The sequence below is a fragment of the Acinetobacter sp. B51(2017) genome (genome assembly GCF_003711395.1).
In the GTDB taxonomy this organism is placed as follows: Bacteria; Pseudomonadota; Gammaproteobacteria; order Pseudomonadales; family Moraxellaceae; genus Acinetobacter.
The window spans coordinates 1-57,671 of the sequence record NZ_PJRJ01000018.1 but is presented as its reverse complement, the minus strand read 5'-3'; the positions used below and the strand labels follow the sequence as shown (position 1 = coordinate 57,671).

Annotated in this window: 54 protein-coding genes (1 of these 54 running past the window's edge); 29 read left to right on the top strand and 25 right to left on the bottom strand. The window is 41.9% G+C overall.

Features of this window, described 5'->3' with window-relative positions; translation table 11 throughout:
• The 4 genes from tfpB to CYK47_RS09960 all read left to right on the top strand — a co-directional run.
• Positions 1–1,668 carry the 3' portion of a type IV pilus assembly ATPase TfpB gene (gene tfpB, locus CYK47_RS09975; protein WP_122901333.1) on the top strand. 90 nt of this gene lie to the left of the window's left edge, so 1,668 of the gene's 1,758 nt are visible here — the last part of the coding sequence; its start codon lies off the left edge, out of view; the stop codon is at positions 1,666–1,668.
• Between the two features lie 91 nt (positions 1,669–1,759).
• On the top strand, positions 1,760–2,119 hold the full coding sequence (locus CYK47_RS09970; RefSeq protein WP_122901331.1) for a NirD/YgiW/YdeI family stress tolerance protein: 360 nt from the start codon (positions 1,760–1,762) through the stop codon (positions 2,117–2,119).
• A gap of 81 nt (positions 2,120–2,200) precedes the next feature.
• Positions 2,201–2,863, top strand: coding sequence for a response regulator transcription factor (locus CYK47_RS09965; RefSeq protein WP_122901329.1), 663 nt, complete (start codon positions 2,201–2,203; stop codon positions 2,861–2,863).
• On the top strand, positions 2,860–4,161 hold the full coding sequence (locus CYK47_RS09960; RefSeq protein WP_122901327.1) for a sensor histidine kinase: 1,302 nt from the start codon (positions 2,860–2,862) through the stop codon (positions 4,159–4,161). Before CYK47_RS09965 ends, CYK47_RS09960 begins: the two co-directional genes overlap by 4 nt.
• Before the next feature lie 69 nt (positions 4,162–4,230).
• On the opposite strand, the gene hemP is transcribed toward CYK47_RS09960, so the two are convergent.
• The gene (hemP, locus tag CYK47_RS09955) at positions 4,231–4,401 is read right to left on the bottom strand and encodes a hemin uptake protein HemP (protein ID WP_122901325.1); all 171 of its coding nucleotides are present in this window, start codon (positions 4,399–4,401) and stop codon (positions 4,231–4,233) included.
• A gap of 135 nt (positions 4,402–4,536) precedes the next feature.
• On the opposite strand from hemP, the gene CYK47_RS09950 reads away from it, so the two are divergent.
• On the top strand, positions 4,537–5,439 hold the full coding sequence (locus tag CYK47_RS09950; RefSeq protein ID WP_122901323.1) for an NUDIX domain-containing protein: 903 nt from the start codon (positions 4,537–4,539) through the stop codon (positions 5,437–5,439).
• A 25-nt stretch (positions 5,440–5,464) separates the two neighbouring features.
• On the opposite strand, the gene CYK47_RS15485 is transcribed toward CYK47_RS09950, so the two are convergent.
• Both CYK47_RS15485 and mrcB read right to left on the bottom strand, forming a co-directional pair.
• Positions 5,465–5,671 (bottom strand): hypothetical protein, encoded by a 207-nt coding sequence (locus CYK47_RS15485; RefSeq protein WP_164709179.1) that lies wholly within the window; start codon positions 5,669–5,671, stop codon positions 5,465–5,467.
• Complete coding sequence (mrcB, locus tag CYK47_RS09945; protein WP_122901321.1) at positions 5,652–8,072, bottom strand: penicillin-binding protein 1B; 2,421 nt, start codon at positions 8,070–8,072, stop codon at positions 5,652–5,654. The genes CYK47_RS15485 and mrcB overlap by 20 nt, the downstream gene beginning before the upstream one ends.
• A gap of 189 nt (positions 8,073–8,261) precedes the next feature.
• Here mrcB and CYK47_RS09940 point away from each other — a divergent pair, with 189 nt between their 5' ends.
• The 3 genes from CYK47_RS09940 (at position 8,262) to CYK47_RS09930 (ending at position 10,662) form a co-directional block, all read left to right on the top strand.
• Positions 8,262–9,170 carry an NAD(+) kinase gene (locus CYK47_RS09940; protein WP_502697058.1) on the top strand — a complete coding sequence of 303 codons (909 nt, stop codon included), beginning with the start codon at positions 8,262–8,264 and terminating at the stop codon, positions 9,168–9,170.
• On the top strand, positions 9,170–9,442 hold the full coding sequence (locus CYK47_RS09935; protein ID WP_122901318.1) for a YeaC family protein: 273 nt from the start codon (positions 9,170–9,172) through the stop codon (positions 9,440–9,442). Before CYK47_RS09940 ends, CYK47_RS09935 begins: the two co-directional genes overlap by 1 nt.
• A gap of 101 nt (positions 9,443–9,543) precedes the next feature.
• Positions 9,544–10,662 carry an alkane 1-monooxygenase gene (locus CYK47_RS09930; protein ID WP_122901316.1) on the top strand — a complete coding sequence of 373 codons (1,119 nt, stop codon included), beginning with the start codon at positions 9,544–9,546 and terminating at the stop codon, positions 10,660–10,662.
• Positions 10,663–10,706: 44 nt separating this feature from the next.
• Here the strand turns inward: CYK47_RS09930 and CYK47_RS09925 are convergent, their stop codons facing one another.
• From CYK47_RS09925 to CYK47_RS09915, 3 genes are all read right to left on the bottom strand, one after another.
• Positions 10,707–11,708 (bottom strand): glycosyl transferase family protein, encoded by a 1,002-nt coding sequence (locus tag CYK47_RS09925; RefSeq protein ID WP_122901353.1) that lies wholly within the window; start codon positions 11,706–11,708, stop codon positions 10,707–10,709.
• A 134-nt stretch (positions 11,709–11,842) separates the two neighbouring features.
• Positions 11,843–12,340 (bottom strand): DJ-1/PfpI family protein, encoded by a 498-nt coding sequence (locus CYK47_RS09920; RefSeq protein WP_164709178.1) that lies wholly within the window; start codon positions 12,338–12,340, stop codon positions 11,843–11,845.
• Positions 12,341–12,448: 108 nt separating this feature from the next.
• Positions 12,449–14,167, bottom strand: coding sequence for an AMP-binding protein (locus CYK47_RS09915; RefSeq protein ID WP_122901312.1), 1,719 nt, complete (start codon positions 14,165–14,167; stop codon positions 12,449–12,451).
• A 317-nt stretch (positions 14,168–14,484) separates the two neighbouring features.
• Here CYK47_RS09915 and pheA point away from each other — a divergent pair, with 317 nt between their 5' ends.
• The 4 genes from pheA to CYK47_RS09895 all read left to right on the top strand — a co-directional run bounded on the left by pheA (position 14,485) and on the right by CYK47_RS09895 (position 19,484).
• Positions 14,485–15,594: a prephenate dehydratase gene (gene pheA, locus CYK47_RS09910; protein ID WP_122901310.1), complete on the top strand. Its 1,110-nt coding sequence runs from the start codon at positions 14,485–14,487 to the stop codon at positions 15,592–15,594.
• A gap of 64 nt (positions 15,595–15,658) precedes the next feature.
• The gene (gene hisC, locus CYK47_RS09905; RefSeq protein WP_122901308.1) at positions 15,659–16,750 is read left to right on the top strand and encodes a histidinol-phosphate transaminase; all 1,092 of its coding nucleotides are present in this window, start codon (positions 15,659–15,661) and stop codon (positions 16,748–16,750) included.
• 3 nt (positions 16,751–16,753) lie between these two features.
• The gene (locus CYK47_RS09900) at positions 16,754–19,000 is read left to right on the top strand and encodes a bifunctional prephenate dehydrogenase/3-phosphoshikimate 1-carboxyvinyltransferase (protein ID WP_122901306.1); all 2,247 of its coding nucleotides are present in this window, start codon (positions 16,754–16,756) and stop codon (positions 18,998–19,000) included.
• A 112-nt stretch (positions 19,001–19,112) separates the two neighbouring features.
• Entirely contained in the window at positions 19,113–19,484 is a 372-nt protein-coding gene (locus CYK47_RS09895; protein WP_122901304.1) for a hypothetical protein, read from the top strand.
• A 34-nt stretch (positions 19,485–19,518) separates the two neighbouring features.
• On the opposite strand, the gene CYK47_RS09890 is transcribed toward CYK47_RS09895, so the two are convergent.
• The gene (locus tag CYK47_RS09890) at positions 19,519–20,151 is read right to left on the bottom strand and encodes an alpha/beta hydrolase (RefSeq protein WP_122901302.1); all 633 of its coding nucleotides are present in this window, start codon (positions 20,149–20,151) and stop codon (positions 19,519–19,521) included.
• 122 nt (positions 20,152–20,273) lie between these two features.
• On the opposite strand from CYK47_RS09890, the gene yaaA reads away from it, so the two are divergent.
• Positions 20,274–21,053 (top strand): peroxide stress protein YaaA, encoded by a 780-nt coding sequence (gene yaaA / locus CYK47_RS09885; protein ID WP_122901300.1) that lies wholly within the window; start codon positions 20,274–20,276, stop codon positions 21,051–21,053.
• 33 nt (positions 21,054–21,086) lie between these two features.
• Here the strand turns inward: yaaA and CYK47_RS09880 are convergent, their stop codons facing one another.
• The 5 genes from CYK47_RS09880 to CYK47_RS09860 form a co-directional block, all read right to left on the bottom strand.
• Positions 21,087–22,520: a cryptochrome/photolyase family protein gene (locus CYK47_RS09880; RefSeq protein WP_122901298.1), complete on the bottom strand. Its 1,434-nt coding sequence runs from the start codon at positions 22,518–22,520 to the stop codon at positions 21,087–21,089.
• An 87-nt stretch (positions 22,521–22,607) separates the two neighbouring features.
• Positions 22,608–23,618 (bottom strand): hypothetical protein, encoded by a 1,011-nt coding sequence (locus CYK47_RS09875; RefSeq protein WP_164709177.1) that lies wholly within the window; start codon positions 23,616–23,618, stop codon positions 22,608–22,610.
• Positions 23,619–23,711: 93 nt separating this feature from the next.
• Positions 23,712–24,194, bottom strand: coding sequence for an FKBP-type peptidyl-prolyl cis-trans isomerase (locus tag CYK47_RS09870; protein ID WP_122901294.1), 483 nt, complete (start codon positions 24,192–24,194; stop codon positions 23,712–23,714).
• 136 nt (positions 24,195–24,330) lie between these two features.
• Positions 24,331–25,632, bottom strand: coding sequence for an NAD(P)/FAD-dependent oxidoreductase (locus CYK47_RS09865; RefSeq protein ID WP_122901292.1), 1,302 nt, complete (start codon positions 25,630–25,632; stop codon positions 24,331–24,333).
• Positions 25,633–25,740: 108 nt separating this feature from the next.
• Complete coding sequence (locus CYK47_RS09860) at positions 25,741–27,036, bottom strand: D-alanyl-D-alanine carboxypeptidase family protein (RefSeq protein ID WP_122901291.1); 1,296 nt, start codon at positions 27,034–27,036, stop codon at positions 25,741–25,743.
• Positions 27,037–27,216: 180 nt separating this feature from the next.
• Here CYK47_RS09860 and CYK47_RS09855 point away from each other — a divergent pair, with 180 nt between their 5' ends.
• Positions 27,217–28,920 (top strand): M61 family metallopeptidase, encoded by a 1,704-nt coding sequence (locus tag CYK47_RS09855; RefSeq protein ID WP_122901351.1) that lies wholly within the window; start codon positions 27,217–27,219, stop codon positions 28,918–28,920.
• 63 nt (positions 28,921–28,983) lie between these two features.
• Entirely contained in the window at positions 28,984–30,036 is a 1,053-nt protein-coding gene (locus CYK47_RS09850) for a DUF2971 domain-containing protein (RefSeq protein WP_122901289.1), read from the top strand.
• Between the two features lie 23 nt (positions 30,037–30,059).
• Here CYK47_RS09850 and paaI read toward each other — a convergent pair whose 3' ends face one another.
• Entirely contained in the window at positions 30,060–30,449 is a 390-nt protein-coding gene (gene paaI / locus CYK47_RS09845; protein ID WP_122901287.1) for a hydroxyphenylacetyl-CoA thioesterase PaaI, read from the bottom strand.
• A 163-nt stretch (positions 30,450–30,612) separates the two neighbouring features.
• Positions 30,613–31,401 carry an rRNA large subunit pseudouridine synthase E gene (locus CYK47_RS09840; protein ID WP_122901285.1) on the bottom strand — a complete coding sequence of 263 codons (789 nt, stop codon included), beginning with the start codon at positions 31,399–31,401 and terminating at the stop codon, positions 30,613–30,615.
• A 549-nt stretch (positions 31,402–31,950) separates the two neighbouring features.
• Between CYK47_RS09840 and CYK47_RS09835 the strand changes: the two genes are divergently transcribed.
• Entirely contained in the window at positions 31,951–32,490 is a 540-nt protein-coding gene (locus CYK47_RS09835) for a M23 family metallopeptidase (RefSeq protein WP_122901283.1), read from the top strand.
• On the opposite strand, the gene CYK47_RS09830 is transcribed toward CYK47_RS09835, so the two are convergent.
• Both CYK47_RS09830 and CYK47_RS09825 read right to left on the bottom strand, forming a co-directional pair.
• Positions 32,466–33,668 (bottom strand): YbfB/YjiJ family MFS transporter, encoded by a 1,203-nt coding sequence (locus CYK47_RS09830; RefSeq protein ID WP_122901281.1) that lies wholly within the window; start codon positions 33,666–33,668, stop codon positions 32,466–32,468. The two genes, CYK47_RS09835 and CYK47_RS09830, sit on opposite strands and share 25 nt — an antisense overlap.
• A gap of 85 nt (positions 33,669–33,753) precedes the next feature.
• Positions 33,754–34,338: a flavin reductase family protein gene (locus CYK47_RS09825; RefSeq protein WP_213072425.1), complete on the bottom strand. Its 585-nt coding sequence runs from the start codon at positions 34,336–34,338 to the stop codon at positions 33,754–33,756.
• An 85-nt stretch (positions 34,339–34,423) separates the two neighbouring features.
• Between CYK47_RS09825 and CYK47_RS09820 the strand changes: the two genes are divergently transcribed.
• A complete protein-coding gene (locus tag CYK47_RS09820; RefSeq protein WP_122901279.1) occupies positions 34,424–35,254 on the top strand; it encodes a PhzF family phenazine biosynthesis protein in 831 nt (276 codons plus the stop codon).
• A gap of 36 nt (positions 35,255–35,290) precedes the next feature.
• Here CYK47_RS09820 and CYK47_RS09815 read toward each other — a convergent pair whose 3' ends face one another.
• On the bottom strand, positions 35,291–35,686 hold the full coding sequence (locus CYK47_RS09815) for a DUF3144 domain-containing protein (RefSeq protein ID WP_122901277.1): 396 nt from the start codon (positions 35,684–35,686) through the stop codon (positions 35,291–35,293).
• 110 nt (positions 35,687–35,796) lie between these two features.
• Here CYK47_RS09815 and CYK47_RS09810 point away from each other — a divergent pair, with 110 nt between their 5' ends.
• Positions 35,797–36,438, top strand: a complete 642-nt coding sequence (locus tag CYK47_RS09810) for a hypothetical protein (protein ID WP_122901275.1) — start codon at positions 35,797–35,799, stop codon at positions 36,436–36,438.
• Positions 36,439–36,508: 70 nt separating this feature from the next.
• Complete coding sequence (locus CYK47_RS09805; RefSeq protein ID WP_122901273.1) at positions 36,509–37,504, top strand: Lnb N-terminal periplasmic domain-containing protein; 996 nt, start codon at positions 36,509–36,511, stop codon at positions 37,502–37,504.
• Between the two features lie 2 nt (positions 37,505–37,506).
• Here CYK47_RS09805 and CYK47_RS09800 read toward each other — a convergent pair whose 3' ends face one another.
• The gene (locus CYK47_RS09800) at positions 37,507–38,949 is read right to left on the bottom strand and encodes a CYTH and CHAD domain-containing protein (protein WP_122901271.1); all 1,443 of its coding nucleotides are present in this window, start codon (positions 38,947–38,949) and stop codon (positions 37,507–37,509) included.
• A gap of 74 nt (positions 38,950–39,023) precedes the next feature.
• A complete protein-coding gene (locus CYK47_RS09795) occupies positions 39,024–40,481 on the bottom strand; it encodes a CYTH domain-containing protein (protein ID WP_122901269.1) in 1,458 nt (485 codons plus the stop codon).
• A 134-nt stretch (positions 40,482–40,615) separates the two neighbouring features.
• Between CYK47_RS09795 and CYK47_RS09790 the strand changes: the two genes are divergently transcribed.
• The 7 genes from CYK47_RS09790 to rapA all read left to right on the top strand — a co-directional run bounded on the left by CYK47_RS09790 (position 40,616) and on the right by rapA (position 48,308).
• Positions 40,616–40,972, top strand: a complete 357-nt coding sequence (locus tag CYK47_RS09790) for an Mpo1-like protein (RefSeq protein WP_122901267.1) — start codon at positions 40,616–40,618, stop codon at positions 40,970–40,972.
• Between the two features lie 83 nt (positions 40,973–41,055).
• A complete protein-coding gene (gene thiE / locus CYK47_RS09785) occupies positions 41,056–41,676 on the top strand; it encodes a thiamine phosphate synthase (RefSeq protein ID WP_122901265.1) in 621 nt (206 codons plus the stop codon).
• A gap of 32 nt (positions 41,677–41,708) precedes the next feature.
• Positions 41,709–43,010 (top strand): glutamate-1-semialdehyde 2,1-aminomutase, encoded by a 1,302-nt coding sequence (gene hemL, locus CYK47_RS09780; protein WP_122901263.1) that lies wholly within the window; start codon positions 41,709–41,711, stop codon positions 43,008–43,010.
• A gap of 147 nt (positions 43,011–43,157) precedes the next feature.
• Complete coding sequence (locus CYK47_RS09775; RefSeq protein WP_122901261.1) at positions 43,158–43,577, top strand: GlcG/HbpS family heme-binding protein; 420 nt, start codon at positions 43,158–43,160, stop codon at positions 43,575–43,577.
• A gap of 300 nt (positions 43,578–43,877) precedes the next feature.
• Positions 43,878–44,579 (top strand): phosphopantetheine-binding protein, encoded by a 702-nt coding sequence (locus CYK47_RS09770; protein ID WP_122901259.1) that lies wholly within the window; start codon positions 43,878–43,880, stop codon positions 44,577–44,579.
• Positions 44,580–44,699: 120 nt separating this feature from the next.
• The gene (locus tag CYK47_RS09765) at positions 44,700–45,344 is read left to right on the top strand and encodes an RluA family pseudouridine synthase (protein ID WP_122901257.1); all 645 of its coding nucleotides are present in this window, start codon (positions 44,700–44,702) and stop codon (positions 45,342–45,344) included.
• A 126-nt stretch (positions 45,345–45,470) separates the two neighbouring features.
• Entirely contained in the window at positions 45,471–48,308 is a 2,838-nt protein-coding gene (rapA, locus tag CYK47_RS09760) for an RNA polymerase-associated protein RapA (protein WP_122901255.1), read from the top strand.
• A gap of 61 nt (positions 48,309–48,369) precedes the next feature.
• On the opposite strand, the gene fabR is transcribed toward rapA, so the two are convergent.
• The gene (gene fabR / locus CYK47_RS09755) at positions 48,370–49,062 is read right to left on the bottom strand and encodes an HTH-type transcriptional repressor FabR (protein ID WP_122901253.1); all 693 of its coding nucleotides are present in this window, start codon (positions 49,060–49,062) and stop codon (positions 48,370–48,372) included.
• A 156-nt stretch (positions 49,063–49,218) separates the two neighbouring features.
• On the opposite strand from fabR, the gene CYK47_RS09750 reads away from it, so the two are divergent.
• Together CYK47_RS09750 and CYK47_RS09745 are read left to right on the top strand one after the other, a co-directional pair.
• Positions 49,219–50,283, top strand: a complete 1,065-nt coding sequence (locus CYK47_RS09750) for a ferredoxin reductase (RefSeq protein WP_122901251.1) — start codon at positions 49,219–49,221, stop codon at positions 50,281–50,283.
• 15 nt (positions 50,284–50,298) lie between these two features.
• Positions 50,299–51,393: a fatty acid desaturase family protein gene (locus CYK47_RS09745; protein ID WP_122901249.1), complete on the top strand. Its 1,095-nt coding sequence runs from the start codon at positions 50,299–50,301 to the stop codon at positions 51,391–51,393.
• A gap of 36 nt (positions 51,394–51,429) precedes the next feature.
• On the opposite strand, the gene CYK47_RS09740 is transcribed toward CYK47_RS09745, so the two are convergent.
• Positions 51,430–52,071 carry an HAD-IB family phosphatase gene (locus CYK47_RS09740; protein WP_122901247.1) on the bottom strand — a complete coding sequence of 214 codons (642 nt, stop codon included), beginning with the start codon at positions 52,069–52,071 and terminating at the stop codon, positions 51,430–51,432.
• Positions 52,038–53,228: a DUF1615 family protein gene (locus CYK47_RS09735; RefSeq protein ID WP_228722440.1), complete on the bottom strand. Its 1,191-nt coding sequence runs from the start codon at positions 53,226–53,228 to the stop codon at positions 52,038–52,040. The genes CYK47_RS09740 and CYK47_RS09735 overlap by 34 nt, the downstream gene beginning before the upstream one ends.
• 80 nt (positions 53,229–53,308) lie before the next feature.
• Between CYK47_RS09735 and dusB the strand changes: the two genes are divergently transcribed.
• Positions 53,309–54,331 (top strand): tRNA dihydrouridine synthase DusB, encoded by a 1,023-nt coding sequence (gene dusB / locus CYK47_RS09730; protein WP_122901243.1) that lies wholly within the window; start codon positions 53,309–53,311, stop codon positions 54,329–54,331.
• A gap of 202 nt (positions 54,332–54,533) precedes the next feature.
• On the opposite strand, the gene CYK47_RS09725 is transcribed toward dusB, so the two are convergent.
• From CYK47_RS09725 to CYK47_RS09715, 3 genes are all read right to left on the bottom strand, one after another.
• Positions 54,534–55,586 carry an NAD(P)H-dependent flavin oxidoreductase gene (locus CYK47_RS09725; protein ID WP_122901241.1) on the bottom strand — a complete coding sequence of 351 codons (1,053 nt, stop codon included), beginning with the start codon at positions 55,584–55,586 and terminating at the stop codon, positions 54,534–54,536.
• Between the two features lie 140 nt (positions 55,587–55,726).
• Complete coding sequence (locus CYK47_RS09720; RefSeq protein ID WP_122901347.1) at positions 55,727–56,938, bottom strand: YeeE/YedE family protein; 1,212 nt, start codon at positions 56,936–56,938, stop codon at positions 55,727–55,729.
• 194 nt (positions 56,939–57,132) lie between these two features.
• Positions 57,133–57,474 carry a hypothetical protein gene (locus CYK47_RS09715; protein ID WP_122901239.1) on the bottom strand — a complete coding sequence of 114 codons (342 nt, stop codon included), beginning with the start codon at positions 57,472–57,474 and terminating at the stop codon, positions 57,133–57,135.
• Positions 57,475–57,671: the final 197 nt, after the last annotated feature.

Below are 57,671 nucleotides of genomic sequence, written 5' to 3'. Positions count from 1 at the left end.
CAAACCACGCATCGTCAGCGTGAGCAGCTGCAATGGCATCCTTTGCAATGGATTGCCAGTTTTAATCTTAAAAATCAGCATGATCTTACCCAAATCCTAACGCTCAACTTCTTGAGCGAATGGTTGGCAAAAAAGGCCAATCTACCGCTGTATGTCATTGATCCCCTTAAAGCGGATGTGCCTGCATTGACCGCAGTGATGTCACAAGAATTTGCCCTACGCAATAAAATTTTAGCCGTGGACGTACAAGATGAGCAAATTTTGATTGCGACGGCACAGCCCTTTATGACCGATTGGCAGCACAATTTAGCGCGTAGCCTTGCGCCTAAAAGCATTCAAGCTGTGATGCTAAATCCTGAGCATTTACAGCGCTATTTGGTGGAATATTACCAAGTCAGCCGTGCGGTCAGTGGCTCACAAAAATCCGGTGCCTACGAACGTGAGCATCAAGGGGTAGAAACCTTATTACAGTTGGGTGATAGCCAAAATCCGGATGCCAATGATCAACATATTGTGAAATTAGTCGACTGGATTTTACAGTTTGCCTTTGAGCAAGGTGCCAGTGATGTGCATTTAGAGCCGCGCAAAGAACAAGGCAAAATTCGTTTTCGCATTGATGGCGTGTTACATACCATTTATCACATGCCGGCCAATACTTTAATGGCGGTGATTTCAAGGATTAAAATTTTAGGGCGTATGAATGTGGCAGAAAAACGTAAGCCGCAAGACGGACGCCTAAAAACCCGCACCCCCAAAGGTCGCGAAACCGAGTTACGTTTATCGACCTTACCCACCGCTTTTGGGGAAAAATTAGTGATGCGTATTTTTGACCCCGAGGTTCTGGTACGTTCATTTAGCGAATTAGGCTTTGATGAAAAATTACTTAGCCAATGGCAGGCGGTGAGTCAAAACAGTCACGGTATTATTTTAGTCACGGGGCCAACGGGTTCGGGTAAAACCACCACCTTATATTCAAGTTTAAAGCAGCTTGCGACGGAGCAAGTCAATGTCTGTACTATTGAAGACCCGATTGAAATGCTTGAACCCAGCTTTAACCAGATGCAAGTCAATCATGCGATTGATTTAGGTTTTGCAGATGGTATTCGGGCGTTAATGCGTCAGGACCCTGACATTATTATGGTCGGGGAGATTCGTGACCAAGATACTGCCAATATGGCGATTCAAGCCGCGCTGACTGGACATTTGGTGTTATCGACTTTACATACCAATGATGCGCCTTCCAGTTTAACCCGTTTACATGATTTAGGCGTACAACCGTTTTTAACGTCAGCCACTATTTTAGGGGTATTGGCACAGCGTTTGGTGCGTCGTTTATGTCCACAGTGTAAACAAGAAACGTTTATTAATGAACAAGATTGGAAACACCTTACTTTTGGCTATCAATTTCAAATGCCAAATTTTGTCTATAAAGCGGTAGGCTGTGAGGCGTGTCGTGACACAGGATATAAAGGACGGATTGGTATCTATGAGTTTATGCCGATGAGTTTGGAGCTTAAGCAAATGATCGGGCGTGATGCCACTTTAGAAAAATTAAAATTTCAGGTGCAAAAAGAAGGCGTGGAGCCATTAAGAATTGCAGGGGCACGTAAAGTGATTCAAGGTGAAACCACCTTAGAAGAAGTATTGCGTGTGGTGCCGTTAAATTAATACATAAATTTACCCATCTTCAGCTTATCTTCAGTTTGGTTTGTTTTAATGACTTCATCGAAAAGACATCAGCTATATGTTGGAGCTTAATATGAATATGATCGCAAAAACTTTAATCGCAGCAAGCGTTGCATTCAGCGCTGCTCTAGCAACTGCCAACACTGCCGTGAATCAACAGGCAATTAGCACGCCTGTCATGACGGTAAAACAAGCTTTAGCTGCCAAAGACGATACGAAAGTTCAGGTGAAGGGCTATGTGGTGAAGGCCATTGGCGATGAAAAATACCAATTCCGTGATGCAACAGGCAGCATGACTGTTGATATTGATGATGACTTATGGCAAGGCAAACCGATTGCAGCCAATACCCCTGTCACCTTAATGGGTGAAGTAGATGTGGATTATAAGCCAACCAAACGTGTTGAAATTGATGTAGATGCAGTAAAATTCTAATTGATTCAACGATGATCAAAAAACCACATACCTTGCGATGTGGTTTTTTTGTATAGTGGACAAAAACAACAAGGATCAAGCATGCGCATATTATTGGCAGAAGACGATGCCGCACAGGCTGAAAGCATTAAAACTTGGCTGGAGATGGATGGTTACAATGTTGATTGGGTAGAGCGAGGAGATTATGCCATTTTGGCTTTAGAGCAGCACCAATATGACTGTGTGTTGCTGGATCGTGGTTTGCCCAAAGCCACAGGGGATGAGATTTTAATCGCTTTGCGTCGGCATAATGGTCAAACCCCTGTGTTGATGATTACCGCGCGCGATACTGTACAAGATCGGGTTTCGGGGCTTGATTTAGGTGCGAATGACTATTTAGTCAAACCCTTTAGTTTAGAAGAACTTTCAGCACGGATTCGTAGTCAATTGCGTCAACATCAAAGCCAAAAAAGCCATGATTTACGTTTTGCCGACTTAGTGCTAGATCCACAAGCCAAAACCTTGACCCAAGCGGGTCAAATCATCAATTTAACTGCCAAAGAATTTCAGATTTTGCATAAACTGATGCAAAAACCTGAGCATGTGCTGACCCGTGAACAGCTCGAAGAATCGTTATATGCATGGGGGAGTGAAGTCGAAAGTAATGCCATTGAAGTTTTTATTTCACAGTTACGTAAAAAAATTGGCAGCCACTATATTAAAACCCTACGCGGTTTAGGTTATCGCATGCAGCAACCGCAATGAAAAAAGCCATATCGCTGCAAAGTCAGCTGATTAAAACCTCAATTTTAAGCTCTATTGTGGCAGGTGTCTTGGCGCTGTTGGTGTTTTTAGCACTTTCGATTTATCACACTATGCAGATTCATGATGAAATCATGGATGAAGTGGCAGATATGTTAGTGATCAGTGATATCAGTAGCCAATCAGGCAGTCATATTGATGAACTGAGTGAAGAATTTGCCATTCAATACAGTTTAAAAATACAAGATTTCACCTTGGTAACGTCTCCTGACTTTGCTTTTGAGCAGCAACAGCCAGCAACTGAATACGGGATTTTTTGGTCAAATGGGCAATTTTGGCGTAGTTATGTATTAGATGAAAATGACATGCAGGCCTATGTTTATCAACCTCTTGCGATTCGGCTGCATGATTTGGCTGAATTTTTTGCAGGCTTTGCTGGGGTATTAGGCTTATTGTGGTTACTGCAATGGTTACTGGTGCGCTTTGCCATTCAGCGCCAATTTAAAAGTTTGGTGTTGTTATCAAAAAGTATTGGGCAAAAGCATGCACAAGACTTAAGTCCGATTGCTACGCCAGAGGCTGAGTTTCGTGAGTTACAACCCATTTTAACCCAGATCAACCAATTGCTCGCGCGTTTAGATCAATCTTTACATGCCGAACAACGCTTTACCGCTGATGCCTCGCATGAGTTACGTTCGCCTTTATCCGCAATTCACATGCGTTTGCAGGTGTTAAAACGTAAATATCAAGATCAAACACAATTGGCACAAGATTTACAACCGATACAAAACGATGTGGCACGCAGTACACAAATTTTAGAGAATTTATTGCTTTTGGCACGTCTTGATCCAAGCCAAGCACAGGGTTTACCAACCCAAGCTTGTGATTTAAGAGAAATCAGTTTAGAGGTTTTAGAAGCCTTATTGCCTTTTATTCAAGAAAAAAATATTGTATTGGATTTAGATCTACATGCGCTATGGGTGGAGGGTAATCGTGAATTACTGTTTACCTGCATACGTAATTTAGTAGACAACGCGATTCGCTATAGTCCGCCTGCAGCCACGGTACAACTGAGCATTGATGTTGCACAACAGCAGATTCGCATCAGTAACGCGGGTGAGCCTATGAATGCAGAAATTTTGGCACGTTTGGGAGAGCGTTTTTATCGCGCATTAGGTACGAAAAGTCAGGGTTCTGGTTTAGGAATTTCGATTTGCCAAAAAATTATCGCCCTACATGGTGGGCGTTTAAGCTTTAGCGCAGGAGACACAGGCGGTTTAGTAGCATGTATTGAATTTTAATAAAAAAAGGCAGACTGCGCTGAATGTCTGCCTTGAGTGACCACGTTTCTTATTCTGTTCTACTTGCTATTATTTAGTTAAAATCAAACGATTATTGCGAGTTAAGCGTAAACGGTATTCTTCGCCCGCATGCATAATGCGAATTTCTCGACCTAAAGCAAATAAGTTATTGGAATGCAGCATCGGCAAGGCATGCTGAGATTCAGTATGACGAGTAAATAGGCTAAATGGTGCGTTCATGTTGGAATTCTCCGTCATTGTCGTGGTGTGTTGTAGTGATTTAAATGATAATCATTATCGAATACACCTGTCAACGGCTAATTTATAAAAAGCGTAAAATTGCGTAGACTAGCCAAAAAGCCAAGGAAAGAGTCAATGTCTAAAGCACAACTCAACGTCGCTATTGCAATCTTATTGCAGCATGGTCAAGTGTTGGTAGGCTTTCGTGAAGCCGATCAGCATCAAGGCAATAAATATGAATTTCCAGGAGGCAAGGTCGAAGCTGGAGAAACAGCGCTTGAGGCCTGTCGCCGTGAGGTGTTGGAAGAAGTGGGAATTGATATACAACAGTGGCAGAGTTTTGATTTTATTCAGCATGAATATGAAGATTTAATTGTGAATCTGCATATTTTTCATGCCGTTGTCCCTGATGCATTGAACAATGAAATTCAGCAGCCATGGCGTTGGTATACCCGTGAGCAATTGCCTGAGCTGAATTTCCCCAAAGCCAATCAACGCCTAATTCAGCGCTTAGTGTGGCCAGAATACCTAAAAATTAGTGCCGATTTAACGGATTTAGCTGAATGTGGGGCTGAAAAGATGTTGTATTGGCGCAACACTTTAGCGTTAGAACAACAACTGAGTATGCTAGCAGAGATTTCAGTCGAGCATTTGCCACATCTGATTGTGAATATAGCGTTATACCAAGCACTTAACTCAATCCAGCAAGCCAATATAGGTGCGATTCATCTTAAGCAACAGCAGATGCTGAGTTTGAGCAAAAATGACTTAATCGTTGGTCAGCGCTATATTGCCAGTTGCCATGATGAGGTGAGCCTAAAACATGCCGAGCAGATAGGTTGTGATGCAGTGTTACTCAGTCCAGTGCATGTCACAGCCACGCATCCTGAGGCACAGCCTTTAGGTTGGACGAAATTTCAACATCTAGCGCAAACCATGCATATACCTGTATTTGCTTTGGGTGGCTTAAGCCAAAACGATTTACAAGAAGCGAAAAACTATGCAGCTTATGGTATTGCAGGTCAGCGTTTTATTTAAAAAAAAGCACCCGAGGGTGCCTTTTTTATAATGACTTACGCATAATCGGTTCGATATCGTAAGGAATAATAGTGACACCTGTAGGTGTGGTATAGCGCTGTGGCTTTGCCTCTTGAATGATAGAGGTAGGTGTTACTATTGCTTGAGGTGGTGAGGTGCTACAGGCACTTATTAAAATCATACCCACCGCCATCAGACCCACCTGACATAGTTTATTGTGTGTAGCTGCCACTTGAAATCACCTCACCATTGTCATTATAACGTCCTTGCTGAATCTCTGATTCACTTTGTCGTATCCAATTCTCTATGCTGTCTTCAGTTTGCGGTGGAGCACTAGGTTGTGGTGCTTCAGGTTGTTGATATTCATTGCTGCTTGGTTCTGCGGGTACCACTTCATAATGCGCACTGCCACAAGGTGTAGCACGGCGTGGCACTGAATTACGCAGCATGGGAATGTGCACCGCATTTTCACAGCCTTCGGCAGAAAGTTTATCGCCTGATTCTGTATCGACCCATTGCCAAGAGACATTGCTCGGTTGACGTAAGTTAACTGGTTGTTGGTGTAATTGTGCCATGACATTGGTCCATACTGGCAATGCACCAGATGAACCTGTTAAGCCTGTCACTTTGTTATCATCTAAACCTAACCAAACCACAGACACATAATTGCCTGAATAACCAGCAAACCATGAATCGCGTGTATCATTGGTAGTGCCTGATTTGCCGGCTAAATTTAAATTGCTTGGCAGTGTGTTATAGGCAGCACGGCCAGTACCGACTCGCATGACCTGCTGTAAGCCATAGTTGAGCACATAAGCACTGTCAGGTTTAATGGTTTGCTGCATCTCTAAGCCAAAACGCGTTAAATTACGTCCCTGACTATCCACGACATTACGAATCGCTCGAGCAGGATATTTCACACCGCCTGAAGCAAAGTTGGAATAGATGCTTAATACTTCCATGGGTGACATATCCACCGCACCTAAGAAAATGGATGGATAAGGCGGAATTGGACTGGTCACACCAAAACGTTTTAAATGATTGCTAAAGCTGGCCAAGCCAAACTCTTGGCCTAAACGTACCGCAGACAAGTTATATGATTGTGAGAGCGCACGAGCCATAGGAACAATGCCATATTCATTGCCAGCATAGTTTTTGGGCGTCCATGCCTTGCCTTCAGAGCTAATGCTAATGTAGCTGTCCTCAACGGGACTGGCCCAGTGGTAACGCCCAGATTCTAGCGCGGTTAAATAAATCACAGGTTTTAACAATGAGCCAACTTGACGTTTGGCATCTAAAGCACGGTTAAAGCCCGTAAAATCTTGACTTGAACCGACCACAGCCACCAACTCACCATTGTCAGGGCGTGCCACTAACACAGCACCTTGTAAATTGTCTAAACGTGAATTGGCTTTTTCTAAACGCTGTACGGAGGCTTTAAAGCTTTTTTGTACATTGGTTTGCGCAATTGGATCAAGGGCGGTAAAAATCCTCACGCCTGTATTAGTTAAATCAGTTTCTTGATATTCGCTACGTAATTGGCGACGTACCACATCTAAATAATCTGGAAAACGCGCAGGGCCTAAAGTGGGCTTGCTAATCACATTTAAAGGGCGTGCCACTTCACGTTCATAATCTGTTTGGCTTAAATAGCCCATCACCAACATATTGTTGAGCACAATATCACGACGCTTTTTAGCTGCCTCTGGATTGCGCCACGGATTATAAAGTGATGGTCCTTGGACTAAACCGACTAAAAAAGCTTGTTGTGCGACATTCAATTCACGTAGGGGTAAGCCAAAATAAAACTGTGAGGCAAGGCCATAGCCGTTAATCGAATAGTTACCATTTTGCCCTAAATTAACTTCGTTTAAATAGGCTTCTAAAATTTCCTCTTTGCTGTAATGCAGCTCAATCAGCATGGCCATAAAGGCTTCGTTGACTTTACGTTTGATGGTTTTTTCAGGGCTTAAGTAAAAGTTTTTCACCAACTGTTGGGTTAGGGTCGAGCCACCTTGGCGCTTGCCACCGGTCACATTGGAGACTACCGCACGGGCAGTACCACGAATCGATACCCCATAATGATGGTAGAAATTACGATCTTCGGTGGCAATTAAAGCATTAATTAACGGCTTGGGTACGTTAGCCAATTTAATGAGCACACGGTCTTCATTGTGCTGCGGATAAATGCCGCCAATCAGCATGGGTTCTAATTGGGCAATGCCATTGACAGTAGGTTTAGTCGCACTAACCCGCGTGATTTTACCACCTTCAAAATTGACCTTTAAAATTTGTTCAGGTTCAACATGATCGCCAAAGTCAAAACCACGGGTATGTACATATAAGGTATTGCCTGTGCTGACATAATGCCCAGTTTTACTATAGCTATCTGAATTTTTATAACCGAGTAAATCTAATTCTTGCATAAACTCAGCTTGGCTGACTTGTGCATTGTTATACACCTGTAGGGGGCGAGCAAAGACTTTGGCAGGAATATCCCAACGTTGTCCTTCAAACTTGGTTCTTACTACATTATCAAGGCGAATTAAGTAGACACTAAAGGCTAAAAATGCACCAATAACTAAAATACAAAAGAGTAAAGCAATAATGCCTATACCACGCTCAGACTTCATAACGACATATAACAACCAAGACAATTACACCAATGATGCGAAGCTTTGCAAGAATTTGCAAGAAACAAACTGTGAACAATAGAACAGATAACTTAAAAAAAATGGGTTGATTCAGTGCTTTAAAGTTTTTTTAAATTAAACAGGTTAATGCTATGATAGCAATCGAATCGTAGCGGAGCGATATCGTCGGTGCATATTTCACATAAGACATTTCGAAACATTGGCTTAATTGGTCGTCCTGATAAATCATCAGTGGTCGAAACGTTATGTCTCATCCATGACCATTTGGTTGTGCAAGGTCTACACCCAGTATTTGATATCGAAACAGCCCAATTAGTGCCGTACCAAAATACTCAAACCGTGAGCCGTAGTTTATTAGGTGAAGTCGTGGATTTGGTGATTGTGGTGGGGGGTGATGGCTCGTTGTTACATGCCGCACGCGCTTTGGTGCGTCATAATACGCCTGTGATTGGGGTCAACCGAGGTCGTCTGGGGTTTTTAACCGATATTAAACCCACAGAAGTGTTGCATAAGCTTGATCAGGTGTTACAAGGTGAATATCAACGTGACCGGCGCTTTTTACTAGAAATGGAAGTGCGCTCCAAAGGTGAAGCCATTTATCAAGCCATTGCCTTAAACGATGTGGTTCTGCACTCAGGTAAATCCGTGCATATGATTGATTTTGAGCTCAATATTGATGGGCAATATGTGTATCGTCAGCACAGTGATGGTTTAATTGTTTCTACACCAACCGGCTCCACTGCGTATGCTTTATCGGGTGGTGGCCCGATTTTACATCCAAGTATGGATGCCATTGCTTTAGTGCCGATGCATCCGCATACCTTGTCCTCGCGCCCGATTGTGGTGGGGGGCAATAGCGAAATTAAAATCATCATTCGTGAAAACCGAGTTTTACCAATGGTCAGCGCAGATGGGCAACATAGTGTATCCTTAGGGGTAGGCGACAGTTTACATATCCGTAAACATCCCTTTAAACTGAATTTACTGCATCCACCTGGCTATGATTTTTATATGGCATGCCGTACCAAGCTTGGGTGGAACCAAGGTTTTGATTCATTGCAACAGCAGGATGAATAATGAATATTGAACAAATGTTGGCGATGCTCAACCCCGAAATTGTCGAGCGTTTACGTACCGCCATTGAAATTGGTAAATGGCCCAATGGTGTTGCTTTAACGCAAGAGCAACGTCAAACCTGTATGCAAGCGGTGTATGCATGGGAAATGAAGCATTTACCTGAAACTGAGCGTAGCGGTTATATTGACCGTGGCAGCAAAGAAGAAGGCGAAGAATGTGATGATGATCATCACAAGAATGAGCCGGAATTCAAGCCGATTCGTTTTGTATAACAAAAAGACACCTTCGGGTGTCTTTTTTATTGCAGGAATACACGATCAGGGCTGTATGGAGCATGGCATAATCTAAGCATAACTTGCTGAGGAGTAGCACAATGCATGCTGATCCAAAACGTAAATTGTGGCTGTTGGGACTGAGTATTCCTGTGATTGCAACAGGGGCATTAATTGGCTTTGCCAAAGGTCCAAAAGTGCTGCAGAGCTTATTTGCCAGTACCGGCTTAATCACCTTACATGGCCTGATTCCTTTTTTTGATCGTTATTTTGCTGAAGATTCACAGCCACTGCCCCCACAACAACTCAAACAATTACAACATGATCCTTATTATACCCGTGTGGTCGCCGCCTATATTCCGCTGCAATACGTCGCCAATCTGTATACGGCGCACTTAGCCACGCGCAAAGACACTGCACTATTAGACACAGTGCTGCTCGCGAGTTTATTGTCTGTGGTAAATGTGGTGGGGATGAATGTCGCACATGAACTAGGGCATAAATCTAAAACATATAAACATTTGTTGGCGCATATTGCCTTGTTACCCAGCGCCTACTCACATTTTAGAATTGAACATAATTATGGTCATCATCGCTTTGTCGCCACGCCACTCGATTCGGCATCTGCTTATTATGGGGAGTCATTTTGGCGCTTTTTGCCGCGTACGGTGATGGGTGGTTTTAAATCTGCGATTAACATCGAAAAAAATCGTTTAGCGCGTAGACATTTAAGCTTTTGGAGTTTAAACAATGAGTTACTGCAAGTCTGGACAGCAGGATTGATCTATCATGGCTGCATGCTCAAGCTTTTTGGTAAAAAATGGCTGTTATTCCAAGCAGTGCAAGTTGCGTACACCATTACCTTATTAGAAGCGGTGAATTATATGGAGCACTATGGTTTAAAACGGCAACGCCTTGCCAATGGTGATTATGCGCCTGTGACAGCGCAACACAGTTGGAACCATAACAGCCTATTTAGTAATTTACTGTTTTATCAATTACAACGGCATAGAGACCACCATGCGCATCCGACTAAACCGTTTCAATTGCTGGAGAGCGACCCTACAGCACCGTTATTACCCAAAGGCTACGGTGCCTTGTTTGGCGATGTATTTAGACCAAAGCGTTGGTTTAGGCTGATGCATCCGCGCTTATTGCAGCATTATCACCATGATCTAAGCCAAATTCATCAACGCTCAGATCATGCTCAGGCAAGTTAAAGTACTGAATGTGCACACTCGCACAGCATCAAACTTTTATACATCTATACATCAAAGCGCGTTTGCCACAGCTCGCGCGCTTTTTGCATGGCTGCAGGATAGTTGTCACATACGCCCATCGTGTATAGGGCAATGCCCATGGTTTCCGGCACAGCAATTTCGCCATAAGCATGTGATGCTTTGCCTTCCCATACGGCTTTAAAAATACTTAAATCCAGTTCCTCTTCGATTGGGCTACGATTTTCAGTCAGTTTAGGCAATTCATGCTCATACAGCTCGCCATTTTGAATGCCACAAATTAAGGTTTTGGCATCAGGATTACGTTCAAATTCACCGCCTTCGCCTTTAATCACCGCACTGTTTTGATAACCTAACTTAAATGCAGCTTGCTGATGCGAACTACGGTAAGCAGGGTGGAAAATCGCTTGCAAAGTAGCTTTGGCATTAAATGGATTAATTAAACGTGCCAAAGTATGAATCGGGGAACGTAAACCCATGACATTTCGTAAGCCAATCAAATCACTTAAAATTGGCGAGATTGCATGTAACGGCAAATAGGCAAAATTATGTAAAGCCAATTGCTGCTCTACATCATTATCTGAAGCACAAATTGAATAGCCTAAGTATTGTAAGACTTGTTCGGTATAAAGGCGGTTAATCGTATGTCCTGAAGCGCCGTGCATCACTACTTTATAGCCATGCTTGGCTAAAGTTAATGCGGCCAGTAAAAACCACGGATAATGTTTACGTTTGCCGGCATAAGATGACCAGTCTAAATCCACATCTAAGGCCTTAAATTGCAATTGATCACGGGTGGCTTGCACAAAACCTGCTAATTCATCTACAGATTCTTCTTTGACTCGGAGCAACATTAAAAATGCACCGAGCTGCACATCCAACACCTCATCTTTTAAAATCATCGAAAATGCTTGATAGGCTTCTTCATAGCTTAACGAGCGCGCCCCATTTTTGCCTTTGCCCACAATACGAACAAATTGGGCAAATGGATGTTCAAAATCTTGATAAATGTTACGTTTGTTATTCATAGCGTGCATCAAAGTCAATGAAAAGCTGATGGTTGTATTGTGCATCAGGGCGGCAAGGATAAAAACTCTTTTTATGAGCAGCAGATTGATCTCTCGTACATGCGAGATACAAGCTATCAGCCAATTTTTTGTTTTTACGCGCGTAAAACCTGTAGGGTTTCTTGCAAAAATGCAGGTAAATCGGCAAGGCTACGATTTGAGATATACAGATTATGGTCATTAACCACGGCTTGATCTAGATACACCGCGCCCGCAGCAGTTAAACGTGTTTGGCAATCTTTAGCGGCAGTTAAACGTCGACCATAAGCGACTTTGGCGGCAATGAGTAATTCAGTGGCATGACTCAAACTAAAAATCGGTTTATGCGCGTTGGCCACACGTTGTACAAAATCACTCACCCAAGGATGCTGCTCTAAGGCAAATAGCATTAAGCCATCAATCCCCAATACACAGACATCAGGTAAATGCTGTTGTAGTTGGACAGGGGTGCGTTTTTCGCCATAAATGACCTGATCCAGACATGGACTAATATGAATCAGCTGATGCCCAGCACATTGTAAGGTATCGGCTGTGGCTAAATATTCAGCATCACTAAAGTTGGGGCCTAGTAACAGTGCTATATTTTTAGACATTGAGACCATCCTTAGAAATCTTTTTATTTTCTGTATTAGCCTAACCACAAAACCCTGCTTGATGCAGGGTGTTTTTGTGGTGAAATGATCATTTAAAGTAAATGCGTTTTAAGCAGATTTGGCATGCTGTTTACGTTGCCGCAGTTCGGCGCGTAAAATTTTACCCACGGTAGATTTAGGTAGTTCAGCCAAAACTTCAATATATTTAGGCACCTTGTAGGCGGTGAGGTGATGGCGGCAATGTGCCATGAGTTCCTCGGGCGCGATACTTTGTTCTGTGGCAATAAAGGCTTTGACTGCCTCACCAGTTTGAGGGTCATCCACAGCAATGACTGCCGCTTCTCGAATATGTGGATGTAGCATCAGCACCGCTTCAACTTCATTGGGATATACATTAAAACCCGAAACCAATACCATATCTTTTTTGCGATCTAAGATATAACAAAAGCCTTCGGCATCAATTTTGGCAATATCACCTGTATGCAGCCAGCCATCAATAAAAGTCTCTTGGCTTTCTGCGTCACGATTTAAATAAGCTGTGACAATATGTGGGCCTTGCACACACAGTTCACCCGCTTGATTGATGCCTAGCTCTTGACCTTGATCATCAATAATTTTGATATTAGAACCTTGAAATGGAAAACCAATTGAACCACGACGGATTGGATCAAGTGGCGGATGTAACAGCGCTGCACAACTGGTTTCGGTCATGCCATAGCCTTCTAAAATAGGGCCAACGATTTGGGTCCAACGTTCGGCGGTACTTGGGCGTAGGGCTGTACCACCAGCAATGGCACAATTTAATTGAGGTGGATGATTTACAAACCACTCTTCTGCCAACAAGCCAGCATATAAGGTATCCACGCCTGTCAGCCAAGTGATGTTAAATTGTTCAAAGGCGGGTTTTAAATTGTGCATTGGGCGAGGAGATGGGATTAAAACATTATGTCCACCTGCTTGCATAAAGCTTAAAAAATTCACGGTAAATGCAAAAATATGATACAGCGGAATGGCAGTTAAAATGCATTGCTGATGGTCAATAGGTCTCTTATAGGCCTCTAGATAATGTGTCATCATTGCAATTAAATGAATTAAGTTTTGATGACTAATAATCGCGCCTTTACTGCGTCCTGTTGTTCCGCCTGTGTATTGATATACTGCCGTGGCATGTTGCTGGGGCCGGTAAGGGGCTAATGCTGCCCCTTGTGCGAGTGCAGCTTCAAAGCGTTCAAAAGGCAAACTAGGTGTGCTACAGCGCTGTTGTTGCTTGGCTTGCTCACGCAAATGTTGCGCCAACTGCTGCTGAATCGGTGCAGGGAAAAAATCACTTAAACTTGCGGTTAAAAGTTTGAGCTGTGCTAATTGGGGCTGTTGCTTAATGACTTTTTCAAAAGTATCTAAAAATAAATCCGAGACAATTAAGGCTTTGGCTTGGGTATCGCTTAATTGATATTCCAATTCGCGTGCGGTATATAATGGATTGATATTACTGATAATCACGCCAATTTTCCAACATGCCAATACCGCAATTGGATAATGCAGGCTATTAGGTAGTTGAATACCGATGACATCGCCAGCTTGGAGCTGCCAAGTATGTTGTAAAAAATTCGCCAAATGATTGGCAGAGTGTTCAATTTGCTGATAGTTCAGTGTTTGGCTAAAGCCATTGGCTAATACAATACTAAAAGCAGGTTGCTTGGCATAGTGTGTGACAGCATGTTGTAACAGCTCAGTTAAATGCTGGGCTAAAGGCTGTTTGCCAAAAGGCTGCTCAATGAGTTGTTTTGGGAAATGTTGTTGCCACGGTCGCTCACTAGAAAGGGTCATGCATATCATCCTTGATCGTTATTATTGGTTTTAGGGCTTTAATGTGCATAAAAAGAGGCGCTTTGCCTAGTTGAAAAATTGCCAAAAAACAGGGCAAATTTGCCAATTTTGTGGGGCTTTTGAGTCAAGATAAAACTAATGGTTATAGGTGCCTAAACAATAAGAAATGGGTTGCAATAAGCTCGAGATGAAATTGCAGTTATTTTAATCAACTGTCTGTTTTTAAGACTGAATCCATTAAAGTTGTATTGCGCAACATTTCAAAGCTCTCTATTGTTATACTGTTTGCATCACATTTCCTGAAGGGCGACATAACAATGGTCAACGACGATCAAAACACAACGACTTCTCTTGATTTAGCTAAAATTCGTGAAGATATCGACTCGGTAGATCAACAGATCCAACAACTGATTAGCCGCCGTGCGCGTTTAGCTGAAGCTGTTGCAAAAGCCAAATTTGCGCAAGAAGAGAATCCATTGTTTTACCGTCCGGAACGTGAAGCGCAAGTGTTACGCAATGTCATGGAGCGTAATGATGGCCCGTTGTCTGATGCAACCATGGCGCGTTTATTCCGTGAAATTATGTCAGCATGCTTGGCGCTAGAAGCACCGCAAAGTATTGCCTTTTTAGGGCCTGTGGGTACTTATACTCATTCGGCAGTGCTCAAGCATTTTGGTCAAGATGCTGTAGTACGTCCATTACCCACCATTGATGAAGTATTCCGTGAAGTCGAAGCAGGCAGCGCGCATTATGGTTTAGTACCAGTTGAAAACTCATCGGAAGGTGTAGTGAACCATACTTTAGATTGCTTTAAAGCTTCGCATTTAAATGTGATTGGTGAAGTCGAGTTACGTATTCATCATCAATTCTTAATTTCTGAAAATACCCGTAAAGACAGCATTAAACAAATTTATGCCCATCAACAAACGTTGGCGCAGTGCCGTGGTTGGTTAGACGCGCATTATCCAGGTGTTGAACGTGTGGCATTAAGTTCGAATGCAGAAGCGGCGCGTCGTATTCGTAACGAATGGCATTCAGCTGCTATTGCCTCTGAAATTGCAGCCAACATTTATGACTTAGAAATCCTACATAGCAATATTGAAGATAACCCTGAAAACACCACGCGTTTCTTGGTCATTGGTCGTGAAAAAGTGCCACAAAGCGGCAATGACAAGACTTCATTGTTAATTTCTGCGCATGACCGTGCTGGTGCATTACTGGAAATTTTAGCGCCATTTGCTAAACACAATATTAGCTTAACCAGTATTGAAACGCGTCCGGCACTACCAGAGAAATGGGCTTATGTGTTCTTTATTGATTTAGAAGGTCACATCGAGCAAGAACAAGTGAAAGCGGCGATTGAAGAAATCCGTCCTTTAGTCAAAGAAGTGCGTGTGCTTGGTTCATACCCAATCGCTGTGCTATAAGTTTTAAGCCGAGTGGGGCGCGCAGTTCTGCTCGGTATAATTGTCTCCATCGGGAAGTTAGAATATGACCTTTGTGCCAGCCAATGACGGCATTGCAAAATTAAAGCCTTATCAACCAGGTAAGCCTATGAGCGAATTAGAACGCGAATTGGGTTTAACGGATATTGTTAAATTAGCTTCCAATGAAAACCCACTGGGTTGTTCAGAGAAAGTCAAACAAGCCGTTGCAGCAGAGTTGGCGGAAATTGGACGTTATCCAGATGGCGGCGGTTATATTCTAAAAGACCAAGTGGCACAGCAATTTAATGTTCAACATGAGCAAATTACCTTAGGTAATGGTTCAAACGACTTATTAGAAATGTTTGCGCGTGCCTTTGTTTCAGACAAAGATTCAGTGGTGTATAGCCAACATGCCTTTGCAGTGTATGGTTTGGTGACCCAAGCGATTAATGCTGAAGCCATTGAAGTGCCTGCAAAAGGTTTTGCGCATGATTTAGATGCCATGGCCAAAGCAGTCAAAGACAATACCAAACTGATCTTTATTGCCAATCCAAATAACCCAACCGGTACTTGGTTTGAAGAAGCCGAATTTGAAGGCTTTATGCAGCAAGTCCCAAGCAACGTGATTGTGGTGTTAGACGAAGCGTATGTGGAATATTTCCCAGAAAACTTCAACAGCTTAAAGTTCTTAGAAAAATATCCAAATTTAATTATTAGCCGTACTTTATCTAAATGCTATGGCTTAGCTGCTTTACGTGTTGGTTTTGCTTTAGCTTCTGCTGAAGTAACGGATTTTTTAAACCGTATTCGTCAGCCATTTAACGTCAATCATCTGGCGATGGTAGCGGCAGTTGCGGCACTTAAAGATGAAGAATTTATTGAAAAATCTCGCGTTTCCAATAAAGCCGGTATGGCGCAATTGGAAGCAGGTTTTCAAGCATTAGGCTTAAATTATGAGCCATCACGCGCCAATTTCTTATTGGTAGATGTACAAGCTGATCCTGCGGCAACCTTTAATGCCTTACTTAAAGAAGGTGTCATTGTGCGTCCTGTAGGGATTGCCAACCATCTACGTGTATCGATTGGTACTGAAGCTGAAAATGCGAAGTTCTTAAAAGCATTGGCTAAAGTTTTGGCATTAGAGGCAACAGCATAACTAATGTCACAGCTACAGTTTGAAAAAGTTGCCTTTATTGGCTTAGGTTTAATTGGTTCGAGTTTGGCACGGGTAATTCAAGCCCATGCTTTAGCCAAAGAAGTGGTGGCTTCAACGCGTTCTGAAAAAACGCTCAGCGATGCCAAAGCTTTAGGTCTCATCAGTCAGGGCTATACTAACCCGATTGACGCCGTGCAAGGTGCCGATCTTGTGGTGTTGGCTTTGCCTGTGCGTGCGACGCAAAAAGTCCTTGAAACGATTAAACCGTATTTAACTGCCAATTGCATCATTACGGATGTAGGCAGCACCAAAGGCAATGTGGTTGAGGCGGCCAAAGCGGTTTATGGTGAAGCCTTACCTGCCGGTTTTGTGCCGGGGCATCCCATTGCCGGGGCTGAACATACTGGGGTACATGCTGGTAAAGTGGATTTATTTGCCAATCACAAAGTGATTTTAACCCCACTACCGACAAGTAGCACATGGGCGGTCGAGCGACTGATTCAACTGTGGCAAGCCGCTGATGCGGAAGTGATTTGTATGGATGTGGCCAAGCATGATGAAGTCTTGGCGCATACCAGTCATTTACCGCATTTAATGGCCTTTAACTTGGTTGAGCAATTGGCCAACCGAGAAGATAACTTAGATATTTTTCGCTATGCCGCAGGGGGCTTTCGTGATTTCTCGCGTATTGCTGCCAGCGATCCACAAATGTGGCATGACATCTTTTTTGCCAATAAAACGGCTATTTTAAAAGCGGTCGATGGCTTTGAACAACAATTGGCCGTGATTCGAAAACTGATTGAAGATGAAGATTCACAACAACTGATGGGCTTATTGGGGCATGCTCAAGCCGCACGTCAGCACTTTAATCATATGCTTGCTAAAAAACCTTTGCTGGAGAACACACAAGTGACACAACAATTTACAATCCAACCGGGTGCTAAGAATTTTCAAGGTAAATTTACCGTACCAGGTGACAAATCCGTGTCACATCGTTCAATCATGTTTGGTGCGATTGCAGAAGGCACCACGCATGTTACGGGTTTTTTAGAAGGTGAAGACGCTTTAGCCACGCTACAAGCCTTTCGCGATATGGGTGTATCCATTGAAGGGCCAAAAAATGGTGAAGTCACGATTCATGGTGTAGGGATGCATGGCTTAACAGCGCCAAAATCTGCGCTGTATATGGGCAACTCAGGCACTTCAATGCGTCTGTTATCGGGTATGTTGTCGGCACAAGCGTTTGATTCTGTGATGACAGGTGATGCCTCATTGTCTAAACGTCCAATGGAGCGTATTGCCAAACCATTACGTTTAATGGGTGCGCAAATTCAAAGTACGGGCGAACGTGGTACACCACCAATCTCAATTTCTGGGGCACAAGCTCTTAAAGGTATTCATTACGACTTACCCATGGCATCAGCACAGGTGAAATCAGGTATTTTACTGGCAGGTCTATGGGCAGAGGGAGAAACCTCTGTCACAGAACCTGAGCCAACTCGTGATCATACCGAACGTATGTTGCGTGCTTTTGGTTATGAGGTAAAAACTGAGGGTAACCGTATTTCTTTGCAAGGCGGTGGTAAATTAGTCGGTACCAACATTCAAGTTCCTTCTGATATTTCATCTGCTGCATTCTTTATGGTCGGTGCTGCAATCACTGAAAATGCTGATGTTACCTTAGAAGCAGTCGGGATTAACCCAACCCGTACTGGCATTATCGAAATCCTCAAACAAATGGGTGCGGATATTACCGTCCAAAACGAGCGTATTGCAGGCGGTGAGCCAATTGCCGATATTCGTATTCAAGGTACACGTACCTTAAAAGGTATTCACATTCCTGAAGATCAAGTGCCATTGGCGATTGACGAATTCCCAGCCTTATTTATTGCTGCGGCATGTGCCGAAGGTCAGACTATCTTAACCGGTGCAGCTGAATTACGTGTCAAAGAATCAGATCGTATTCAAGTGATGGCGGATGGTTTAACGACCATGGGCATTGACTGCACACCAACTGAAGATGGTATTATCATTCAAGGTAAAGGTCAGTCAGGTGAATGGGGTGCAATCTTCACGGGTGGTGAAATTGAATCGCATCATGATCATCGTATTGCGATGAGTTTTGCGATGGCAGGCCTACGTACGTCGGGTGAGATTAAAATTGTAGGTACAGAAACAGTTGCCACTAGTTTCCCAAGCTTTACTCAATTGGCTAACACAGCAGGTTTAGCAATTCAAGTGACTGAGTAATTAGTCTAAAATATGCTTAAAAAATAACCAACAGCCAAGTGATTCACTTGGCTGTTTGGCTTTATAGGCATATGCTGCATCTATACAACAAAAATGTCTTTTGGATGCATAGATGAAAAAGCTACAATTTATTGCACACTGTGAAGCAAATAATAATGTGAATGACTGCGCTGTGGCACAAAAACAGGTCACACAACTATTGGCAGATAAATTGGCAGACTTTGGTTTTAAAACCTTGTCACAAAGTGGTGATCATATTGCAGTGAGTGTCGAAGCACATGAGTTGCCTTTGGCGGTAACCTGCCAAAGTCAAGATGACAATGGACATATGGTTTGCGAAATCAGTTCTTATCCAGCAGAAGAACAAGATTGGTTAGATCGTATTGCTGAACAAAGCTTACTGAATCAATTGGCACAAGCGGTAGAAAGTACTTTAAAAGCTGAGTCTGGTTTTAGTCAGTTTGAGTGGAAAGAATTTAACTGATAAAAAAACCTCGCAAGTTGCGAGGTTTAAAGGCTTAACCCAAAGTTAAATAACGGGTCATAGCTAAACGTAATTGTTTTAAATAACCAGTAAAGAAGTGGTTTGCGCCTGGTAAAATGGTTACCAAATGACGCTGTGGGCGTGACCATTCAATCATGTCTGAGAGTAAGGTTACATCATCGGCTTCGCCGTGAATAAATAAGATATCGCCTTTAATCGGTGGGGTCACATAATGACGTACACCCGCAACGGTTGCAGTGGGTAAACCACAAATCATCGCTTGTTTGGGTTGTAATTCGACTGGTAAAGCCGCATAGGCTTTGACCATTACATGCGCACCAAAACTAAAACCACCTGCATAAAAAGGCACAGTAATATGTTTTTGGCGAGCAAACTTAATTACATCTAATACATCATCCGTTTCGCCAAAGCCTTCATCATGCACGCCTTCACTTGCGCCTGAACCACGAAAACTTGGACGGTAGACCACACAACCACGCTCTAAATACATCTGCGCTAACAGCACAGGTACTTTATGATGTGGCGTACCACCTTGTAGAGGATGAGGATGGCACACAACAGCGAATCCTTTCACTTCACCCTGAGGGTAATCTACAAAAATTTCAATTTTGCCAGCTTGGCCTTGGATGAAAATTTGTTCAGACATAATTAACAGTCAGGTAAAGAAACAACGGGCTATTCTACCGATAATGCTCAGTAAAAACACAGATTGGAATTAAAATTACGCTGCTGTTATATTTGTTTAATTATTTTTTGATCAAATTTTCTATGCTTATTCTGATTTCGCCTGCGAAAACCCTCGATTATGATACTGCCTTACCTACAGATCGACATACTTTACCAAGATTGTTAGCCCACTCACAACAGCTCATCGACCTAAGTCGTAGTTTGTCCGCCAGTGAAATTGCCAGTTTGATGAGCGTGAGTGATAAAATTGCGCAGCTGAATGTGGCACGTTTTCGTGATTGGCAGCCTGAGTTTAATTTTGCCAATAGTCGCCAAGCAATTTTTGCATTTAAAGGTGATGTATATACGGGTTTAGATGCCTATAGCTTGTCGGATCAGCAATTAGAATATGCCCAACAAAAGTTACGTATGTTGTCGGGTTTATATGGGTTGCTAAAACCTTTAGATTTAATGATGCCTTATCGTTTAGAAATGGGCACACGTTTAAAAAATCCGCGTGGCAGCAATTTATATGCATTTTGGGATCATCACATTACCGAGCTTATTCAGCAAGATTTAGACGCTAATCACAGCCAGCTCGTGGTGAATTTGGCCTCGGATGAATACTATAAAGCCGTCAAAGAAAGCCAACTTAAGGCACAAGTGATTAAGCCTGTGTTTTTAGATCAAAAAAATGGCAAATATAAAGTGATTAGTTTTTATGCCAAAAAAGCCCGTGGTTTAATGGCACGCTACATCATCGAACAGCAAATTCAAGATCCAGAGCAGTTAAAAGATTTTGGCGTAGATGGTTATTATTTTGATGCTACCAGCTCTACAGCTAATGAATGGGTATTTAAACGCGACGAAGCCGCTGCCTAAATGTCAAAGTCCCGATCATAGATCGGGATTTTTTTATCCTGTTTTAAACGCAGCTAATGCGCGTAAACGACTTTGTTTTAAATCTACGATGGGTTTTGGATAGTCTAGCTTACGCGTAGGATATTTAGCATAAGGGTCATGAATGTCTTGGTCATTTAAATGCGCCAATTCTGGCACCCAACGGCGGATATAAGCACCCTTTGGGTCAAACTTTTGTGATTGACTAATGGGGTTGAAAATTCGGAAATAGGGCACGGCATCGGTGCCTGTAGAGGCGCACCACTGCCAGCCACCATTATTGGCTGCGAGGTCACCATCGATCAAATATTGCATAAACCATGCTTCGCCGATCCGCCAATCAATGAGTAAATTTTTACTTAAGAACATCGCCACAATCATACGCACACGATTATGCATCCAACCTGTGGCATGCATTTGTCGCATCCCTGCATCTACAATTGGAATACCCGTTTGACCCTGTTGCCATGCAGCGAGGTCTTCAGGTGCATCGCGCCATGGTAAGTTTCGGGTATTGTCCTTAAACGGTAAGTGTTTAGACACTTGAGGGAAATCAAATAAAATATGTTGATAAAATTCGCGCCACAATAACTCATCTAGCCATGTCTGTTGTCCCTGATTGTCAAAATGAAAATTGCCATATTGCGCCCGAAATAAAGCCTGTACGCAGGTACGAATTGATATAATTCCTGTATTTAAATAAGCAGATAACTGACTGGTACCATTAAGATCAGGATAATCACGTTCATGTTGATAATACTCAACTTGATCTGCAATAAAGCTATCTAAACGCTCAAGCGCAGCATCTTCACCTACAGGCCAAAGTGCTTGTTGCTCAGGTCTAATCTCGGTAAAGCCCAATTCAGTTAAGCTTGGCAGATCATTAAGCTCAGGCGCTAAATCTAGAGTAAGCGGTGCTTGTGGACTTGGCACAGGATAGCATGGCGCTAAAGCGTGACTTAAACGTGCATAGCACTGTTTTTTAAAGGCACTAAACACCTGATAGGGCTGGTTGTTTTGATTACGAATTGAAGCCAGTGGAAATAAAGTACGATCATGAAAAAACTCTACAGCTATGCTATGCGCTTGTAATTGCTGTTGTACCTGTTGATCACGTTCGCGCTCATTCCAACCCACTTCATGGTTGGCATAGAGCTTCTCAATCGCATAAGTTTGGCACAGCTGTAGCATGGCTTGAGCGATGTCTTGCCACGTATTCATTTGTAACACCAGTAAAGGGACATTGAGTGCCTGTAATTGTGTTTGCAGCTGTTGTAATTGACGTAAATAAAAATCAATTTTAATTTGCGCATCCTGATGCAGCCGCCATTGCTGTGCGGATAACACCACCACAGCCAAAGTTGGCCCAGCTTGCATGGCATAATGTAAGGCGCTATGGTCAAAGGTACGTAAATCTTGGCGTAGCCAAACCAGTTGATTTTTAGGCATATTACTCAAATTCCTAGCCAATAAGCAGCAGTCTAGCGTCCATGCAGTGAATTTTTTGTAACCGCATGAGTCTTGCTGTACAGTATATTAAGGTTGAAGCTGAAGCCGTTTTAATTGCTGCACTTCTTTGGTTTGATAGTCTTGGCTAATGAGCGCGGCTTGAATGTTTTTCCAAATCATAGCATCCCATTGTTTTAAGCGCTGATCACTTTCTTTCCAGTTGTAAGCATTCCATTGTTTATCTTTACTGATTTTTAATGAACTTTGCTCTAGGTTCTGCATCAGATTTAGTACCAAAGCTGTATTGCGCCATTCATGATCTTTAAATACCAAACTGCCATTGCTATAGCGCATTTTTTGTAAATGCGCTGGAATTACGAGGCGGTCGTGACCCTCAATCACACTTAGACGTTTCCAAAGTGGATTATAAGCCTTGCCAATAATTTCTTTTTGAATGCCACGACTGCTTTGAGGAAGTGCAGGCAAATTTTTGGTTGAAGATACCAAATCGACACGTAAAGCGCGTTCTGACCAATTGGCTAAACTTTCTAGGTACCAAGTGTTTTTAAACTGCGTGTAGCCATATTGATACAAATGAAACAATTCATGGGTCACAGTGGTCCAATAGTTGCCAGGAAAATCTTTTAGATCGCTAGAAATATGCAGTACCAAACTACAAGGCATTGGATTGGGTAAATTAGGATGACTTGCAGGTGCTTCATAGGCCACCCCGTTGCCTTTCATATCCTGAATAAAAATACTGATGTTTTTTACATTGTTATAGCGTGGACTGTGTAGTGGATGACGAAAACCTGCGGCTTTAAAAATCTCACGACTGGCGATTGCTTGAGTGGCGACATCTTCGACATAATCAGGTACAGCATTGTTATTTTGATCTTTGATTTGTTTTAAACGATGTTTAGAGCTGGCTAATGTGGAATAAAAGATGCGAAACTCATCTTTTTGATAGACTTTATTAAAATCTTGGGCTTGGGCGAGGGCATTGCTACGACACTGAACGGGCTGATCAATATTCTTGCTACATGCCATTTGAGTCGCGGCGCAGGCGAAGAGGGCAATTAAAAATGGAGATTTCATAGGTTAAACTTATTATCATCTTCATTGGATTAAAAACCAAGCCATAAAAAAAGGCAAAGTAAAATACTTTGCCTTTTTGTAGATCAGACGATCTTAGTGGTGGTGACCACCTACACCGTGTACGTGACCGTGATCTAATTCTTCTTGAGAAGCATCACGGATGTCTACGATTTCTACGTCAAATGTTAAGTCTTGACCAGCAAGTGGGAAGTTTGCATCAACGATTACGTTTTCGCCTTCAACTGCTTTCACAGTTACGATTTGAACGCCATCATCAGTTTGCGCTTGGAACTGCATGCCCGCTTGGATGTTGTCTACGCCTTGGAACATTTTTGCAGGAACTTCTTGTACAAGTTCAGGGTTGTATTCGCCGTAACCTTCAGCTGCAGGTACAGTTACAGTGAATTTGTCGCCAACAGCTTTACCAAGTAAGGCGTTTTCTAAACCAGGGATGATGTTGCCTGCACCTTGCAAGTATACAAGTGGCTCGCCTTGAGATTTATCAAGAACTTCACCCTCAGCGTTAGTCAATGTGTAGTGGAAAGATACCACGTGGTTATTTGCAATTGCAGTCATGTTATTGATCCATTCAATAAATTTCTAAAGATACATCATAAAGGGAAAAATAAATTTATCGAAGAGATTTCGCTAAAATTCGCATTTTTACCATTCTAATGCTGTTTTTTTATTAATAAGGGCAGTCCAACAAATTTCAATGCAATTTTATCTTCGGGCCAATATTTTTTGTCATCAGATCCTTAGCTGTCAGTAATCCGGCATGCGTATAGCCATGAATATTGGCTTGATGGACGCGATACAAGGAGACATACATGGATTTTGCAATCACACCATGAATATTAACCTTGCCCAACAATTCACCCACCGCACTATGCTGACTTAAGGACACCAATGAGCCTTTTTCTGAAAATTTAAACATCGGCAAAGGACGCTGCGCCACCCGGGCTTTCATGGCACGTACTAAGAAGCTGGCTTGTTGACTGGCGACTTGAGCGCGTGGGGCAAGCGGTGGTTCATTGGCAATCGGTTGACAATGGGCGCAGTCACCAAAGGCAAAAATATCAGGATCAATCGTGGTTTGTAAGGTCGCAAAGACATGCAGACGATTAAGACGATCTTTTTCAAACTCTGTGAGGGTATTGAATACATCTGGAGCTTTAATACCTGCTGCCCAAACTTTAATTTCAGCATTTAGTTGGCTGCCATCGGCAAAATGCACGTATTCGGCATCGACTTTTGCCACACGGTGGTGAGTGCATACCTGAATGCCTAAGTCTTCGAGTTGTTGCTGCGTATGTTCTGAGGTTTTTCCTGAAAGCGCAGGTAAAATACGATCAGCTGCTTCAATGAGGGTGATGTTGACTTTTGTTGGGTCAATTTTGGTTAAACCATATTGATAGAAGCTTTCTTTGGCATGAATCAACTCTGCTGCTAATTCGACCCCAGTGGCACCTGCGCCAATAATCGCGATATTTAACGCACGGGCATCGGGGAGGTGCTGTGCATCTAAATATAAATGCAATAAATCTTGTTGAAATTTTTGCGCTTGTTCTAAATTGTCTAAAAAATGACAATATTGTTTAACACCTTCGGTATTAAAGTCATTGGAGTTCGAACCTAAAGCCAAGATCAGCGTGTCATAGTCTAAACTCATGTGGGTCGTACTGGTGCTATCACTATTGGCGGCTTTTTTAGCCCACTGTTCGCTTTGAATGCTGACGCGTTTATTATGTCGATCGACCCCAACAAAGCGTCCTAGCACAAATTGGTAATAATGCTTTGCGGCATGAGCAAAATAGTTGGTTTCTTCTTCATGAATATTTAAACGTCCTGCAGCAATTTCATGCAATAAGGGTTTCCAAATATGAGTGAGTTTTTGATCGACCAAAGTGATTTCAGCTTTACTGGATTTGCCTAAGCTATTGCCTAATTGGGTTGCTAACTCTAAACCACCTGCACCACCACCAATAATCAAAATTTTATGGGTTGTTGTCATCGTTTCCCTATTGTTGTTATATAAAAAAAGAGATGGCATCACTATGCCATCTCTTTTAAAGGCAATTCAGCAAAAATTGTTATACAAGTTACATAAAGTTACCTGAAATCACAGCATGATTTTAGCTTTACGCTTAACTTGATGCCAAAGATCATTTAGCCAGTTAGAAAACTGAGCAAAGATATTGATTGAATCTAAGTTAATTTGGTTTTCAATAGAAAAGCTACGCAGCAATTGATCATTTTGATACACTTTAACTTCAGCTAAATCCATCTTTTGCTGTAACGGTGCAGCTAAGCTTTGTTGTGGTAGATGAATATCTAGCTTAGTTTGCGTCTGGGTAAGCGGCTCAATCACTTGTACTGCACCATTAAGCGCTGTATAGCGCAGGCGCTGGCTGGCTTGATCAAAGTCTTGAAGATGGATGGGGAAGCTTTGCTGATACAATGAGGTGGTGGCAACTTGTGGTGTCAAAGCTTTGACATGGAACCACGTATAATTGGATTTTTTCACAGGGATTTCAGCCACTGTTTGCCCAGCTTTAATGACTGCTTCATTACGGGTATAGGTATAAGCGATATTCATGAGCTTATGTGCCACTTCGGCACGTTTTTGCGCGTTTGGTGTACCCAAAACCACCACCAGCAAACGACGTTCAGGTGTATAAGGATTGCCTGTTGGGCGTTTGGCTGTTAAGGCTAAGTTATAACCTGCTGCCTTGGTAAAACCAGTTTTTAAGCCATCGACACTTGCATCTACAGGCAACAGTAAATTGGTGGCATGGTGGAAGATATTGTGATAGCTAAAATTCGGCATTTTAGAATAATGCAGATAATAGGGGGTTTGATTGACTAAGGCTTGACCCAATAAAGCTAAATCTGCGGCACTTGAGTAATGCTCTGGCATGGTAATGCCAGGTGGATTCTCAAAATTGGTATCTTGCATCCCTAAGGCTTTGGCCTCTAGATTCATACGTGCTACAAAATTGGGCACATGACCTGAAATGCGTTCTGCGAGCATTAATGCAGCATCATTGGCTGACATCACAATCAAACCTGCCAGTAAAGTATCAACACTCACGCTTTCACCCACTTTTAAGCGCATTTGCGATTCATCCCACATCACCTGATTGACCACAGGGCTGACGGTGAGGACTTCATCTAATTTTAGCTGACCAGTTTGAATCTCTTTTAATGCAATATACGCGACCATCATTTTGGTGAGTGAGGCAGGAGCACGCTTTACATGGCTATTATGTTCAGCAATCACTTGACCTGATTGTGGATCAACAATGGTCCACGCTTGGGCTTCGACAGATTCAGGGGCAATGTTAAGTAAGTTGGCATAGCTCGCCGTGGAGCATAATAGCCCCAAGCTTGCCAACAGGTAAAACACAGATTTCAAGGCGGTTCCTTATTTGCCAATCCATTGACAAAGCAATCTAAAAAAAGTCTGCGCATGCTATGCCTTTTTTTTTCTTCTGGCTAGTCAAAAAGCCGACAAATGCAACGTCTATGCATTGCTTGGCAAAAAAATGTTAAGCTTCTTGCTAAGTTATCTATTTTATTTTTTGTCTTGCCCATTATGTTGCATTATCAAATCGAATTTGACGATTATCGTCAGCATCTTGCTCATGTCACTTTACGTTTTGTGGCGGAGCCAACGCAGGTTTTAGCACTGCCAACGTGGATTCCAGGCAGCTATTTAATCCGTGAATTTGCCAAGCATTTAGAAAGCGTACGTGCCTATGATGAAGAAGGGCGTTTGCTACAAATTGAGAAATTTGAAAAGAATAAATGGAGTTTATTTAACACCGATTACGAGTTAATCACGGTTGAATATGACGTGTATGCCTATGACTTATCGGTACGTGGCGCTTATGTGGATGAAACACGTCTATACATCAATCCAGCGTGCGCTTGCCTTGGTTTAGAAGGTCAAGAAGATAAAGCCGTAGAAGTTGAAGTGTTCTTGCCAGATGAGTTAAAACACTTCCAAATTGCCACAGGTTTAAAAGTTCGTAGTTTGGTTAAAGGTCGTTTTACTTTAGAAGCCGACAACTACACGCAGCTAATTGATTCACCATTTGAATTGGCAGAGCAAACCCGTTTTAGCTTTGAAGCTGAAGGCATTGCCCACGAATTTGTGGTGTCAGGCAAACATGTCATGAACGCTGAGCGTATGCAGCAAGACATTCAAAAAATCTGTGCCACAGAAATTCAAATGTTTGGTTCGGCGCCATTTAAAGACTATACCTTTATGACCATGGCAACCGGTAATAGTTATGGTGGTTTAGAGCACCCAAACAGCACCAGTTTAATTACACCGCGTGCCGATTTACCCAAAGCCAATGAACCTGAACAGCCATCGAAGGACTATCAGCGTTTCTTAGGATTATGCAGCCATGAATATTTCCATTCTTGGTTGGTAAAATTTATCCGTCCGGAAAACTTCGTCAATTATGATCTCAATAAAGAAGGCTACACTTCTTTATTATGGATCTTTGAAGGCTTTACTTCTTACTACGATGATTTAATTTTATTACGTAGTGGTGTGATCAATCAGGATGCCTATTTAGAGTTACTCAAAGCGCAAATTGATCGTTATTTACAAAATCCGGGTCGTTTTGTGCAAACCGTTGCTGAATCGAGCTTTGATGCGTGGATTAAGTTCTATCGTCAAGATGAAAACTCTAATAATGCCGGCACGAGCTATTACAACAAAGGTTGTTTAGTGGCGTTATGTTTAGACTTGGGTTTACGTTTACGTGGTGCAAGTTTAGATGCCTTAATGCGTAAATTGTATGAAAACGCACAAAACGGTATTCAGGTGAATCAACGCACCATTTATGATTTATGTAAAGAATTAACGGGTGATAATTGGCTTGAGCAAATCAACCATTTAGTCAATACAACTGATGAATTGCCACTTGATCAGTTATTCCCTGAGTTTGGTATTTCCTATCAAGTCAAAGATGACAAAGCTTTAGCCTTTGGTTTAAAACTGAGTGATAAGCCTGAAGGTGTTGTGGTTCAGTCTGCACGCCGTGATGGTGCAGGGGCAAAAGCAGGTCTCTCTGCCAATGATGTGATTATTGCCATTGATGGTTTAAAAGCCTCAGAAAAGTTACTTGCAAGTTATGCCAAGCAACAAGGTACATTTACTGTACTTGCCTTCCGCCGTGATGAGTTAATGCAATTTGAAGTCACAGCAGCAGAAACGGGCTTAGCGTCTGTTGAGTTAAAAGTGGCAGATCAAGCCAAAGCTGAAAAATGGCTTAAAGCATAATTGCACTTTAAGCAGTTTTAAATTAAAATCCATGTTTCGACATGGGTTTTTTTATGGAAAATAATGAAATTATATAAATATAGATATGGTTCTAAGCGAGATTTAGAGTCTTTACAAAATAATTATTTTTATGTGCCACATGCAATCGCATTAAATGATCCATCAGAAAATTTATTTAATGAACAAGATGTTTATTCTGAATTAGAAATATTTGAGAATTTATCGGGTTTATCGACATCAGATATCAAAAAACAAGTTGAAGATTTGTGTAAGAAAGTAAGAGCTGAGATCGGTATCTTTTCATTAAGTCAGACATTTAATGATGAATTGTTGTGGGCATACTATGCAGATTCGCATAGTGGATTCTGTATAGAATATGATTTGGAGAAAATTAACGAGTTAAGAGCATTTAGTTGCGCATTTGAGGTTGAATACGCGGATAAAAGACCAAAGCTAAAGTTACATAATCTTATTCAAAGTGGAGAAAAAGAGATAGAAGATTTTTTGAGAATTACGTCAGGTACGAAATCAAAAAAATGGAAACATGAACAAGAATTTAGGATCTGCATCGAACCCTTTGGTCGTTTTATTTATGACTATCGAGCAGTTAAGGCGATTTACTTTGGCATGAGAATGCCTAAATTGAAGAAAGATTTGGCTAAAGATAATAATAAGAAACCTGATAGTTCAGCCAAAGTTTGTCAACAACAAGTGATGGAAATTTTAAAAGGGCGGGGTATAAAATATTATCAAATGCAACTTAAGCCTGATAGTTACGAATTTGAGTATCAGGAAGTTGAAGATATGTATAAAAATTCAAAAAAGTACAAAGATAAGACTCATATCATTCCAATAGATCAAATTGATTATAAGGACTATGGGCATGGAATCGAAAAGCATTATTTTGATAAGGTTGCTTACATAATTACTAAAGAACCATATTTTTATGAGTTAAATAGCATTCACATTTCTAAAGAGGAGTCCATTAAGAGAAATGAGCCTATAATTTTTGCAGGATTCTTCCATGAGAAAAATAATCCGCGTCAAATTAAAAGATATTTCACTCTTAATGAAATTGATAAAGAATATCAGAAGGTAATTGGTGCATCTAAATAAAGCCCACTTTCGTGAGCTTATTTTTATTTAATAATCCGCGAAGTACCACGAAACTCAGCAACAATCTGCTGCTTTTGATTGGTGACGGTAATATCATAAATCCCTGTACGACCACTCGTCGTTTTATGTTCTGCCGTGGCAGTTAATACATCACCTAACATACCCGCCTTTAAATAATTAATACTACAATGCTGACCTACAGCAGGATGCTCACCTGTATTACACGCAATCGCAAAAGCCGCATCACATAGCGCAAAAATCACAGCACCATTACAAGTTTGATGCCCTTGTAAATGCTGTTCGGTAACTTTAAGTTCAACTGTTGCAGTATGCTCGGCAAAACTGACTAAATGCGCGCCCAATTGCTGCATCAGTCTGTCATTGTTAAACATGGGATTCGCGACTTGATCCATCAAAATCTTCCTTGTTTTGTTTATCAATTTTTATTGTGTGGCTATAGATAACATAAAGATCAAACAGAATTCAAGCCTTGAAAAAATAGCCTAAGTTGACTTCCCTTAAATGATAGACATAAAAAAGCCCACCACAAGGGCAGGCTGTTTGAGCAGCGTTTAATTAACCGCGACCACGGCCACGACCGCGAGGTGCTTTGGTATTTGGACGTGTAGTACCATTGGTCTTACGACGTGGCTTTTCACTGTCATCCATTTGCCAAATACGTTTGGTGCCTGATTTTTTCACAGAACCATCTTTATTTTTACGTACCATTGGCTTACCACCTGTACCACCCGGTTTTTTTACATAAGAACGTGAACGGTATGGTTCTTCCTTTGGTACATTTTGGAAATCTGAATATAACAAAGGTTCAATTTCTTTGGTTTCGCCTGGTTGTAAGCCCAATTGAACTAAATCAATTTGACCAATACGAGTACGAATTAAACGCAGTGTTGGGAAACCAACCGCAGCAGTCATACGACGTACTTGGCGGTTACGACCTTCACAAATTTGAATTTCTACCCAAGATGTTGGCACATTGACACGGTAACGTACCGGAGGATCACGATCCCACAACCATTCAGGTTGTTCAACTTTAATGGCTTTAGCAGGCAGCGTCATACCATCTTTAAGTTCAACACCTTTACGCAGTTGCTCAAGCGCCTCTTCAGTGATATCGCCATCCACTTGTACCAAATAGGTTTTAAACTTTTTGTTGGCAGGGTTAGTGATGTACTGGTTTAAGCCGCCATGATCAGTTAAAAACACCAGACCTTCTGAGTCCATGTCTAAACGACCCGCAAGACGTAAATCAGGATCATCGACAAAATCAGACATCGTCATATGTGCTTCGTCTTTACGAAACTGGGAGAGGACGTCATAAGGCTTGTTAAGAATGACGATTTTCATAAAAAAGCTTCTTCAATAATGTTAAAAATATAAAAACTGCTCTAGCTTGCTGTGACCTAAAATCAACAGTCCAAAATAAAGCAAAAAATTCGATGCTTATATTATGCGTCAAGATGCTAAGAAAGTATTGCTTGTTGCCAATTATTTTTATTTTAAACCACGAGTTTGGCTTGTTACATTGGGTGAAAAAGTGCATCGCTTTGCTGTTTAATGTAAAGTATAAAAATATAAATATTTGATTTATATGTATAAAAAATATATGGGTTTTACATTGCAATAAATTGCAATAGTGTTGCATTTGGCCTTAGCGCAAAATCCGTTACAGTGAACTCGTCTGTAAAAATCCTCAAGATCAATCTAGGAGAGAGCGAACATGGCACATAAGAAAAAGCAACATCAGCAGAAGCTGCAGCAAAAAGAGCAAGAGCAAAACAAAAATGATCAGCAGCAACAACAGCAGCAACCACAAAAAGCCCGCAAAAAAGCGAAATAATTAACCCTATCCAACATAAAACCCTCATTTTGAGGGTTTTATTATTTGGAGGACGTATGAGCAAATTGCTGTTATTCAGTGTCATGATGCTGCTACTCAGCGCTTGTCAGCCACCATCTGAGGCAGAAAGGTTGGGCTGGCAAACACCATATTGGTATTGGCATTTACAACGTCAACCCTTGTCCAAACCACTCAGCTTACCTGTACAAGAGGTACAGTTAAGTCAGATTAGTGATACATGGGGTGCTGCAAGAAGTGCGGGACGACGGCATGAAGGGGTTGATATCTTTGCCAAACGTGGTACCCCAGTACTCAGTACAACTCGAGGCGTTGTACGTGAAGTAGGCACCAATAACTTGGGTGGTAAAGTGATTTGGGTGACTGGACCTGCATTTAGTTCGCATTATTATGCACATTTGGATGATTATGCAGCCAATATCCAAGCGGGCGATTGGGTGGAAGCGGGCACACTGCTAGGCTATGTCGGCAATACGGGCAATGCCCGAGGAACACCGCCACATTTGCACTATGGAATTTATTTAAAAGGACAAGGTGCAGTCAATCCTTATCCTTATTTTAAAGAGGAAGTGCGTTGAGCTAGTATATTTTTTTGTTGTAATTCATGGCGCTTTAAATACAACAGGAAATAAATTAATCCACCTAACAGCACTAAGGCCGCTAATATAAATTGTTGGTTATAGGAAATTTGCATGCTTTGTAAGGCACTAAAACTTAAACCACCAATCAGTTGCACGGTGGCAAAGGTGATGGTCGCCATGCTCCAAAGCTTTTTATAAGCCAAGCCATAGCGTTGTAAAATGGTGTATGAGGTTAAAAACACCACAGCAGGATTGAGTAAACCCGTTAAAAACGAGGATAAAAAGGTTAATAAGGGAATTTGACTAAAAATAGCAAATAAAATCGCCGCAACATAACAACTGTATAGTACTTTTAAGGCCTTAAAATTACCCAGTTGCACTGCTAAGTAATAGGCTGTTACAGCCCCTAAGGCACTACCTAAGCCATATAAAATCCAATTAAAATTTATCCAAAACAAGGATAAAGCTAAACTTTGAGTTAAATAATCAATCCAAAACAAGGAATGTGGAATATAGGCAAAGGCACTACAGCCATACACCAAAATTAAACTTTTATATAAGCCATCAGCAGGCGTGTTGGGCGCCATAGTTTGGGTGTTGTGATCTAACTGCGCTTTAAAGGGATAAATAATCGCGGCAATGAGTGCGCTAAAACTTAATGCAAAGCCAAACAAAATCAGCCATGCAGTTGTAATGCTCAAACGATCTAAGTAAGGTGAAAATAAGGTGGCAGCCAGCACCCCAATACCGACACCGCTAAAGCCAATAAAGTTGATTTGTAGGCGTTTTGCTGCATCACAGCACTGTGCGACCACGGTAGGCGCTAAAATCATCAATAGGCCACCGCAGATGCCAGAAATAATCCGCCAACTGATATACCAAATGCCATCGAAGCCTACAAAGGCACAGCAGAATAAGCTTAAACTGCCAATTAAACCTGCCGTGCTTAAATAATGTAGCATTTTCACATTTTGCGCCAAACGCATGGCCCAAAATGCACCGATTAGATAACCCAACAAATTGGCACTTCCCAACAGACTAGCAAAGCTGGTGCTCCATTCAAATGCTAAACGGGTGCTGGGTAACAATGCGGTATAAGAAAAACGTAAAATCCCGACAGCAAGCGCGGTGCTGAGCATTAAAAAAATACTCAGCCGTTGTGTAATTGAGAACATCCTGTTCCTTGAGTTTTTTATTATTGCTTTAAATTTAGCCAATTGGGCGCTGTTTGCCTAGTGTTGTCAGACAGCAGGTTATAGTTTACTTGGACTGCGGTGCAGACACGGCATCACCAATCGTATAAAAATGCCCACCTGCCACATGATGTAAGCTCTTAAAACTTGGATCTACATCTTGATAGTGCCAGTGTCCATTACGAAAAACACGTTCATCGGCATAAGCTGCGACCACACGACCAATAAATAAATCATGCTGCTGTTGGTTATGCGGCTCAGGAATTAACTCACACAGCAACCATGCGCTACACCCTTGGACAACGGGAAGGTTTGCATGACCCTTAAAGTGAAATAACTCCACCCCACATTGACGTAATTTTTCTGGTGCATCATATTGGCTGATCATACCTAAGGCATAGACCAGATCAATTTGTTGTAGGGTAGGCACCTGTAAGGCAAAGCGACCTGAATGTTCGATAATTTCACGGGTTTTACAGCTTTTATCTAGTACCACAGTGACTTTGGCTGGGCTAAACTCTAAAGCGCAGGCCCAAGCAGCGCTCATTACGCCTGTAGTGTGTTGATCTTGACTGGACACTAACACCGTTGGCCCATGATTGATTAAACGATAGGCCTTATCTAAAGGTACAGCCTGTAAATGTTTGAGCATGATGTGCACTCGTGAAATGCGAATTATGCGGAGCCTAGCAAGAAAAGTCACTAAAATATAGCTAAATCAATGAGGAAGCATAATTATGCAGATGTATCAAGTAGATGCGTTTACAACACAATTATTTAAAGGCAACCCTGCCGCCGTGATTGTTACCGATGACTGGCTTGACGAGGCATTGATGCAAAATATTGCCTTAGAAAATAATTTATCTGAAACCGCATTTGTCAAAAAAATAGATCAGGAAAATTTTGAGATTCGTTGGTTTACGCCAACCACAGAAGTGGATTTTTGTGGCCATGCCACTTTAGCCAGTAGTTTTGTCATCTTTAAAGAGTTTAGCCCAGCAAAAACCATTTATTTTCATGTCAAAAATTTAGGTATTTTTATTGTCACGCAACATGCAGATGGCAAAATGAGTATGAATTTTCCAGTGCGCCGTGCTGAGTTGGTGACAGATGTGCCAAATGTGTTACGCCAAGCATTAACGAAACCCTTTAAAGCGGTGTATTTAAACCAGCAGGCTTATATTGTGGTCTATGAATCGGTACAAGATATTTTAGATGAAAAGCCAAATATGGAGCTGCTTAAAACCATGGGCAAAGTGCGTACTGCCATTACCGCAGATGCAACCCAATTAGATGTTGCGATCACCAGTCTTGCCAGTGATCAAGTCGCATATGACTGCGTATCACGTTATTTTGCACCAGCCAATGGCATTCCTGAAGATCCTGTCACAGGTTCAATTCATACAGGGATCATCCCGATTTGGGCAGAAAAACTAGCAAAAACTGAACTAACTGCCTATCAAGCCTCAAGCCGTGGCGGTACTTTGTATTGCAAAATGCTTGATAATGAACGTATTGAAATTTCAGGCTATGCGCGTTTATTTATGCAAGCTCAAATTGAGCTGTAAAGCGCGTAAAAAAAAGCCCCATCTAGGGCTTTTTAATTAATCGTGCGGTTTATGCTCATGTTTATGCGCGTGATGTTCTTCAGTGCGACGGAAACGTAAATAGTTTTCAAATTGGTCGCAATATTCATCATAGTTATCTTCAAGCATCAATTGGAATTGTTGCAATAAATATGACATCACTTGTTCTTTGGCCGCGCGCATCTCTTCGCCATCTTTAAAGTTGTTGGCAGCAACCCAAGTATTAAAGCGTGAGGCAGCAAACAACATTGCAGAGCTGACCTGACCACGCAGATCATGTGGTTTTACGCTTGAGCCTTTTTCAATGCTGCAAAAATCATTGGCTTGTTTAATAAATGCATCAGCCCGTTCAAAGAAAGCCGCATTTAACGCTTCTTCTTCGGTTACATCGGTTGCTTCAATCTTTTGAACCATGAACTGTTCCTAAACATCAATATCTAAAGCGCCATTATAGGCAAAGCCTTGCAGAAACTAAACCTTTGCCTTAATCTAAAAATAGCCTAAGCATTCAGAAGAGGGATAAGATGCAGGATAATGCGATTGCGATACAAAGTTTAAAAAACGATATTGCGCTGTTGCGTCAGCAAGTTTGGCCACCACAAGAGTTGGCTCATGTCGAAGGATTACCGATTTATTATGGTTCAGCCACACAAGTAGAGCGCTATGCAGCACAGTGGCAAGAACTCATTACTCGGGCACAAGATTTATTCCAACCTTTTATGGCAGATGAAGGCGAGGTCGTGGATGCGATTCATTTGCCGAGTCACTTAAACTTACCGTTATTTTATTTTCATGTGGATCGGATTCGCATTAATAAAACGCGTGCCAAAGAATCCAAAACTTTTCGTGGTGTAGCCAGCTTAATTGAGAAATGTGGTCAATTTGAACAAAGCGAAATCTTTGCCATGCAAGATTGGCTTGCCACAGACAGCACTGCAGCTTTGGTCGCGCACCGTGAATTTATTGATTTACGCACCTATGTGTTTCAGCATGGGCAAAGTGACTATACCCGTACCCGTTTTTACGTCAATGGCATTGTCTTAAGTGTTGAGCCGCATTTTAAATTGGTTGATGCACGCGATAAACCACGTAAACAACGTAACGATAGCTATAGTGACCCGATTGCTGATAACGGAACATGGAAGATATTTGCCAAAAATCGTTAAAAATATTAATACTACATCCCATATACTGCATGTTAGGCTAAGGTGAATAAAACAACAAGAATGACGTGCTATGCCAACATGGATTGTGCTGTGTTATGCGATTTTTTTACTTGCCACCAGTCTTTGGGTAGGTTTATTTATTTGGGTACAACAACCCGTATCAGCTGCACTCAGTGATCTGCTGATCAGTTTGTGGTTGATCTTTGCTGGGCTATGTTTTTACTTGCGCACGCCTACTCAGTCGTATTTAAAAGCGCTGCCTGCATTGTATATGATTTGTTTTGTACTGCTGGTCGGGGTGTTTTTCTTACTCAAGCCGTACAATGAGCGCAATTGGCAAAGCAATGTCGAGCGTTTAGTGAATTATCGCTTTGTCGATGGGCAAGTCGAGATTCACAATGTGCGTAATTTTATTTGGCACAGCAAGGAGCACTACACCACGCAATGGGAAACACGGCGCTATGCTTTAGAAAATATTAATCGGGTAGATTTAATTATTTCGCACTTTATTCAAGGCCCTGTTGCCCATGCCTTTATAAGCTTTGGCTTTAAAGATGGCCAGCATTTGGCATTTTCTTTAGAAGTGCGCCAAGAACAACACGAAGGCTTTTCGATTGTAGGCGGCTTTTTTCGCCAATATGAATTGGCGCTGGTGGTGGGTGATGAAAATGATGTGATTTATACACGCAGTAATATTCGTAATGAAGATGTCTATCTTTATCCGATTCAAATGCAAGACACCGAAATGCAGATGCTGTTTTTAGAATATCTGAATAAAGCCAATCGTCTGAATCATCAGCCACGTTGGTACAACACCTTAGTCAGTAATTGCACCAATATTTTATTTGACCTCATGGAGCATGCCATGGGCAATATACCGCGTGATTATCGGGTGGTCTTACCAGGTTTACTACCCAACTATTTATATGACCATGGGCAACTTGATCCAAGCCTAAGCTTAGCGCAGTGGAAGCAGCGCGCGCATGTGAATCCTAAAACGGCTCATTTAAGCCAAGGCCCAGATCATGCTCAGTCTACATTTTCTCAGCTGATTCGGCAGTACTAAACTTAAAACTTGGCCTGTGTACTAAATTGTTGTAACACCAGTGCAGCACGGGCTAAGACCTGCTGTTGTTGTGCTCTGAGCCAGCCCAATATAAACCAATAGCGCGGCTCTTTTTCAATCACCGTGCAGACAAGGGTTTCGGCCACGCTTAAATCATTAAATTCCCCCAGTACTTGTTGCACAGGTTTTAAGGCAGTTAAATAGGCTTTTAAGGTTTTGTCTTTAAATAAACCTCGGCTGAACTCAAGACTATAACGCAACTGTTTGACGCGTTTGCGTAAGTGATGCTTTTCTTCAATGCTTAAATCCATAAACTGCGCTGCTTGGTGCATGATTTGATCTTGTAACTTCACGATGCGCTGTCGTGCCAATTTTGGCAGAGGATCTACTTTTTGATGCACAGGGCTTTGGCTAAAGGCAATTAATTCCAGCCACAATAAAGTGGTGCTTGGCGCTTGTAACAAACGCGATAAATTCACGCTTTTGCCTGCGTTTTGCGGTAATTTTAGGATTGGAGAGCCTGCTTGTTGTAACTGCGGGATTAAGCTTTCAGTTAAGGCATCTTGGTCACGGGTTGCGCCCAACTGTTGAAATAAAGTTTTAAGTTGTTGTTGCCACAGTGTTAAGTCAGCGTTTGTCCAATCTCTAAAACTTTTAAAAGCAGTTCTTAGGCGGCGAATCGCCACACGTAGTTGATGGACATGCTCAGCATGATAATTATCACGCGCAATTGCACTGGCATTGGGCAAGGCATGTTGCAAACACTGATTGACCATGCTGCGTAATGCCTGTTCAGATGATTGTGAAGGCTTAAGGACATAGGCGCTTTGATACGTGGCAGCCTCAGCTTGATTCTGTAATAAGGCATAGCCACGCTCAGCTTTACTTTGTGTGTCTAAATACAGAGCATATTGTTCGACCCATGGTCGGATGATCGCAATTAAGTCAGGCACTTGACCACTTTTTAGCTCAAATTCAATTTCTGAAATTTTGGTTCTTTTGTGCGGCGTGATTAACCAGCCTTGGTCTAAGGCAATTTCAATACAACTGTTGTGATGCTGTTGCTCTAAAACATGGCGTTTGACGTCGGTACTGAGCTGACGCGCCAGCATAGATTTTTTCTTTAGCACTGGTTTTAACAGGGCTTTCGCTTGAGGATGTTGTCGATAGCAGTTTAAATCCAGTTTTTTAGGCACTTGCGCTAGAGTAATATCAATTTCCAGCCGTTTAGCAGCTTGGGGGCTGGGGGCTTTTAGGGTTTGTTTCCAAACTCGGTCTTCTAGACGTTGTCGTAAAGAAATATGCTGCTCGGCTAAGCTCAACGTTGGAGTATCGTAATAATGTGCCACGAGCGCAACAGACGTTGGCTGCATCTGTAAAATGGCGGCGGTTAAGGCATTTCTTTGTGAAGTTGGAATTTGGAATTTAAGCTCAATCTCAGACATCTCAGCGGCTCTTTTTTGACTATTTTAATGACTATATACCCAAAATGAGCCGAGAGATGTAAGCCAAAGGCGGCTTATTTTAAAAATTTACGACTGAATAAGAACTGCGCCGTGGCTTCTAAGACACGTTCTGCATAGACTTCTTGTTTGGCGGTGAGCCAACCCAAGGCAAACCAATCACTTGCGGCTAACTCTGTATCTTGTAAATATTGGCTAGCCAGACTAAGTAGCAAATATTCTTGTGCAGCAATATCAGCATCGTGTAAGGCTTTGGCATATTTTTGCAAATTTTTCACATCATAAATTTGCGTGAGCAAAGGGAAGCTAAATTTGAGCTGTTGCAGTGCGCCAATCAGTGGGTCAATCGAGCTTAAATCTTCAATGGTCGCCTGATTGAGCGCATCTGCGAGTTGCTTATAATGTTGCTGTAAGCTCTGCTGCGCGGTGGTTTTTAAATCAAATAAAGAGTTTGGTTCGGCATGTCCTAAACTAAAGGTCAGCAACTCTAAAAAGTGATGCACATTTTGGGTTGAACGTACCAAGTTGTTGAGTTTTTCTGTGGCATACAGTAAATCTTGAGCAAGACTGGCAGTGGTGTTGGGGTTTTGTAGCAACTGTTCTAAGGTGCTTTGCATATGTTGTAAATGCTTTAGTTGCTCAAATTGACCTTTAAATGCGGCCAATTGATGCGCCCATTTATCGGAAATATCTGCGCTCCAATCTTTAAACAGTAATACCGTCAAATGTAATTGATGCAAAGCCAAATGCGCTTGCTGAATATGCTCAGTGCTTGCTACGCCAGCCGACATCGCTGCAATATTGGGTAATAAGTGTTGCATCTGCTGTGCCACTAAAGCGCGTACATTGGCATCAGCCGTGTCTTTTTTGGTGAGTTGTAAATCTTTAACGCTTTTGGCGGGGCTAACCGTTAAATCATCTGCCAATAAATTCCCAAATTCAGCTTTGCTGCGTACATCAAGCCACAATTGGTATTTTTTCACCCATTCAAAGCTAAAGGCCAACAAATCCTGCACCGAGCCACTTTTTAGCTCAAACTCGACTTCGTGTACAGCTTGGCGACGACCTTGGGCGCGAATTTCACCAATATCCAGACTCACTTCAATTTCACTTTCACCATACGGTAGTACCCGCAAAGTACGTGCAATATCAGTTTCAAAAATCAGCTCTAATTGCTTGAAATCTTCTCCTAAAGCGGCTTTTAATAATTCTTTTGCTTCAGGCACATCGGCATATACGTTTAAATCTAAATCGGGTGATTGTTGCAACACGCCTAAGTCATGGTTATGTTCAAAACGGGCTAAATGACTGCGGCTGGCTTTAAAAGTTTGTACCCACTTGTCGCCTTCTAAACGCTGCCGAATCGCGGCGTGTGCTTGAGCCAATTTTTTATCTTTAGTGTCGTAATACTTGGCTTGAAGTTGAAGTTGTGCAGATTTTTTGGGATCTAAGGCTTTCATTAATGCAGTACGACGCCCCTCAGGAATCTGAAATTTAAGTTCGACTTCAAGCATATCAATCACTTTTATAAAAATGGACGCCTCATTGTAACTAAAAAGCAGATGAAGAACAGGGCGGCTATGTTGCTTTTGAGCACAGCTTGTCGCATGTTAGATAGCACGATATACAAGAATAAAAGGATTTAAACATGAACGCTTTGCTACAACCGCAGTTGCCCATTGACAATTATCAGCAGTTTTATCGTTTTTATTTGAGTGAGCATCGTAATATCACCAGCCGCCAGTTACACGTTTTAGGCAGCAGCATCGGTTTGGCCAGTGTGGCTGTCGCCTTGTTTAAAGCACGGCCACGTTATGTATTGTATGGTATTGCCGCAGGCTATGCCTGTGCATGGCTTGGACATTTTAAATATGAGCGCAATCGTCCTGCCAGTTTTAAACAACCGCTATACAGTTTTATCTCGGATTGGCGCATGTTGGCAGATGTGCTACGCGGCAAGATTAGTCTAAAAAATCAGAGTTTAGATAAAATTAACTGCGAATAAAGCCAGTGACTCAGCCACGATCTTTTGCTCAAGGGCGAACAGTGCCATAATGCGCCATTGTTTAAATTTAGAGTATTTGGCACATGCGCGGTTTATATTTAATTACCAACGATGATCCAATTGAGCTATTGCTTGCTAAGTTAGAAGGCGCAATGGCAACCTATGAAGTGGCTGTATTGCAATATCGTCGCAAAAAAGTGCCAAAAGAACAGCAAGGCTACGAAATTGAGTACATGAAACATTTATGTGCCCAATACAAAGTACCCTTTGTGATTAATGACGATTTAGAAGCAGCGGTGCATTACGGTGTAGGCGTACATTTGGGTCAAGATGATGGCTCGATTGTAGATGCGGTAGCACGTTTACCTAAAAACGTTTTAATTGGGCGTAGCTGTAACAACTCCTTAGAATTGGCTAAGCAAGCAATTGCAGATGGTGCTAATTATGTAGCGTTTGGCGCGATTTTTGCCACGGAAACCAAGCCAGAAGCGGGCAATATTGGTTTAGAAACCTTAAAACAAGCCAAAGCTGAGCTAAATGTGCCAATTTGTGCGATTGGTGGCTTAACGGTTGAAAACTCAGCTGAGGTTATTGCTGCCGGTGCCGATCTATGTGCTGTGATTAGTGATGTTCTAGATCGTTCGATGTCTGCGGTTGGCCAACGTGTCTATGATTGGTCAGAATTATTTGCCGACCAAGCTTAAATTTTTATTTCATTTTTATTTGAGAATACAACATGCGTTTATCTGCAAAGCAAGAACAACTATTTAAACAAGCCAGCAAACATATTCCAGGTGGCGTGAATTCACCGGTACGTGCTTTTAATGGTGTCGGTGGTACACCGGTATTTATCGAAAAAGCCCAAGGTGCGTACCTGTTTGACGTAGATGGTAAACGCTATGTCGATTATGTGGGTTCATGGGGTCCAATGATCTTAGGTCATGCCCATCCTGACATTATTAAAGCGGTACAAACAGCTGCGGTTGATGGTTTAAGCTTTGGAGCACCTACCGTATACGAAACCACATTGGCCGACATTATCTGTGAAATCATGCCATCGATTGAATTGGTACGTATGACCAACTCAGGCACAGAAGCCACCATGACTGCGATTCGTTTAGCGCGTGGTTATACAGGGCGTGACAAAATCGTTAAATTTGAGGGCTGCTACCACGGTCATTCAGACTCATTACTCGTTAAAGCAGGTTCAGGTCTTTTAACCAAAGGTGAAGGCGAAGCGACATCAGCAGGTGTGCCAGCAGATTTTGCTAAACATACTTTAACTCTGCCGTATAACGACATCGAAACCTTAAAAGAATGCTTTGCTAAATTTGGCTCTGAAATTGCCGGTGTCATTGTCGAACCTGTGGCAGGTAACATGAACTTGGTTGCGCCAATCCAAGGTTTCTTACAAGCCATTCGTGATGTGTGTGACGAGCATGGCTCAGTATTCATTATTGACGAAGTGATGACCGGCTTCCGTGTAGGCTTAGGCGGTGCACAGGCGCATTATGGCGTAACGCCAGATTTAACCACGTTGGGTAAAATTATTGGTGCGGGCTTACCTGTGGGTGCCTTTGGTGGTAAACGTGAAGTGATGGAATGTATCGCGCCACTTGGTTCTGTTTATCAAGCAGGTACATTGTCGGGTAACCCATTGGCAATGCGTGCCGGTATTGAAATGTTTAAACATTTACGTGCTGAAGGTTTCTATGAAAACTTAACGGCGAAACTTGCTAAGTTACTGGCAGGTTTACAAGCAGCTGCTGATGAAGCCGGCATTGCCTTTAAAACCCAACAAGTCGGCGGTATGTTTGGTTTGTACTTTACAGATCAAGATGACATCACTAGCTTTGACTCAATGCTGAAATGTGATGTTGCTGCGTTCCGTCAATTCTTCCATGGGATGCTAGAGCGCGGTGTGAACTTAGCGCCATCGGCATTTGAAGCAGGCTTCTTCTCAAGTGCACATTCGGATGAAGATATTGAATTTACCATTCAAATGGCAAAAGAAACGTTTGCTGAGATGAAGGGTTAATTCAGACCTCTCCCTGACCCTCTCCTAAAAGGAGAGGGTTTTTGTTTTGATTTGAAATAACGTATTTGACTGAATCCTTTCTTGTCTTGTGCCATATAGGCTTTAGGATTAGGGGAAATTATATTTTAAAGGTAAGGAATACTTTTGATGAAAACCAAACATTATCTAACTTTAAATGATGCCGAATTTTTATTAGAACAGGCCTATCAATATGCCAAACAACATAGTTTTAAGGTAAGTATCGCCGTGGTCGATGACACAGGCACTTTACTTGCCATGAAACGTATGGATGGCGCATCGCCAATGACGGCCAACTTATGTCTAGAAAAAGCCAAATGCTCTGCCATGAGTCGTCATCCGTCTAAATTGTTTGAAGATATTATTAAAGGCGGTCAAATGGGATTTTTAACCATGCAGAGCTTTTCAGGTATGTTAGAAGGGGGCGAGCCGATTATGTACCAAGGTCAATTGGTGGGTGCGATGGGTGTTTCTGGGGTTAAATCTTATGAAGATGCAGAGATTGCACAGCAGGCGATTGCCCAATTTTTAGCACAGCCTAATCTTTAGCTTTGTAAGCCTAAGCGTACAAGATAAAGTGATAATTGCCTCTATATCTAAGTTTAGATTTTTATTATCTTAAAGCCATAGGGAACAGGAAGTTTCCAGAACCAAAAACAACAATGATAAGTTCTACAACACATGGAAAGTTAGGTACGACAGGAGTTATACCTCAAGCAAACCTATACCCCCAAAAAGCCCGACAGGATGTCGGGCTTTTTTATTGGTTTAAACTTGCCTGCCCAGTTGTTTAAAAATTTTTTCAGCTCAAGCTTGCTATAATGGCGTTTTTGTTTGCTGAGAAGATGAATGTTGTACCCCATGCCCAAGAAAATCCAATTGCAGCCTTCCCAAGCTAAATGGCAGATTGCAGCAGGGCAATCGGTGTTGTTATTGGTGGGTTTACATGAGTTACGTCAGCAAGACAATCAACAGCATGAGTTATTGCTAAACCTTAGGGCTTTGGTTAAAAAAGCCAAAGCTTTAGATATTGTGATGCTGGATATTTATGGTGATGACGTCATGCAAGGGATGCAGCGTTTAGGTGAGTTATTGTCACAATACCCGCAGTTAATGATTGCTGGACAAATTACCCCAATGCTGAAACAAATTCTGCCGCATTTATATAGCGTGACCGAACAGATTTGCCTGATTGAAGATGCGATTTTACTTAGCAATCAAGAACAACATATTCAATGGCTAGATAGTTTAACTGCACAAGGTTTTCAGCATATCAATAGCTATAGCTTAAAACGCTTATGGTCATTAAGTGCGCCAAGTGAGCAGATTTTATCGCCCAAAGGAATTCTACTTGCCATTGCTGAGCAGCTTGAATTAGACGCTTTGGAAATTGATCCCACCGAAGATTTACGCACTTATGGTTTAGATTCTGTGGCCATCGTCAGCTTGATTGGTTTATGGCGTGCCAATGGTGCTGAGATTGTTTATGAGGATTTTCATGAGCACAACAGCCTACAAGCATTAATGCAGTTTTTGTTAAATTCGCGTTAATGCTGCTTTTTCGCGGAAAAGCGAAAAAAAGCCAAGCAATTATGTAATTCTGCATTGTAATTATGCCTTAAGCTTTTTATCATTGCCGCCTTATTTTTGTGATCAGCTTGGATTGGAATCTTGAGTAATTTTCTAACTGAACACCTGATTCATCGTGATCGGGATTTTATGGTCATTCATAAACCCGCAGGCCTACTCACGGTTCCCGGTAAAACTGAGGATTTACAAGATTGCTTAATCAATCGCTTATTAGCCATTGAACCGAATACCTTACTGATTCACCGTTTAGATCGGGATACTTCAGGCATTTTAGTGTTTGCCTTAAATAAAATGGGGCAAAAATCCATTGCACGTCAGTTCCAAGAACGCCAAACCGAAAAAGTGTATCAAGCTTTGGTGGCAGGTACGCTACAAGGCGAAGGCATTGTGGATGTGCCAGTGATTTACGATCCAAGCCGTCCGCCATTACATATTGCCGCGCCTGAACATGATAAGCCGGCGTTGACCCATTGGCAGGCATTGGAACATTTTGACATTCAAGGACAGCCAGTCACACGCGTTCAACTTAAACCGATTACTGGTCGTTCGCATCAACTACGTGTGCATATGCAATATTTAGGTCACCCCATTGTAGGCGACACCTTATATGCCACGCCTGAACAACAACACTTAATGCCGCGTTTATGTTTACATGCGGCACAGTTAAGTTTTATGCATCCATTTCGCGAAAAACCTGTGGCATTTGATTGCCCAGTTCCGTTTTAAGCGCTCAAAGAAATAACCTGAACAAAGCTCACTTTTTGGTGGGCTTTATGTCACAATATATTGCGATAAGACGGTGTTTTCTGCTCCAATAAAGTGTTGAGCGCCGTCATAATTTTACAGATAAAGGTGGAAAAATTGCAGCAGTTTGCTATTGGTCAACGTTGGTTGTCAGACACAGAAACAGAACTCGGTCTAGGTGTTCTTATTGATGTAGATGAGCGATCGGTCAGCATTTTATTCCCAAAGAGCGACGAAACCCGTGTCTATGCGCGCAGCAATGCGCCTTTATCTCGTATTGTGTTTAATGCGGGCGATGAACTGCATGACCAAGAAGGCACCACGTGGAAAGTCGAATCATTTGAAGACCGTGGTGGTGTATTACGTTATAACGTGATCCGCACTTTAGAAGATGGTTCAGAAGAACGTAAATCGTTAAACGAAACCCGTATTGGCGCGACGATTCAATTGTCTAAGCCTTTAGAACGTCTATTGGCCAGCCAAATTGACTACAAAGAATGGTATGACTTACGTATTGAAGCGATGCTGATGCAAGCCAATATGCAAAGCAGCCGTTTACGTGGTTTTGTCGGTTCGCGTGTCGGTTTAATTCCGCATCAATTGTATATTGCACACGAAGTCGGTCAGCGTTTTGCACCGCGTGTCTTACTTGCCGATGAAGTCGGTTTAGGTAAAACCATTGAAGCAGGCTTGATTATTCATCAACAGCTTAAAACTGGTCGTTCAGAACGTATTTTGGTACTCGTGCCTGATTCACTGCAATATCAGTGGATGATTGAAATGCGTCGTCGTTTTAATCTTGAGTTTTCGCTGTTTGACTTAACTCGTACTGCATCAATCAAAGAACACGACCCAGAACAAAACCCGTTCTTAACTGAACAACGTATTATTGCTTCTGTCGATCTGATGATTGACCATGATGACTTACGTGAGCAAGCATTAGAAGCGGGCTTTGACTTACTGGTGGTGGATGAAGCGCATCACTTAATGTGGAGTGAAGAAGAAGGTGGTAACGACCGTTACGATCTTGTTGAAGAGCTTGCTCAGCAAACCGCTGGCGTTTTACTGTTAACGGCAACGCCTGAACAATTGGGTGTCGAAAGTCACTTTGCCCGTTTACGTTTACTTGATCCACAGCGCTTTAGCTCGCTTGATCGTTTCTTAGATGAAGAAGAGCAATATCAACATACCGCTAAAATTGCTGAAGTGTTGATGTCAGATTTGCCGCTTGAAGAACAGCATTTAAGCGCGCTTGAAGGTTTACTCGGTCATCGTATTGAAGATCAGCCTGAACAACGTTTCCGTGCCATTCATGAACTTCTTGATCGTCATGGTACAGGGCGTATTTTATTCCGTAATACCCGTGAAGCGATTCAAGGCTTCCCAGGTCGTGATTGTCAGCCTGCGCCACTGATTGCACCAGAAAACTGGTCTAAAGATGGTAAATTACGTGAACAAATGTGGCCAGAAGAAGCACAGCTTGACGGTGCTTGGATGGAACATGATCCACGCGTTATGTGGCTGATGGAAAAACTGCGTGTCGATTTAAAACACAAAAAAGTGCTTTTAATTGCCCGTAGTGGCCCTGTGGTTGAAGCTTTAGAAAACGTACTGCGTTTACATGCTGGCATCCGTACTGCGATGTTCCATGAAGGCATGAGTTTATTAGAGCGTGACCAAGCTGCGGCTTACTTTGCTGAAGACTCATACGGTGCACAAATTTTACTGTGTTCTGAAATTGGTTCAGAAGGGCGTAACTTCCAGTTTGCTTCAGATTTAATCTTATTTGATTTACCGGCAAACCCTGACGTTTTAGAACAACGTATTGGTCGTTTAGACCGTATTGGTCAAGAAAACCGTATTCAAATTCATGTGCCATACCTGATGGGTACTGCACAAGAGCGCATGTTCCGTTGGTATAACGAAGGTTTAAACATCTTTAGTAATATTTCACCAACGGCACAACCCCTACAAGAAAACTTCATTGTGGATTTAAAAGATTGCTTATTGAGTGATCAAGGTCAGCGTTTTGAAGATTTGCTTGAGGAAGTGTCTGTACAGCGCGAAGCCTTAGAGCGTGAATTACAAGCGGGTCGTGACCGTTTGCTTGAGTACAACTCATGCCGTCCAATGGTGGCGCAAGAGATTGTCACTGCACTTGAAGACTACGATGACAACACCACTTTGCCAATGTTTATGAAGCGCTTTATGGCTTCAACCAACATTGATTTTGATGAGCAAAGTAACGGTACCGTTATCATCAAGCCAACTGATCAAATGCAAGTCCAAGGTTTAACGCTTGACGAAGAAGGTATGACTGCGACCTTCTACCGTGACCAAGCGCAAATTCGTGAAGATGCACAGTATTTAACTTTAGAGCATCCATTTACCGAAAGCGTGATGGAAATGATCAATACGCAAGGCTTTGGTAGTACCAACGTAGCGATTTTAAAATCGGCAGCGCTACCACAAGGTTCTGTACTGGTTGAAGTATGGTTTAAAGTTGATGTGGTAGCACCAAAAGCCTTGAACTTACCAGCCAGCTTACCGCAACAATTGGTGCGTGTATTATTAAGTGAAAAAGGTCAGGATTTATCGCAAAAAATCGCGCCTGAAATTTTAAAACCTTATTTACATCATTTAGATGGCAACAGCTGCCGCCAAGTGGTGAAAGCACGCCGTGATGTAATTGAAGCACGTTATGCTCAAGCTTTAGAACTTGCCAAAGCTGCGTTGCCTCAATTTAAGCAACAAGCCAAAGAAGTCTATGGCGGTAAATGGCAATACGAAATTGACCGTTTAACTTACCTAAAACAATTTAATCCAAGTATTCGTGAAGATGAAATTTTACGTCTACGAAAATTGCAAAAAGAAGGTTTAAGTTTACTTGATGGTTTAGGCGTAACACCTGAAGCGATTCAAGTGATGGTTGTGGTTAAACCGTAAACCCAACTTAAATAAAAAAGCAGCTTTCGAGCTGCTTTTTTATTGCTGAATGAAGTGCAGATTAACGAATCTTGGCTTCATCTAAATGACGTGCGCCCTCTAAAATCATGCGTAACATAATCATGGTTTGCTCAGCCACCACTTTACGTTCTTCACTTGGCATATCAATCACTTTAGCGCCCATATTAAATACCAATTGGGTAATGGCTTTGGCTACTAAGTCAGGATGTGCAATTTTACTGCGATTAATACGTTCTAAAACGATTAAATCTTCTTGAAGTTCTTGTTGGAAAAAATTTAACTGACGTTCTACTGCTTCTTTATAAGATTTAGAACCGGTATAACCTTCACGTAATAATAAGCTTAAGTTGCCTTCATCAGCATCGAGCTGTTCAATAAAGACTTCAACTGAAGTACGGATAATGCTGCTTTGTTTAGAGGCTTTTAAACGTGCTTGATGCAAAATTTGCCGTAATACAATGCCTGAACGTTCAATCAATTCAATGGCTAATTCATCAATGTCTTTAAAATGGCGGTAAAAACTATTCGGTGCAATGCCAGCTTCGCGTGCAACTTCACGCAAACTTAGCGCGGCAATACTTTTGGTTGGGCCAATTAAATTGAGTGCAGCTTGGAAAAGTTCTTCTTTAGTAATAGTGGCTTTACGTCCTACTGAACGCGTAATCACCGGCTCTGTTGGCAGTGACTCAGCAGAGTGCACATCGGTACTGGCATGAATTAAAGACGGGTTCATAAGAATAAGGAATATAAAGACATCTTTAGCATTATAGCGAGTTTTGCGGCTTTATTGTGATTTGTTTATCAAGTGGATAAAAGCTGATCGAATATCTATACAAATATATATACATGTGTATAATAATTAAAATGTCGTCGGTTTTGGTGCATCAATATGCATACAACAGTAAAAAAATCTCCTCTTAATGTGTTATTGAATGCGGTGTTAGAGCCACGCGATGCCGATTTTTGGCTACAAAAAATTAATCCACTGTGGTCGGTAGAGCAGGCCTTGGGCAAAATTGTACATAAAGATCAAACTGCACAGGACACTTTAAGTTTCACATTACAAGTGAATAAACATTTTCAAATGGGTGAGGCAGGTCAACATCATCCTGTTTTTGTGGTGGTCAATGGCGTGCGTTATGAACGTACCTATAGTCTGAGCAAAATCGACGACAAACATGTGTTACTCACTGTTAAGAAAGTCGTCGGTGGTAAAGTCAGTACTTGGTTGCTTGAACAAGCTCAAGTGGGCGATATTTTAGAATTAGGCCAACCTTTTGGTGAAATGACGTTGCCAAAAACGACAGCACCTTTGGTGTTGTTGGCAGCAGGCAGTGGTATTACGCCAATGTACAGTTTGTTGCAAAATTTAGTGCAAACCCAGCAAATTACAGATCAAAACGTAACGTTGTTGTATTGGGTGAAAACTCAAGCCGATGCCGCTTTTGTACAGCAATTTCAAGCCTGGTCAGCACAGTACAGCAACTTTAAGTTTCAGCTGTTATGCACTCAAGAAGCACCTCAAGCGGCACGTTTAAACGCAGAGCATTTAGCTTTGGTTGATCATCTAGAGCAAGCAACGGTTTATGCCTGTGGTCCATCTGGTTTTGCTAAACAAGCCGAACAGGTATTTAGCCAAGCTCAATTGATTCAAACTGAAGCTTTTAGTATGAGCGCTGAATCAAGTGCAGAAGCTGGCTTTGTAAATGTGACTTTAACTCAATCTAATAAAGTTGTGACGATTCCTAAAGGTCAATCGATTTTGGTGAGTTTGGAACAACAAAATATTAAGCCAAAGCATGGCTGTCGCATGGGTATTTGTAATAAATGCGCGTGCAATAAAGCTGAAGGCAGTACCAAGAACATCATTAATGGTGCTCAAAATGCTGAACCTGGTAATTTATTGAAAATTTGTGTTAATTCCGCGCAGTCGGATCTGATTATTGATCTGTAATGGAGCCTAAAAATTATGAATATGCCCGTTAAAATCGAATATTTTAAAAATCCGAAAAACCGTGAATTAACTCAAGCGGACTTGGATAATTTGGCACTGGAACTTGATGCCATTAAACAAGAAGTATTGGATGATATTGGTGAAAAAGATGCCAAATACATTCGTAAAGTGTACTCAACCATTCGTTATACCTCAATTGCTGGCCGTGCTTGTTTATTTGCAGGTTGGTTCCCGCCAGCATGGGTGTTAGGCACAGGCTTACTTGGCGTTGCCAAAATTTTAGAGAACATGGAATTGGGTCATAACGTCATGCATGGTCAATATGACTGGATGAATGATCCTAAGTTTAATGGTCAGACTTACGAATGGGATATTGTGGGTACGGCAGACAACTGGCGTCAAACCCATAACTATAAACATCATACTTATACCAATATTAAAGGGATGGATGATGATATTGGTTATGGTTTGGTGCGTTTGTTCCCAGAGCAACGTTGGAAGCCAGGACATTTATTACAGCCTTTATATAGCATCCCATTTTGTACCTTGTTCCAATGGGGCGTAGCCATCCAGAACTTAGAAATTGGTAAAGTTTGGATGGGACGCAAGAGCAAACAACAGCTCAGTGCAGAATGGCAGCCATTAAAGAAAAAAATCTCTAAACAGTTGTTTAAAGATTATGTATTCTTCCCACTCATTGCAGGTCCTGCTGCATTGCCAGTATTTACAGGCAATATGGTCGCCAATGGTATTCGTAACGTGTGGACTTTTAGCATTATTTTCTGTGGTCACTTTACCAAAGATGTCGAAGTATTCCCAAAAAGTGTGATGCAAAATGAAAGCCGTGGTCATTGGTATATGCGCCAAATTCGTGGCTCATCTAACTTAACTGGTTCAGAAGCATTCCATATTTTAACTGGTCATTTGAGTCATCAAATTGAACATCACTTGTTCCCAGATGTACCGGCACGTCGTTATCGCCAAATGGCACCTAAGGTTGAAGCGGTATGTGAAAAATATGGCTTAAACTACAACAATGCCAGCTTAGTGAAACAATATGGCAGCGTGTTAAAACGTATTGTGAAATATGCGTTCCCATTTAAAAAATAAGCTTGCTATAAAAAACCACCCAATTGGGTGGTTTTTTTATGCTGATTTTAATACTAAAGGTGGTAAATCTAGATCTCGTCCAAGCATAAATGGATAGTCGGCAAGGGCGAGCAAAGCTTCATCTTCGTGGCTATTGCCATAGGCATAAATATTCGCAAACTGAGTTAAATCATAAGCTGCTTGTACGCGCAGGCTTTTTTGCTCCGCACTACAATCAGGCGTTTGATAATGCCCAGTCAATTTGCTTTGCCTAATCTGCGGTTGGGTACAGATTAAATCAATATCTAAATAATCACAGAGCGGTTTTAGATACAGATCTAAAGATGCAGACACTAAGGCGACACGATCCCCCCGTGCTTGATGCGCTTTAAGCCGAATCAACAGCGCGCTATCGAGTGTACCAATTAAACTTTGTGCATATTCATTGGCGATGGTCTGAATGCTTGTCGCATCTTGATCTTTAAACATGGTATAAAAAAGCGTCTGCCGCATTTGGTCGGCAGGATAGCGCTTGCGATAATAAGCTTGAATTTGCGGCAGAATTTTTAAACCCTGCCGTACAATGTGGCGTTTTTTCAGCGCGTAAAAAATAAAGCCCGTAAAACTATCTTGGCGACACAAGGTGCCATCAAAATCAAATAAGGCTAAATTTTGATGCGTTTGGCGCGTTGCATACATGTTTCATAACGTCCATTAACTCGGCTGGCAAACCAATTGGTATTGTAATCACGGCTCAGTTTAGGGCCTGAAATGACCACTTCGGGCATCACTGCGTAGATCGGCTGTTTACCAGTTTTTTCCTCATATAAGCGTATAATTTCTTTATAAGTTGCCGTGTCTTCAAATTTCTTTTCTTTTTCTTTTTTCAAATCAGAACGAATTTGGCGTGGTGTAATAAGTACTTTTTCGATTGCAAATAGATTAATTAACGCAGTTTCAGATTGACTCTTTTGTGCACGTTCTGAACCATCTTTGCTATAGAGCAGTAAATCACCATCTAAATCGAGGTCAATTTGAGCAATCGCATTTAACATTTTTTGAAACGCGGCATTACGACTTGAGTACATGCCCGAGTTATAGTCAGCAAAGCGGTAAATGGCGCGGTCATAGTCAGCTGGATACATCATTAAACGATGGATGCCGTAATATAAGCCACCATATTGGCTGTATAAGTCGCTACGTAATTCGGCAATATTACCACCTTGACGCTTATGTTCTTTGGCATAACTAATATGCACCTGCATCGAGCCTAAAGTGGTAATCGGATTCATTTTTTCGCCAATATCTTGACCCACTAATTTAGCAGCACCTGTTAAGGCACTGACATGGTAATGTTTGGACATATAGTCAAAAATTTCACGATATAATTCATCTAATTCACGCTCAGTTTTGACTTTGCGCATTTGGCTTAAATAATTATTGTCAGGGGTAGGTTGATTACGTAGAACATCTTGGAAATAACCTGCTACTGTGCCGCCAATCTTTTCACCTAATTTTTCAGTAAACTTTTCTTCTAAACGATCTTCGACTTCTTTGACCGCTTTTGTGCCTAAGCCAGCGACTTGCGGGTCAGCCACAAAGTTAGATTCCTGATCGACCACTGCAATAATACTGCAAATGTTATCTTTATTTTGAGGAATACCAAACTGCTTGCTAATGTCATAAATATCTTTGGCCCAAGCTTCACGTTGATTGACACGCGTTGGAATGAGCTTTTGAATTTGTTCAGTGTTTAAGCTCGGTTCATCTTGATTATTCCACCATGCGGTATCACCGCAGGCCGTTAAACTTAAACTAAGGGCTGTTATAACAACAGGCAAACAAGCGTTTTTCATAACCATAAACACGCAGTAAACAGGTGAGCTGAAAAGGTAGATGCAGTATACTCACAATATCGTAAAAGTTAAGAATATATATGTATATTGGTCCCTATCAACTGTCAAATAATTTGATCGTTGCACCGATGGCAGGGGTGACGGATCGACCGTTCCGTACCTTATGTAAATATTTTGGCGCAGGGCATGCGGTCAGTGAAATGATGACCTCAGATAAAACCTTGCGTATGAGTAAAAAAAGCTTGTATCGTGCCAATTTCGACGGCGAATTGGCACCGATCTCCGCGCAAATTGCTGGCTCTGATCCACAGGATTTGGCGGAAGCTGCACGTTATCAAGTGGCTAATGGCGCGCAAATTGTTGACATTAATATGGGCTGTCCAGCCAAAAAAGTTTGTAATAAGCTGGCAGGTTCGGCATTGTTACAAGATGAAGATTTAGTGGCACGGATTTTAGATACAGTCGTAGCGGCGGTGGATGTTCCTGTCACCTTAAAAACCCGCCTTGGTTATTTAAATGGTCAAGAAAATATCATGCGTGTTGCTAAACGTGCTGAAGAAGCAGGGATTGCTGCACTGGCCTTACATGGGCGTACTCGTGAAGATATGTATTTAAATACAGCACGTTATAGTCTGATTAAAGATGTTAAAAGTATGCTGGGTATTCCAGTTATTGCCAATGGTGACATTGATAGCCCAGAAAAAGCCAAATATGTGTTGGATTATACTGGTGCTGATGCGGTGATGATTGGACGTGCTGCACAAGGTCGTCCATGGATTTTTCGTGAAATTGCGCATTATTTAGCAACGGGTGAGCACTTGGCTGCACCTTCTATTGCAGAAGTACAACAGGTGTTGCTCGGTCATTTAAGCGAATTGTACGAATTTTATGGTGAATACTCAGGTTGCCGAATTTCACGTAAACATATTGCGTGGTACACCAAAGGTTTACGCTCTAGCAATGAATTTCGGCAAAATATGTATAAAGTAGAAAATACTGTAGATCAATTTAAAGTGGTTGAGGAGTACTTTAATCAATTGCTTGCCCATGGTGAAATCATGAGTGATGTACAAGTAGAAGCTGTAAATTTACTGCAACCTTAAAAATTTAAAAGCAAAAAAAACCGCCCTTAAAAGGCGGTTTTTTTAGTGTAGTGCGTTAAGGAGTTGCTATCGTTTCTACTGTCGCTACCGGTTGTTTTTGCGACTTGTTTTGCAACATATCCGCACCAAATCCAACTACCACTAAAAAAATTAATACATAGCCCACAATTTTTCCCCAAAAAATAAGCGAGCTGATATTAAACTAAAATGTGCGAGGTAGCTTCATTTCGAGTACAACGAGATTAATTAAATCGGCGGGTTCTAAGGCTCGAATTTGTGCCACACGTGTGCCTGCCCAAAAGGCAGCAAAATCATACTGATCATGTTCGGCAGCAATACTATTTAATTGTTTCGCTAAATCATAGGCATAGGGATAAGCGGCGACATTTGGTCGTTGTGGATGATCGATTTGAGTATGCCAATGATTAATTAAACCGCGAGCAGGACGTCCTGAAATGCTGCTGGTAATTTGTGTAACAGGTTGTTTAAATAAAGCTGCCCGATAGGCTGCATTGGCATTTGAGCTTTTACATTGAATAAAAGCCGTACCCATTTGCACTGCACTGGCACCTAGATTTAACATTTTTGCTGCATGTTGCCCATTCATAATGCCACCCGCCGCGACAATCGGTAGGCTGCAATGTGCGCTTAATAGTTGTACTAAATCTTTGGTGGTAATGGCACTGTCTAGATGTTGGTTGAAAATACCACGATGTCCACCAGCTTCAATGCCTTGGGCAATAATCACATCAATACCCGCTGCTTCAATGGCTTGGGCTTCGATTAAATTGGTGGCAGAGACCATCGTCACAATGCCAGCGGCTTTTAATGCCTGAATTTGTTGTGGATGCGGAATACCAAAATGAAAACTCACGGCTTGAGGGCGCGTTTCTAAGACCACTTTTAAATAATCGTCATTGTCTAAAAAGCTTGGATAAATACAATTGAGTTGTTGTGGTGGTTGTACCTGATATTTTTGAAAAAAAGGCGCCATATATTCACGCCATGCTTGTGCCTGTGCAGCATCGAGTACTTGAGTTTGATGACAAAAGAAATTGACTTGAAATGGACGGTCGGTGAGTGCTTGGGTGGCTAAAATTTGCTGCAATGCTTGGGCTGGGGTATGCGCACCTAAACCTAAAGCACCTAGACCACCCGCATTGGAAACTTCAGCTGCCAATTGTGGGGTAGTCACACCTGCCATGGGGGCCAGAAATATAGGATGTTGTAACTGTAATAATTGTTGTAAAGGCATATTAAAGCTCCTGTCTTCAGGCTTACTTTGCCAAGTTTGCTTGTATTAAGCAACGCATCCAACAGACAAAATAATCAACATCACCGCTTTAAATACTAAACTGAACACCATAAAAAAGCCCATCGAAATGGGCTTTTTAGTTAGCAACCTGTTAATTTTTCAGGTTGTGGTTTTTCATCTAGAAAGAAGATTGGACGTAGTTTGACACCTACACCATTGCCAATAAAGGCAAAGATCAGCCATAACCAACCATGTAAACTGCCTGAGGCAATACCACTAAAATAAGCACCAATATTGCAGCCATATGCCAAACGTGCACCATAGCCCAATAAAATACCGCCCACAATTGCGGCAATTAAGGAGCGTGCTGGAATGTTAAAATTAGGTGCAAATTTACCTGCAAGACTTGCTGCCAATAAAGCACCAAGCATAATGCCAAAGTTCATCATAGATGTAATGTCAAACCATAATGAGTTGGCTAAGGCTTTGGCATTACTGGGTTGTTGCCAGTAATCCCATACGCTCACATCCACACCTACCAGCATGGCAGCTTTAGCACCCCAAACTGCCAAGGCTGAGGTAACGCCCCATGGACGACCTGCTAAGGCTAAGGTGGCAAAGTTAAGCACAGTTAAAATTAAACCACCCCAAATTAAAGGCCAAGGCCCTTGTAAGAAGCGTTTAAACCCTTGATGTTGGCTTTGTGGTTCAATTTCTAAACTGCCATGGCGTTTTTTCTCCACCCAGACGGTCGCCAAAGCAATTAAGGCAAACAGTACAAAGTTCAGCAATAATGCAGGCATCACCCCAAGACTAGTGACCATAGACATTGGTCCTAAACTTGGTAGAGCAAACCACCACTCTAGATGGCTCGTCGCAATTAACGAACCAACACAAAAGAATACTAAGGTCACTAACATACGCGAGCTACCACCGCCAACGGTATACAAAGTCCCCGATGCACAGCCGCCACCCAATTGCATACCAATACCAAAGATAAAGGCGCCAATCATCACTGACATAGATACAGGATTGACGTTGCCTTTAACGGGATTGCCAAATAGTTCGCCTGCACCTAAGGCTGGGAAGAACAATAATACAGCCACGGCCAGCATAATCATTTGGGCACGTAAACCACGGCCACGGCCTTGTTTAATAAAGACACGCCAGCTAGATGTAAAACCAAATGAAGCATGATAAAGCGTCATTCCTAAGGCGCCGCCAATTAAAAATAATAAGGCTTGGTTTAAGCCCACAAATTGATAGGCACCCAAGGTCCCTAGTACTAAGAAAATACTCGCCACCCAAATCGAAATATTCGAACGATTGGCTGGAGCTGCAACAATAGACATGAAATACACAAACAACAGCAAACAATAGCGCTGCATTGTAATGCAATCTTATAATTAAATATTATATGTAGAATGATAATGTATTAAATATTATTGAGAATAACCAATTTAAGATATAAGTTAAATTCATATATAAATCTTATTTAGCATTAAAAAACGCCTCAAGAGAGGCGTTTTTGAAGCATACGTGGTGATTACTGTGCTTTTTCTTTTACATTAGCAGCACCTTGTTCAACGGCTGCGGCAGTGGCAGCAGTGGCATCTTTCGCCGCTTCTTTAGCATTATGTGCTGCAGCTTCTGCATGCGCCGCAGCATTATTTGCAGCACGCTCAGTTGACTCAGCGGCATTATCAACCGCAGTTGCAGTGGCATTCGCTGCATTTTGGCTCGCATCTTTTACATCATGTGCAGCTTGATCAGCTGCGTTTTCTAGATGTTGACCTGTAGTTGCACCTGTTTCTGGCGCTTTTTCTTTGCTACAACCGACTAAAGCAACAGTAGCAGCTAAACCTAATGCAACGAGTAATTTATTCATTCTATATTCCTTTTAATTATCTGTCCGACAACGGCCCACAGGCAATATATGCTGAAAAATTATAAAAATAAAGATGATGAATTGTTGAACAAATGTAAAAAAGGCCGAGTGCTTGCACACTCGACCTTGTACAGTTTAGGCTGAATTATTGTCCAGAACGAATAATATAATCAAAAGCAGACAGTGATGCTTTCGCG

What these genes read in the sequence shown, in the direction of transcription:
- CYK47_RS09970 (WP_122901331.1), top strand. Translation starts at nt 1,760, where the DNA reads ATGAATATGATCGCAAAAACTTTAATCGCAGCAAGCGTTGCATTCAGC.
- CYK47_RS09965 (WP_122901329.1), top strand. Translation starts at nt 2,201, where the DNA reads ATGCGCATATTATTGGCAGAAGACGATGCCGCACAGGCTGAAAGCATT.
- CYK47_RS09960 (WP_122901327.1), top strand. Translation starts at nt 2,860, where the DNA reads ATGAAAAAAGCCATATCGCTGCAAAGTCAGCTGATTAAAACCTCAATT.
- hemP (WP_122901325.1), bottom strand. Translation starts at nt 4,401, where the DNA reads ATGAACGCACCATTTAGCCTATTTACTCGTCATACTGAATCTCAGCAT.
- CYK47_RS09950 (WP_122901323.1), top strand. Translation starts at nt 4,537, where the DNA reads ATGTCTAAAGCACAACTCAACGTCGCTATTGCAATCTTATTGCAGCAT.
- mrcB (WP_122901321.1), bottom strand. Translation starts at nt 8,072, where the DNA reads ATGAAGTCTGAGCGTGGTATAGGCATTATTGCTTTACTCTTTTGTATT.
- CYK47_RS09935 (WP_122901318.1), top strand. Translation starts at nt 9,170, where the DNA reads ATGAATATTGAACAAATGTTGGCGATGCTCAACCCCGAAATTGTCGAG.
- CYK47_RS09930 (WP_122901316.1), top strand. Translation starts at nt 9,544, where the DNA reads ATGCATGCTGATCCAAAACGTAAATTGTGGCTGTTGGGACTGAGTATT.
- CYK47_RS09925 (WP_122901353.1), bottom strand. Translation starts at nt 11,708, where the DNA reads ATGAATAACAAACGTAACATTTATCAAGATTTTGAACATCCATTTGCC.
- CYK47_RS09920 (WP_164709178.1), bottom strand. Translation starts at nt 12,340, where the DNA reads ATGTCTAAAAATATAGCACTGTTACTAGGCCCCAACTTTAGTGATGCT.
- CYK47_RS09915 (WP_122901312.1), bottom strand. Translation starts at nt 14,167, where the DNA reads ATGACCCTTTCTAGTGAGCGACCGTGGCAACAACATTTCCCAAAACAA.
- pheA (WP_122901310.1), top strand. Translation starts at nt 14,485, where the DNA reads ATGGTCAACGACGATCAAAACACAACGACTTCTCTTGATTTAGCTAAA.
- hisC (WP_122901308.1), top strand. Translation starts at nt 15,659, where the DNA reads ATGACCTTTGTGCCAGCCAATGACGGCATTGCAAAATTAAAGCCTTAT.
- CYK47_RS09900 (WP_122901306.1), top strand. Translation starts at nt 16,754, where the DNA reads ATGTCACAGCTACAGTTTGAAAAAGTTGCCTTTATTGGCTTAGGTTTA.
- CYK47_RS09895 (WP_122901304.1), top strand. Translation starts at nt 19,113, where the DNA reads ATGAAAAAGCTACAATTTATTGCACACTGTGAAGCAAATAATAATGTG.
- CYK47_RS09890 (WP_122901302.1), bottom strand. Translation starts at nt 20,151, where the DNA reads ATGTCTGAACAAATTTTCATCCAAGGCCAAGCTGGCAAAATTGAAATT.
- yaaA (WP_122901300.1), top strand. Translation starts at nt 20,274, where the DNA reads ATGCTTATTCTGATTTCGCCTGCGAAAACCCTCGATTATGATACTGCC.
- CYK47_RS09880 (WP_122901298.1), bottom strand. Translation starts at nt 22,520, where the DNA reads ATGCCTAAAAATCAACTGGTTTGGCTACGCCAAGATTTACGTACCTTT.
- CYK47_RS09875 (WP_164709177.1), bottom strand. Translation starts at nt 23,618, where the DNA reads ATGAAATCTCCATTTTTAATTGCCCTCTTCGCCTGCGCCGCGACTCAA.
- CYK47_RS09870 (WP_122901294.1), bottom strand. Translation starts at nt 24,194, where the DNA reads ATGACTGCAATTGCAAATAACCACGTGGTATCTTTCCACTACACATTG.
- CYK47_RS09865 (WP_122901292.1), bottom strand. Translation starts at nt 25,632, where the DNA reads ATGACAACAACCCATAAAATTTTGATTATTGGTGGTGGTGCAGGTGGT.
- CYK47_RS09855 (WP_122901351.1), top strand. Translation starts at nt 27,217, where the DNA reads ATGTTGCATTATCAAATCGAATTTGACGATTATCGTCAGCATCTTGCT.
- CYK47_RS09850 (WP_122901289.1), top strand. Translation starts at nt 28,984, where the DNA reads ATGAAATTATATAAATATAGATATGGTTCTAAGCGAGATTTAGAGTCT.
- paaI (WP_122901287.1), bottom strand. Translation starts at nt 30,449, where the DNA reads ATGGATCAAGTCGCGAATCCCATGTTTAACAATGACAGACTGATGCAG.
- CYK47_RS09840 (WP_122901285.1), bottom strand. Translation starts at nt 31,401, where the DNA reads ATGAAAATCGTCATTCTTAACAAGCCTTATGACGTCCTCTCCCAGTTT.
- CYK47_RS09835 (WP_122901283.1), top strand. Translation starts at nt 31,951, where the DNA reads ATGAGCAAATTGCTGTTATTCAGTGTCATGATGCTGCTACTCAGCGCT.
- CYK47_RS09830 (WP_122901281.1), bottom strand. Translation starts at nt 33,668, where the DNA reads ATGTTCTCAATTACACAACGGCTGAGTATTTTTTTAATGCTCAGCACC.
- CYK47_RS09825 (WP_213072425.1), bottom strand. Translation starts at nt 34,338, where the DNA reads ATGCTCAAACATTTACAGGCTGTACCTTTAGATAAGGCCTATCGTTTA.
- CYK47_RS09820 (WP_122901279.1), top strand. Translation starts at nt 34,424, where the DNA reads ATGCAGATGTATCAAGTAGATGCGTTTACAACACAATTATTTAAAGGC.
- CYK47_RS09815 (WP_122901277.1), bottom strand. Translation starts at nt 35,686, where the DNA reads ATGGTTCAAAAGATTGAAGCAACCGATGTAACCGAAGAAGAAGCGTTA.
- CYK47_RS09810 (WP_122901275.1), top strand. Translation starts at nt 35,797, where the DNA reads ATGCAGGATAATGCGATTGCGATACAAAGTTTAAAAAACGATATTGCG.
- CYK47_RS09805 (WP_122901273.1), top strand. Translation starts at nt 36,509, where the DNA reads ATGCCAACATGGATTGTGCTGTGTTATGCGATTTTTTTACTTGCCACC.
- CYK47_RS09800 (WP_122901271.1), bottom strand. Translation starts at nt 38,949, where the DNA reads ATGTCTGAGATTGAGCTTAAATTCCAAATTCCAACTTCACAAAGAAAT.
- CYK47_RS09795 (WP_122901269.1), bottom strand. Translation starts at nt 40,481, where the DNA reads ATGCTTGAAGTCGAACTTAAATTTCAGATTCCTGAGGGGCGTCGTACT.
- CYK47_RS09790 (WP_122901267.1), top strand. Translation starts at nt 40,616, where the DNA reads ATGAACGCTTTGCTACAACCGCAGTTGCCCATTGACAATTATCAGCAG.
- thiE (WP_122901265.1), top strand. Translation starts at nt 41,056, where the DNA reads ATGCGCGGTTTATATTTAATTACCAACGATGATCCAATTGAGCTATTG.
- hemL (WP_122901263.1), top strand. Translation starts at nt 41,709, where the DNA reads ATGCGTTTATCTGCAAAGCAAGAACAACTATTTAAACAAGCCAGCAAA.
- CYK47_RS09775 (WP_122901261.1), top strand. Translation starts at nt 43,158, where the DNA reads ATGAAAACCAAACATTATCTAACTTTAAATGATGCCGAATTTTTATTA.
- CYK47_RS09770 (WP_122901259.1), top strand. Translation starts at nt 43,878, where the DNA reads ATGTTGTACCCCATGCCCAAGAAAATCCAATTGCAGCCTTCCCAAGCT.
- fabR (WP_122901253.1), bottom strand. Translation starts at nt 49,062, where the DNA reads ATGAACCCGTCTTTAATTCATGCCAGTACCGATGTGCACTCTGCTGAG.
- CYK47_RS09750 (WP_122901251.1), top strand. Translation starts at nt 49,219, where the DNA reads ATGCATACAACAGTAAAAAAATCTCCTCTTAATGTGTTATTGAATGCG.
- CYK47_RS09745 (WP_122901249.1), top strand. Translation starts at nt 50,299, where the DNA reads ATGAATATGCCCGTTAAAATCGAATATTTTAAAAATCCGAAAAACCGT.
- CYK47_RS09740 (WP_122901247.1), bottom strand. Translation starts at nt 52,071, where the DNA reads ATGTATGCAACGCGCCAAACGCATCAAAATTTAGCCTTATTTGATTTT.
- CYK47_RS09735 (WP_228722440.1), bottom strand. Translation starts at nt 53,228, where the DNA reads ATGAAAAACGCTTGTTTGCCTGTTGTTATAACAGCCCTTAGTTTAAGT.
- dusB (WP_122901243.1), top strand. Translation starts at nt 53,309, where the DNA reads ATGTATATTGGTCCCTATCAACTGTCAAATAATTTGATCGTTGCACCG.
- CYK47_RS09725 (WP_122901241.1), bottom strand. Translation starts at nt 55,586, where the DNA reads ATGCCTTTACAACAATTATTACAGTTACAACATCCTATATTTCTGGCC.
- CYK47_RS09720 (WP_122901347.1), bottom strand. Translation starts at nt 56,938, where the DNA reads ATGTCTATTGTTGCAGCTCCAGCCAATCGTTCGAATATTTCGATTTGG.
- CYK47_RS09715 (WP_122901239.1), bottom strand. Translation starts at nt 57,474, where the DNA reads ATGAATAAATTACTCGTTGCATTAGGTTTAGCTGCTACTGTTGCTTTA.